Source organism: Bifidobacterium subtile (assembly GCF_000741775.1).
GTDB lineage: Bacteria > Actinomycetota > Actinomycetes > Actinomycetales > Bifidobacteriaceae > Bifidobacterium > Bifidobacterium subtile.
Window position 1 is genome coordinate 230687 of sequence record NZ_JGZR01000016.1, and the last position, 57671, is coordinate 288357.

At 61.5% G+C, this 57671-nt stretch carries 44 protein-coding genes, 1 other RNA gene, 2 pseudogenes and 1 riboswitch (2 of these 48 running past the window's edge); of the genes and pseudogenes, 15 read left to right on the top strand and 32 right to left on the bottom strand.

Translation table 11 applies throughout. The features are described 5' to 3' along the window. On the bottom strand, positions 1–625 hold the 5' end (the start) of the coding sequence (locus tag BISU_RS10725) for a glycine--tRNA ligase (protein ID WP_024463623.1). 890 nt of this gene lie to the left of the window's left edge; only the first 625 of its 1515 coding nucleotides appear in the window; it begins with the start codon at positions 623–625; its stop codon lies beyond the left edge, outside the window. 177 nt (positions 626–802) lie between these two features. Continuing rightward, positions 803–905, top strand: a riboswitch (TPP riboswitch). Between BISU_RS10725 and thiM the strand changes: the two genes are divergently transcribed. From thiM to BISU_RS10770, 9 genes are all read left to right on the top strand, one after another. Continuing rightward, positions 897–1979: a hydroxyethylthiazole kinase gene (thiM, locus tag BISU_RS10730; RefSeq protein WP_024463624.1), complete on the top strand. Its 1083-nt coding sequence runs from the start codon at positions 897–899 to the stop codon at positions 1977–1979. Its footprint overlaps the riboswitch before it by 9 nt. A 223-nt stretch (positions 1980–2202) precedes the next feature. Continuing rightward, the gene (thiC, locus tag BISU_RS10735; protein ID WP_024463625.1) at positions 2203–4851 is read left to right on the top strand and encodes a phosphomethylpyrimidine synthase ThiC; all 2649 of its coding nucleotides are present in this window, start codon (positions 2203–2205) and stop codon (positions 4849–4851) included. A gap of 331 nt (positions 4852–5182) precedes the next feature. Further along, the gene (locus BISU_RS10740) at positions 5183–5956 is read left to right on the top strand and encodes an HAD-IIB family hydrolase (protein WP_033502958.1); all 774 of its coding nucleotides are present in this window, start codon (positions 5183–5185) and stop codon (positions 5954–5956) included. A 96-nt stretch (positions 5957–6052) separates the two neighbouring features. Beyond that, positions 6053–6418, top strand: coding sequence for an MTH1187 family thiamine-binding protein (locus tag BISU_RS10745; protein ID WP_152599175.1), 366 nt, complete (start codon positions 6053–6055; stop codon positions 6416–6418). A gap of 303 nt (positions 6419–6721) precedes the next feature. Continuing rightward, positions 6722–7774: a LacI family DNA-binding transcriptional regulator gene (locus BISU_RS10750; RefSeq protein WP_024463628.1), complete on the top strand. Its 1053-nt coding sequence runs from the start codon at positions 6722–6724 to the stop codon at positions 7772–7774. A gap of 400 nt (positions 7775–8174) precedes the next feature. Next, positions 8175–9500, top strand: a complete 1326-nt coding sequence (locus BISU_RS10755; RefSeq protein WP_024463629.1) for a sugar ABC transporter substrate-binding protein — start codon at positions 8175–8177, stop codon at positions 9498–9500. 12 nt (positions 9501–9512) lie between these two features. Next, on the top strand, positions 9513–10463 hold the full coding sequence (locus BISU_RS10760) for a carbohydrate ABC transporter permease (protein WP_024463630.1): 951 nt from the start codon (positions 9513–9515) through the stop codon (positions 10461–10463). A 38-nt stretch (positions 10464–10501) separates the two neighbouring features. Then, positions 10502–11458 carry a carbohydrate ABC transporter permease gene (locus tag BISU_RS10765; protein WP_024463631.1) on the top strand — a complete coding sequence of 319 codons (957 nt, stop codon included), beginning with the start codon at positions 10502–10504 and terminating at the stop codon, positions 11456–11458. 151 nt (positions 11459–11609) lie between these two features. Beyond that, entirely contained in the window at positions 11610–13157 is a 1548-nt protein-coding gene (locus tag BISU_RS10770; protein ID WP_024463632.1) for a glycoside hydrolase family 32 protein, read from the top strand. A 161-nt stretch (positions 13158–13318) separates the two neighbouring features. Here the strand turns inward: BISU_RS10770 and BISU_RS10775 are convergent, their stop codons facing one another. From BISU_RS10775 to BISU_RS10795, 5 genes are all read right to left on the bottom strand, one after another. Next, positions 13319–14110 (bottom strand): isoprenyl transferase, encoded by a 792-nt coding sequence (locus BISU_RS10775; protein WP_024463633.1) that lies wholly within the window; start codon positions 14108–14110, stop codon positions 13319–13321. A gap of 2 nt (positions 14111–14112) precedes the next feature. Then, on the bottom strand, positions 14113–14835 hold the full coding sequence (recO, locus tag BISU_RS10780) for a DNA repair protein RecO (RefSeq protein WP_024463634.1): 723 nt from the start codon (positions 14833–14835) through the stop codon (positions 14113–14115). A gap of 231 nt (positions 14836–15066) precedes the next feature. Then, positions 15067–16695: an alpha/beta hydrolase family protein gene (locus tag BISU_RS10785; protein ID WP_024463635.1), complete on the bottom strand. Its 1629-nt coding sequence runs from the start codon at positions 16693–16695 to the stop codon at positions 15067–15069. 284 nt (positions 16696–16979) lie between these two features. Beyond that, the gene (locus BISU_RS10790; protein WP_024463636.1) at positions 16980–18596 is read right to left on the bottom strand and encodes a DivIVA domain-containing protein; all 1617 of its coding nucleotides are present in this window, start codon (positions 18594–18596) and stop codon (positions 16980–16982) included. Between the two features lie 543 nt (positions 18597–19139). Beyond that, a complete protein-coding gene (locus BISU_RS10795; RefSeq protein ID WP_024463637.1) occupies positions 19140–19496 on the bottom strand; it encodes an ABC-F family ATP-binding cassette domain-containing protein in 357 nt (118 codons plus the stop codon). 227 nt (positions 19497–19723) lie between these two features. On the opposite strand from BISU_RS10795, the gene BISU_RS12695 reads away from it, so the two are divergent. Next, entirely contained in the window at positions 19724–19945 is a 222-nt protein-coding gene (locus tag BISU_RS12695) for a hypothetical protein (RefSeq protein WP_152599173.1), read from the top strand. Positions 19946–20171: 226 nt separating this feature from the next. Continuing rightward, a complete protein-coding gene (locus BISU_RS10800; protein ID WP_152599171.1) occupies positions 20172–20396 on the top strand; it encodes a hypothetical protein in 225 nt (74 codons plus the stop codon). Positions 20397–20414: 18 nt separating this feature from the next. Here BISU_RS10800 and BISU_RS13670 read toward each other — a convergent pair. The 3 genes and pseudogenes from BISU_RS13670 to hpf all read right to left on the bottom strand — a co-directional run. After that, a pseudogene (locus BISU_RS13670) lies at positions 20415–20597 on the bottom strand (SEC-C metal-binding domain-containing protein); the annotation flags it as partial. 188 nt (positions 20598–20785) lie between these two features. Beyond that, positions 20786–23303: pseudogene (gene secA, locus BISU_RS10805) on the bottom strand (preprotein translocase subunit SecA); the annotation flags it as partial. Positions 23304–23605: 302 nt separating this feature from the next. Further along, positions 23606–24268: a ribosome hibernation-promoting factor, HPF/YfiA family gene (gene hpf, locus BISU_RS10810; RefSeq protein ID WP_024463640.1), complete on the bottom strand. Its 663-nt coding sequence runs from the start codon at positions 24266–24268 to the stop codon at positions 23606–23608. Between the two features lie 175 nt (positions 24269–24443). On the opposite strand from hpf, the gene rnpB reads away from it, so the two are divergent. Further along, positions 24444–24808, top strand: an RNA gene (gene rnpB, locus BISU_RS11785) — RNase P RNA component class A. 7 nt (positions 24809–24815) lie between these two features. On the opposite strand, the gene BISU_RS10815 is transcribed toward rnpB, so the two are convergent. The 7 genes from BISU_RS10815 to BISU_RS10845 form a co-directional block, all read right to left on the bottom strand. After that, a complete protein-coding gene (locus tag BISU_RS10815) occupies positions 24816–25550 on the bottom strand; it encodes a regulatory protein RecX (protein WP_404801786.1) in 735 nt (244 codons plus the stop codon). A gap of 234 nt (positions 25551–25784) precedes the next feature. Continuing rightward, the gene (recA, locus tag BISU_RS10820; RefSeq protein ID WP_024463642.1) at positions 25785–26957 is read right to left on the bottom strand and encodes a recombinase RecA; all 1173 of its coding nucleotides are present in this window, start codon (positions 26955–26957) and stop codon (positions 25785–25787) included. Positions 26958–27299: 342 nt separating this feature from the next. Further along, on the bottom strand, positions 27300–27533 hold the full coding sequence (locus tag BISU_RS10825; RefSeq protein WP_024463643.1) for a DUF3046 domain-containing protein: 234 nt from the start codon (positions 27531–27533) through the stop codon (positions 27300–27302). 199 nt (positions 27534–27732) lie between these two features. Continuing rightward, on the bottom strand, positions 27733–28248 hold the full coding sequence (locus BISU_RS10830) for a helix-turn-helix domain-containing protein (protein ID WP_024463644.1): 516 nt from the start codon (positions 28246–28248) through the stop codon (positions 27733–27735). Positions 28249–28312: 64 nt separating this feature from the next. Then, on the bottom strand, positions 28313–28843 hold the full coding sequence (locus tag BISU_RS10835) for a CinA family protein (protein WP_152599187.1): 531 nt from the start codon (positions 28841–28843) through the stop codon (positions 28313–28315). A gap of 76 nt (positions 28844–28919) precedes the next feature. Next, positions 28920–29579: a CDP-diacylglycerol--glycerol-3-phosphate 3-phosphatidyltransferase gene (pgsA, locus tag BISU_RS10840; protein ID WP_024463646.1), complete on the bottom strand. Its 660-nt coding sequence runs from the start codon at positions 29577–29579 to the stop codon at positions 28920–28922. A 108-nt stretch (positions 29580–29687) separates the two neighbouring features. Then, positions 29688–32561 (bottom strand): FtsK/SpoIIIE family DNA translocase, encoded by a 2874-nt coding sequence (locus BISU_RS10845; protein WP_024463647.1) that lies wholly within the window; start codon positions 32559–32561, stop codon positions 29688–29690. A gap of 73 nt (positions 32562–32634) precedes the next feature. Here BISU_RS10845 and BISU_RS10850 point away from each other — a divergent pair, with 73 nt between their 5' ends. After that, complete coding sequence (locus BISU_RS10850; RefSeq protein WP_024463648.1) at positions 32635–33399, top strand: Fic/DOC family protein; 765 nt, start codon at positions 32635–32637, stop codon at positions 33397–33399. On the opposite strand, the gene miaA is transcribed toward BISU_RS10850, so the two are convergent. Continuing rightward, entirely contained in the window at positions 33365–34519 is a 1155-nt protein-coding gene (miaA, locus tag BISU_RS10855; protein WP_024463649.1) for a tRNA (adenosine(37)-N6)-dimethylallyltransferase MiaA, read from the bottom strand. The two genes, BISU_RS10850 and miaA, sit on opposite strands and share 35 nt — an antisense overlap. 174 nt (positions 34520–34693) lie before the next feature. Here miaA and BISU_RS10860 point away from each other — a divergent pair, with 174 nt between their 5' ends. Further along, entirely contained in the window at positions 34694–35398 is a 705-nt protein-coding gene (locus BISU_RS10860) for a GTP pyrophosphokinase (RefSeq protein ID WP_051246107.1), read from the top strand. 176 nt (positions 35399–35574) lie between these two features. Here BISU_RS10860 and BISU_RS10865 read toward each other — a convergent pair whose 3' ends face one another. Further along, complete coding sequence (locus tag BISU_RS10865) at positions 35575–36408, bottom strand: aldo/keto reductase (protein ID WP_024463651.1); 834 nt, start codon at positions 36406–36408, stop codon at positions 35575–35577. A 227-nt stretch (positions 36409–36635) separates the two neighbouring features. Between BISU_RS10865 and BISU_RS10870 the strand changes: the two genes are divergently transcribed. Beyond that, positions 36636–37493 (top strand): Bax inhibitor-1/YccA family protein, encoded by an 858-nt coding sequence (locus BISU_RS10870; RefSeq protein WP_024463652.1) that lies wholly within the window; start codon positions 36636–36638, stop codon positions 37491–37493. Positions 37494–37594: 101 nt separating this feature from the next. Here BISU_RS10870 and acnA read toward each other — a convergent pair whose 3' ends face one another. From acnA to BISU_RS10940, 14 genes are all read right to left on the bottom strand, one after another. Then, a complete protein-coding gene (gene acnA / locus BISU_RS10875) occupies positions 37595–40294 on the bottom strand; it encodes an aconitate hydratase AcnA (protein ID WP_024463653.1) in 2700 nt (899 codons plus the stop codon). A gap of 176 nt (positions 40295–40470) precedes the next feature. After that, entirely contained in the window at positions 40471–43095 is a 2625-nt protein-coding gene (locus BISU_RS10880) for an HAD-IC family P-type ATPase (RefSeq protein WP_226839144.1), read from the bottom strand. A gap of 12 nt (positions 43096–43107) precedes the next feature. Next, entirely contained in the window at positions 43108–43773 is a 666-nt protein-coding gene (locus BISU_RS10885) for a type 1 periplasmic-binding domain-containing protein (RefSeq protein WP_024463655.1), read from the bottom strand. Continuing rightward, positions 43770–45110, bottom strand: coding sequence for a class I SAM-dependent RNA methyltransferase (locus BISU_RS10890; protein WP_024463656.1), 1341 nt, complete (start codon positions 45108–45110; stop codon positions 43770–43772). Before BISU_RS10890 ends, BISU_RS10885 begins: the two co-directional genes overlap by 4 nt. A 259-nt stretch (positions 45111–45369) precedes the next feature. Further along, complete coding sequence (locus tag BISU_RS10895) at positions 45370–46089, bottom strand: DUF3159 domain-containing protein (protein ID WP_024463657.1); 720 nt, start codon at positions 46087–46089, stop codon at positions 45370–45372. Positions 46090–46184: 95 nt separating this feature from the next. Further along, positions 46185–47015, bottom strand: a complete 831-nt coding sequence (locus BISU_RS10900) for a DUF3710 domain-containing protein (RefSeq protein WP_024463658.1) — start codon at positions 47013–47015, stop codon at positions 46185–46187. A gap of 130 nt (positions 47016–47145) precedes the next feature. Continuing rightward, entirely contained in the window at positions 47146–48006 is an 861-nt protein-coding gene (locus BISU_RS10905) for an exodeoxyribonuclease III (protein ID WP_024463659.1), read from the bottom strand. Between the two features lie 44 nt (positions 48007–48050). After that, entirely contained in the window at positions 48051–48917 is an 867-nt protein-coding gene (locus BISU_RS10910) for an aldo/keto reductase (protein ID WP_024463660.1), read from the bottom strand. A 423-nt stretch (positions 48918–49340) separates the two neighbouring features. Continuing rightward, positions 49341–50312 carry a ribokinase gene (locus tag BISU_RS10915; protein ID WP_024463661.1) on the bottom strand — a complete coding sequence of 324 codons (972 nt, stop codon included), beginning with the start codon at positions 50310–50312 and terminating at the stop codon, positions 49341–49343. Positions 50313–50389: 77 nt separating this feature from the next. Then, on the bottom strand, positions 50390–51805 hold the full coding sequence (locus BISU_RS10920) for an MFS transporter (RefSeq protein WP_081893768.1): 1416 nt from the start codon (positions 51803–51805) through the stop codon (positions 50390–50392). A gap of 125 nt (positions 51806–51930) precedes the next feature. Further along, positions 51931–52887, bottom strand: a complete 957-nt coding sequence (locus BISU_RS10925) for a nucleoside hydrolase (RefSeq protein WP_024463662.1) — start codon at positions 52885–52887, stop codon at positions 51931–51933. A gap of 336 nt (positions 52888–53223) precedes the next feature. Further along, positions 53224–55245, bottom strand: coding sequence for an ABC transporter ATP-binding protein (locus BISU_RS10930; protein ID WP_024463663.1), 2022 nt, complete (start codon positions 55243–55245; stop codon positions 53224–53226). Continuing rightward, on the bottom strand, positions 55242–57080 hold the full coding sequence (locus tag BISU_RS10935; RefSeq protein ID WP_081672716.1) for an ABC transporter ATP-binding protein: 1839 nt from the start codon (positions 57078–57080) through the stop codon (positions 55242–55244). The genes BISU_RS10930 and BISU_RS10935 overlap by 4 nt, the downstream gene beginning before the upstream one ends. Before the next feature lie 498 nt (positions 57081–57578). Further along, on the bottom strand, positions 57579–57671 hold the 3' end of the coding sequence (locus tag BISU_RS10940; RefSeq protein WP_024463665.1) for a glutamate-cysteine ligase family protein. It continues 1179 nt past the right edge of the window; only the last 93 of its 1272 coding nucleotides appear in the window; its start codon lies beyond the right edge, outside the window — the gene reads right to left on this strand; it ends in the stop codon at positions 57579–57581.

The window sequence follows — 57671 nt, forward strand, 5'->3', positions numbered from 1 at the left end:
CGAATTCGCGGGTGCGGAAGATGAAGTTGCCCGGCGTGATCTCGTTGCGGAAGGACTTGCCCATATTCGCGATGCCGAACGGCGGCTTGGAGCGCGAGGAGGTCATGACGTTCTTGAAGTCCACGAAGATGCCCTGCGCGGTCTCCGGGCGCAGGTAATGCAGCGAGTTCTCGTCCTCGACGGGGCCGAGCGAGGTGTGCAGCATCATGTTGAAGTCGCGCGGCTCGGTCCAGTGCCCGCGCTCCCCTGTTTCGGGGTCAGGCACCTCATCCCAGCTTTCGGGCATGCGGCCATGCTTGCGCTCGAAGGCCTCCTCAAGATGGTCGGCGCGGTAGCGCTTGTGGGTGATCGTCGATTCGACCAGCGGGTCGTTGAACACCTTGACGTGGCCCGAGGCGACCCACACCTGCGTCGGCAGGATGATCGAGGTGTCGACCCCGACCACATCGCCGCGCGTGGTGACCATCGCGCGCCACCATTCGCGCTTGATGTTGTCCTTGAGCGCCACGCCGAGCGGGCCATAATCCCACGCGGAACGGGTACCGCCATAGATCTCGCCGGCGGGGAACACGAACCCGCGACGCTTCGCGAGCGATACGACTTCATCGAGCTTTGAGACAGCCACAGCACACCTTACTTTTAGGACATTTTGCAACGTTGATAACCGAATAGAGTGTAATGCCTGACAGTGACACGTGCAATGGCCGTTCCAAGCTCGCCACGCGAGACTCGTGCCGCGTGTCTTGCGCCACCTGATTGGTGCTTGCCTCAAGCTTGTCCGCATTTGCTTCTAGCGTGTGTCTCGTAAGTGCAGGGGTGCCCCGTACGGGGCTGAGATAGGCATGTGCCTGACCCTTCGAACCTGTTTGGCTAAGACCGACGTAGGGAGCGCATTCATGAGCGATTCAGCCAACCCATCCAGTACCGGCAGTGCCGCCATTGCCGACGACGCATATCGCAATCACAGCAACGTATCTGATGGCCGAGAAGACATCGGCCAAGACGATTACGATGCCGACCAAGACGATTGCGCTGCCTGTTACGCTGCCAACCACAACGATGCTTCGCAGGCCCTTTCGAAAGTCCCGCCGCATAGTGAGCTGCGCGCACGCATCAGGCAGGCTGTCGAGGCAGTCAAGACGACGAGGCCCTTGGCGCCGTCGTTCACGAATTTCGTCACGATGAACCTCGTGGCCAACGCCCAGCTGGCCGTTGGCGGCAGCGCGGCGATGAGCCTGATCTACGACGAGGTCGTGGATATGACCGCAATCGCCGGCGCGAGCTATGTCAACGTCGGTACGCTGCAGCCCTTCTACCGTGAGGAGCTGGCGAAGATCTCGCAGTTCTGGCGCGGGCAGTCGCATCATTGGGTGCTCGATCCGGTCGGCGCAGGGGCTGGCTCCACCCGCACGGCGATTCTCGAATCCTTCAGAACCGCGCCGCCCACCGTCGTGCGCGCCAATGCCTCGGAGATTCTGGCGCTGTGCAGCATTTGGAAGCTGCATGATGACGCCACCGACACGTCTGCTGCCACGCGCCCTGCCGGTGTGGAGTCCGTCGATGACGTGGACGACGCGCAAACCGCAGCTATGACGCTGGCCCGATTCCTCGCCGCCGCAGCATCTGACGGCAAGGCGGCCGTGGCCGTGTCGGGGGCTGTCGACCTGGTAACCGACGGCACGCATGCCTATCGCCTGCCCGGCGGCAGCGCCATGATGACGAGAATCACCGGTGCGGGCTGCTCGCTCGGCGGCGTGCTCGCCTGCTATCTGGCCGTCAGCGACCCGCTGACCGCCGCCTTGGCAGCCAGCCTGCTCTACAATCGGGCCTCCGAACGCGCCGAACGGGCCAGCGACGGCCCCGGCACCTTCCAAAGCGCCTTCCTCGACGCCTTGTACGCCGTCAGCGCCGACGAAGTGGCGGCGTCGCCGGTTGCCGCCGTGCCCGCTGAACCTATTGAGCCCTCTGCAGACCGCTAAACCCTCGTGAAGCGGCCTCGCGCAGCTGCGGGCTCATCATACAGGTACACAGGCGGTGCGGCAGCTCGCTCTGCTCCCGATGCAGGAACAGGCACATGTTGCATCGCACATCCTCAGGAATGTACACAATCGCAACCCAATTCATTTCTTTGCCCCAAACCAGCCCAATTCATCTTTTCATTCAAACCAACCCGGCGGAAACTCCGCCACCAAGGAGAACACCATGAGTGCCCCATACCCGTACGCATCGATGCGTGACAACTTCAACCTGTCCGCCTACTTCGTCGTCGGCCCCGAAGACACCAAAGGCCGACCGGTCGCCGACGTGGTCGAGGAGGCGCTGCGCGGCGGCGCGACCTTCATCCAGCTGCGCGCCAAGAACGCCGACGCGAAGGAACTGACGACGATGGCGCAGGACATCGCGCAGATCATCGAAGACAACAACCGAGCCGATACCGTCGCCTTCGTGATCGATGACCGCGCCGACGTGGTCTGGCAGTGCCGCAGCAAGGGCATCAAAGTCGACGGCGTGCATATCGGGCAGACCGATATGGAGCCGCGCCAGGTGCGCACGCTGCTGGGCCCGGACGCCATCATCGGCCTGTCCGCCGAAACCGAAAGCCTCGTCAGCCTCATCAATGAGCTACCCGCCGGATGCATCGACTATATCGGCGCCGGCCCGCTGCACCGCTCCACGACCAAGCCCGAGGCAATCGTGGTCGAAGACGACGGCAGCAAGCACTTGCTCACCTTGGACCTGATCAACACGATCTGCGAGGCCAGCGACTACCCGGTGGTCGTGGGCGGCGGCGTGGGGCTGCAGGACATCGCCCCGCTCGCCGGCACCAGGGCGGCCGGCTGGTTCGTCGTCTCCGCCATCGCAGGCGCCGACGATCCGCAGGCCGCCACCCGGGCGATGCTCGACGCATGGCGCGGCGTGCGCGGGGAGGCCAGGCACGGCTATGCCGCGCGGCCAGCCGACGACTCATCGCGGGCCGCCGCGCCCAAGGCGCAGGAGCAGCGCAAGGAAGCACATGGCTTCCTCAACGCGAAGGAGGCCAAGGATGCGGCCCGGCTCGCCAAGCAGCAGGCCGTCGATATCGCGGCGCGCGGCTCGAAGCAACGCGACAAGGCGCATATCCGCAAGATCAGGGACGTGCATTTCGAGAACCAGCACGGCGCTTACGATTTGCAGGTTCCATACACCGAAATCGTATTAGAGGACACGCCGGGCCAGGGGCCGAACGAACCCTTCCGCGATTACAACACCGAAGGCCCTGCGTGCGATCCGAAAGTCGGCCTCGACCCGCTGCGCCTGGATTGGATTCATGACCGCAACGACACGGTGACGTACACGGGGCGAAGCCGCAACCTCGCCGATGACGGCAAGACCGCTATCAAACGCGGCAAGGCCACCAAGGAATGGCGCGGCCGCCATCACGAGCCCATGCGGGGCAGCAATCATCCGGTGACGCAGATGTGGTACGCGCGGCACGGCATCGTGACGCCGGAGATGCGCTATGTCGCCGAACGCGAGCGCTGCGACGTCGAACTGGTGCGCAACGAGTTGGCGGCAGGCCGCGCGGTGATGCCCTGCAACATCAACCATCCTGAAAGCGAGCCGATGATCATCGGCGAACGGTTCCTCGTCAAGCTCAACGCCAATATGGGCAATTCCGCCGTGACCTCCTCGATCGACGACGAGGTCGAGAAGCTGACCTGGGCCACGAAGTGGGGCGCGGACACGGTGATGGATCTGTCGACCGGCAACGACATCCACACCACGCGCGAATGGATCCTGCGCAACTCGCCAGTGCCGATCGGCACGGTCCCCATGTATCAGGCACTTGAGAAAGTGGACGATGACGCCACGAAGCTGTCGTGGGAGCTGTTCCGCGACACGGTCATCGAGCAGTGTGAGCAGGGCGTGGATTACATGACGATTCATGCCGGCGTGCTGCTGCGCTATGTGCCGCTGACGGCGGATCGCGTGACGGGCATCGTCTCGCGCGGCGGTTCGATCATGGCGCAATGGTGCCTGCAGCATCATCAGGAAAGCTTCCTGTACACGCATTTCGACGAGCTGTGCGAGATCTTCGCCCGCTACGATGTCGCCTTCTCGCTGGGCGACGGTCTGCGCCCCGGCTGCCTGGCCGACGCCAACGACGCCGCGCAGCTTTCCGAGCTCATGACCCTGGGCGAGCTCACGCAGCGCGCCTGGGACCACGACGTGCAGGTGATGGTCGAGGGACCGGGCCACATCCCCTTCGACACGGTGCGCATGAACATCGAGATGGAGAAGGCCATCTGCAAGAACGCGCCGTTCTACACGCTCGGACCGCTGTCCACCGATACGGTGCCGGGCTACGACCACATCACTTCGGCCATCGGCGCGGTGGAGATCGCGCGCTACGGCACGGCGATGCTGTGCTACGTGACGCCGAAGGAGCATCTGGGCCTGCCTGACAAGGACGACGTCAAGCAGGGCGTCATCGCCTACAAGATCGCCTGCCATGCGGCCGACATCGCCAAGCACCATCCCCACGCGCAGGACCGCGACCTGGCTATTTCCAAGGCGCGCTTCGAATTCCGCTGGCTCGACCAGTTCAACCTGTCGTACGACCCGGACACCGCCATCGCCTTCCACGACGAGACGCTGCCCGCCGAACCGGCGAAGATGGCGCACTTCTGCTCGATGTGCGGGCCGAAATTCTGCTCGATGGCCATCTCCCAGAACATCCGCAAGCAGTTCGGCAGCGCGTCGCAGCAACGCCGTGTCGTCTCGCAGGCCGAGCAGATCATCGCCGGTTCGCACGCGGCGGTCGAGGCAACCAGCACAGCCGCTGCTGGTGCTACCGGCAGCAAGGAATAGGGAATAATGCGGACTGCTGGCCTGCTGCCAATCGCCGCAGTCCCCTTCCCCGCGAGAGTGCTACTGGTCGGATTCGTGCGTTTCCCGCTCTCAACCGCACGAATCTGCCCACTACCGAAGTCCCATTCGCCGCTATTGGTCGGATTGCTGCGTCTCTTCCGCTGGAACGCAGCAATCCGACCAGCATCGGTCACAGAGTCCCCGGGCCTTTCCCGTATGCGGCGGCAGCGCCGCTCGAAGTCCGTAGAGTCCGTAAAGTCCGCAGAGCCGCAGAGCCGCAGAGCCCGCAGCGCTTTATAATAGACGCGCATTGACACATGAGGTACGCGATATGAATATCGACGCTATTGTCTTCTTCGATTTGGATGGCACCCTGTGCCCCGACAATGATCTGCAGGTGCCGCCGGAAGTCGTAGCGGCATTCTCCGGTTTTCGCGAGCGCCGGATATTGCCGATTATCGCCAGCGGCCGCAGTCTGTATGAGGTCAGACCGCTGCTCAAGAAGCTCAACGTTGATTCATACATCCTTGCGAACGGGTGCTACGTGGTTTTCCAAGGGACAGTGATCCAGGATTATCGGCTGCCTGCCGCAATCATTGAAGAGGTCGTGCGCACTGCTCGACGGCATAATCAGGATGTCGGCTTCTTCAATCAGGCCGGCTACGCGGTCACTGGCATCAACAGCCTTACGAAACAGCATATCGGCTCCATGAAATTGGCTGATACGCAGATAAACCCTGACTTTTATCAGACGCACGGAGTCAACTTTCTCAATATCTATCTGCCTGCGCCGCAGGAAAGAATCTACCAAGATGCGTTCAACGACCGACTGGCTTTCGTTCGCTATGCGCCGCTCGCCGTCGACGTCCTGCCATTCGCGGTCTCCAAGTCCCAAGCCATTGACAAGCTGCTTGCGGCGGGCAAGGTATTAGGCATTCCGACCTACGCATTCGGAGACCAGAATAATGATCTCTCGATGTTCGCCAACGTGGATTATGGCATAGCCATGAACCATGCCACGGCGGAGCTGCAGGGAGTCGCCTCATACGTCGCCGCAACGGACAGCGGCGTGCTTGAAGGCTTGCAGCATTACCAGTTGTGCTAGAAAATAGAATCCAGCGGCAGCGCAGCGCTACCATTTTATATGTACCTTTATATGTACCACGTATTACAGGAACACCTAATTACAGGAAAGAGCATCATGATTGATCGCAACAGTGACCGCCAGGAAGTCCCCGTGGACCCCGAAACCGGCAAGCCGTACATCAACACGCTTGCGGCCGTCGCCATCGCGCCGAGCGGCACCGGCGCGGAGCTGAGCGAGTACGTCGCCCAGGCCGTCGGCGTCATCCGCGAATCAGGGCTGCCGAACGAGACCAACGCGATGTTCACCAACATCGAAGGCGACCTCGACGAAGTGCTGCAAGTCGTGCGCGACGCCACCTACAAGCTCGCCTCGCAAGGCTACCGCACCGGCGTCACCCTCAAGCTCGACACCCGCCCCGGCTTCACCAGCCAACTGCACGCAAAAGCCGAGCTTGTCGACAAGATCCTCAAACAGGACTGAGTGCCAGTCAACCGGAATGGCACAAATCGCCCGCTAATCGCTTAGCGTCCGTTTTGTAGCGCTCATTATGACCGGGCGCTACAAAACGGACGCTAAGCGGTGCTTATAGGCAGTTTTGTAGCGTCAGCCGCTCGTTAGCGCTACAATCCGGACGCTAACAAAGAGTCTGGCGTTACTTCCTCTATTCGTCCCGATGTAGCCGATATGGCCGCGGCATCGCCGTGCACGGCATCTTCCGCCTTCCGAAAACAATTCCCAACATCTCGCAACCAGCAACGCACAGGTAGATATATCGTTTAACGTATGACCACGATGAAAGAGATCGCCCAGCGAACCGGAGTGTCGGTTTCGACCGTTTCCCTAGTGCTCAATAACCGCGATGCCGGACGGGTGAAACCCGGAACCGCATCTCACGTGCGCCAGACCGCTCAGGCCCTCGGCTACCAGCCCAATCCTCTGGCTCGCTCGCTGCGTACCAGCAAAACGCGCATCCTGGGATTCATCAGCGAAGAGATTGCCACCACCCCGTATGCAGGAGGCATGATTCTCGGGGCGCAGGACGCGGCCAGCAGGCTGGGATACGTCATGCTGACCGTCAACACGGACGGCATCGCCAATGCAAATGACGAAATCGCAGCGCTGCAGAGATACGGCGTGGATGGATTCGTGTATGCAAAGATGTTCAACTGCCTTACATCCGTGCCGTCAAGCCTTGCATCCCTGCCCTTCGTCCTCGCGGATGCGCAGGACGAGGAGCATCGCTCCCCGAGCATCACGCCCGACGAATTCCAGATCGGCTACGATGCGACACGCCGCCTCATTGCCGCAGACTGCGCACACATCGCCTACATCGGAAGCTCGGATCCCATGCTCGCGCAAGGCTTGCGCCTCGCCGGACATCGTCAGGCACTGAAGGACGCCGGACTCGACTTCGGCTCACACATGCAAATCAGCGTATCCGGGAACGAGGCGGCCTTGTCCGCAATCGACCGGATGATCGAGTCGGAGCATCCGGACGGCTTCTTCTGCTTCAACGACGCCCGCGCCATGCAGGTCTACTTGTGCGCCGCCCGTCACGGCCTGCACATCGGCGAGGACATATCCGTAATCGGCGTGGACAACCACCGAGTATTCGCCGAGACCTTGTCTCCTCGACTGACCAGCGTGGAACTGCCGCATTACGAGATGGGATTCTGGGCCGTGTCAAAGCTGGTTTCCCTCATCGAAGAGCAGAATCCTTCCGAGGCAACGCTCCCGCCGACAGACAGGGATACCGCTCCCATGCCCCTCCTTGACTCCGCTCCGGCGCAAATCCACTGCAGGCTCATCGAAAAGGAGTCGGTGCGACGGCGGTAGCTTGCACACGAATTGCAGCACCGCAGCAACGCAGAGCACCGCGACGCAAGGACACGAGATACACAACGGGACTTAGCGCCAGCCAGCAAGTATCACGACGGTCACCATATGCACCCCATGCATATGCCCGAATCCGAAAGCTCCGAAAAACCCGAGAGCGCGCTTCGAAATCCGCAGAGAATCATCACCGCGACACGTTACATCAATCGATTGACGTAAATCGATTGATGATATACACTGAGTGCTGTCTGGTCTTCATCTCGGCATGGCAGCTCAGCTGAACGACCAGTCGGCGATGGCTTTGCCGCACGCAGCGCAGCGGTGGCCATTCACGAAAAACGATGGCGTTCGGAGGCCGGCACAGTGGCCGACACCCGCGTCTGATCAGGAAAGGACTGTCATGGTTCGACACACGCAACGCGAGATTATGAGAATCTGCGCGGCATTTCTTGCGGCAGCCAGCCTACTGAGCTTCTCAGGATGCGGCGAAGCCCAGCGCGAGGCAGCAAAGGCAAGCGCCAAGGAAATAACGCTCTGGACCCATTCGGCCGGTTCCCAGGCCGAACTCGACGCGGATCATCAGATGATCAACGCCTACAACAAATCGCCAAACCGGAAGGCAACCGTCAGATTACAGTCCTTCCCGCAAAGCTCGTACAATGACTCGATCATATCGGCGTCATCCGCCGGCAACCTGCCCTGCCTCGTCGACGTGGACCAACCCAACACCCCTTACTGGGCATGGGCGAACATCCTCGACCCGATCACCGACAAGGCATTGCTCAAACGCGCCAATCAGCTCATGAAATCAGCCAAAGGCACGTGGAACGACAAGATCTACACCGTCGGGTACTTCGACGCCACCACTGCCCTGTTCGCACGCAGGTCCGTGCTCGAGAAGAACGGCATCCGCATAGCCACCGTCGATCATCCATGGAGCAAGACGGAAATGGACGATGCCCTGGCCAAGCTGAAAAGCAGCGGGGAATGGTCCTACCCCTTCGAAATCGGCACCGCCGACAATAAAAGCGAATGGTATGCCTACGCCTACGGGCCGATCCTGCAGTCCTTCGGAGGCGATCTGATCAACCGCGAGGATTATCAGACCGCGGACGGCAAGCTCAATGGGACTGCGGCAAAGGACTTCGCCCACTGGATGCAGGATCTCGTCACCAAGGGCTACATCAACTCCAAAGGAGGTTCCGACACGGCCCTCGACTTCGTGAACAACAAGTCCGGACTGCTGTACGGGGGCATCTGGTCCATGTCGACTTTCCAGAAATACGCCAAGGACTACGATGACATCGTCGCCATGCCCATGACTGATTTCGGCCATGGCTCAGTGGCCGGGGGCGGCTCGTGGACCGTGGGCATCACGCCGACGTGCGCGAACAAGGAGGCAGCACAGGACTACCTGCGCTTCTCCTTGCAGGACAAGTTCATCGCGATCATGTCGAAGGCCGGCATGAACATCCCGGTCACGCCGGGCGCCCAGCAGCTCGTGCCGCAATTCGCCAAAGGCGGAGACATGCAGGTGTTCACGCAGATCTCGCAACGATACGCCAAGATGCGCCCGGAAACCCCTGCCTACAACTTCATATCCACAGAATTCCGCAAGACCATCGGCGACATCATGAACGGAGCCGACGTCGACACCTGGCTTGACAAGGCAGTCAACCATATCGACGGCAATATCCAAGGCGCCGATGGATACACCAAGAACTGAGAGGAACCCATCATGACCACTGCAAGCAGACTTGGTTCGCCGGCGACGAAGCCAGCCGCGAAAACAGCCGCGATCGAACGCAAGACTGACGACGAACGCCGCCACGAGAATTCCGTGGGCTGGGGAATGCTCCTCCCCGCCTGCCTCCTCCTGCTCCTGTTCATCGGCATACCCGTGCTGATCGCCTTCGGACTGGCGTTCACCAACGCCCGCACCATCAGCCCGAATCCTACGCGGCTGATCGGGTTCAGCAACTTCACCCGACTGTTCTCCGATCCGACATTCTGGTTCGCGCTTCGCAACGTCGCAGTATTCGCTCTCGTCGTCGTGCCGGTGCAAGCCGGACTCGGCCTGTTCCTCGCCGTTCTCATCAACAAGCAGGTGCGCAGCTCCGTGTTCTTCCGCACGATCTACTTCCTGCCCGTCATCACCTCGATGGTCGTCGTCTCCCTGCTGTGGATGTTCATCTACCAGAATGACGGCATGCTCAACCAGGTGCTCGGCAAAATCACCTTCGGGCATTGGCAGGCCGTGGACTGGCTCAACAATCCTCGTACCGCGATGGCGGCGATCATCGTCATGTCGATATGGCAGGCCGTGGGACAGCATATGCTCATCTGGCTCTCCGGCCTGCAGACCATCCCTGGCGAACTGTACGAGGCGGCGGAGCTTGACGGCTGCAGCACGTGGCAGCAGTTCAAGAACGTGACCTGGCCGTGCCTGCGATCGACGCGCAACATGATTCTCATCACTATCACCATCGCCGCGCTCAGCCTGTTCACCCAGATCAACGTAATGACCCAGGGCGGACCGCGCGACACCACCACTACTGTGGTGTTCGAAGCCGTGCGCTCCGGCTTCCAGCAGCAGGAGATGGGCTATGCTTCGGCGATCACCCTCGTCTTCTTCCTCATCATCATGCTGATCACCGGCATCCAGCGCCGCCTGATCAGGGACCGCTGACAGCAGCGGATCACAACGGCATAAAAAGGAACGTCATCATGGCAAATTCAACGATTGACCCCACTGTTTCCCATTCCCCGGCTGCGAAAGAAGCCGCGGGCAGACTCGCCAAGGCAACGGCATCCGCACACCACCGGCTTTCCATCGGCGGCTGGATCGTGCGCATCCTGTTCGCCTGCGTCTTCGCCTTTCCGCTGCTGTTCATGGTCGTGAGCTCGTTCAAGCCCGACGATGAGATCATGGCCGATCTCAGCAGCTGGAAGGCCTTCCTGCCGGTCGGCAGCATCTCGCTGGAGAACTACGCCCAGGTCTTCACCCGAGTGCCTGCGGCCCGCTTCCTCATGAACTCGGTGATCATCACGCTGGTCACGGTCGTGCTCGGCGTGCTGGTCAACTCCATGGCCGCTTTCGCTATCCAACGCCTGAACGTCAAGGGCAAGAAGGTCATCTTCACCTTCATTCTCGCCACGCTCATGGTGCCGTTCGAAACCTACGCCATTCCCCTGCTCTGGTGGGTGAACCAGCTGCCGCGCCCGATGGTGGACCAATTCGGCCTGTATTTCACACGCGGCTGGATCGACACCATGCCTGTGCAGATCGTGCCCTTCATCGCCAATGCATTCTCGATCTACCTCTATATCCAGTATTTCGAGACCATCCCGAAGGATCTTGACGAAGCGGCGCGCGTGGATGGCGCAGGCTGGTTCCATATCTATTCGCGCATCGTGATGCCGCTGTCCGGGCCCGCCACCGCGACGGTCGTGATCCTGAGCTTCCTGCCGATGTGGAACCAGTACGTGTGGCCGCTGATGGTCGTGCAGTCCGAGAGCCTGCGGCCGGTGATGATCGGCGTGCAGTACTTCCAGCAGATGACCACCTCCTGGGGGCAGATCATGGCGTATTCGTCGCTGATCACCGTGCCGATCATCATCGTGTTCGTAATCTTCCAGCGGCAGTTCGTCAGCTCCATCGCCTCTTCAGGAGTCAAAGGCTGACCAGCCGCTGACCGAGGTGTCGGCTGCATCCGCAACTGAAACTGCAACGCGGACAGATACAGCTGACACAGCCGACACCTCGAGCACTGCCTGTATCTTCAACCGTAGCCTCTCCACTCACGCATAGCCCTTCAACCGAAAGGATCCGACCATGGGTCTCGTCCCCACAACCACTCCGATTCTCGACCATGACGCCGAACTGACCAAGGCCGAGGCCGGCGTCGCGCAGTTTGCAGCGTCGCGCAATGACCGCTGGTACCCGAAATTCCATATCGCGTCGGACGGCGGGTGGATCAACGACCCGAACGGACTATGCTACTATCGGGGCCGCTGGCATGTGTTCTACCAACTGCACCCCTTCGGCACCCAGTGGGGCCAATGCCACTGGGGCCATGTCTCCAGCGCCGATATGGTAACTTGGCGACGCGAGCCGATCGCCATGGCTCCCAGTCTTGAAGAGGAGAAGGACGGCGTGTACTCGGGGTCGGCCGCCATCGGCGACGACGGCACGCTGCGCTTCTACTACACCGGCCACCGCAACCTCGCCGACGCCATTGACCCCAAGCGCTCGCTGGAAGTGCAGCTGCTCGCCACGGCGCAGGACGACGACGCCATTCGCCTCGCCAAGCATGGCATGGTCGTCGACTGCCCGCGAGATGAAGTCAATTCCGACTTCCGCGATCCGAAGGTATGGAAGACCGGCGGCATCTGGTATATGACCTTCGGCGTATCCTCGGCGCACAAACGTGGCCAGATGTGGCTCTACACCTCGCATGACATGGTCGAGTGGAGCTTCGAGCGGGTGCTGTTCGAGCATCCGGACCCCGACGTGTTCATGCTCGAATGCCCCGACTTCTTCCCCGTCACAGGCCCCGACGGCGAAGAGAAGTGGGTTATCGGGTTCTCCGCCATGGGCTCGAAACCTCATGGTTTCATGAACCGCAATGCTAGCAATGCCGGCTACATGATCGGCTCGTGGACGCCGGGCGAGGCATTCCGGCCGGAGAGCGAATTCCGCTTGTGGGATTGCGGGCATAATTTCTACGCTCCGCAGTCCTTCACAGCCCCGGATGGCCGCCAGATCATGTACGGCTGGATGAGTCCGTTCGCCGGGTCCGCGCCGATGCAGGAGGACGGCTGGTGCGGTCAGCTGACCCTGCCGCGCGAAATAACGCTCGGAGCCGACGGCGATCTGCATACCTCACCGGTCAAAGAGGTCAGTGCGCTGCGCGCCGGTAGCTCAGATCTTGGCGCTATTGAGCTGCAAGCCAACGAGGAACATATCATCGCCGACGATGCCGAAGCGGTGGAAATCGAGCTGACGCTCAATCTGGCCCGTTCCACCGCCGAGCGCATGGGGCTGAAAATCCATGCCACCAGCGACGGCTCGTACACATACGTAGCCTATGACGATCAGCTTGGCCGCGTCGTCATCGATCGTCAGGCCGCTGCACGCGGCGATCGTGGATATCGTGCCGCGCCGTTGTCGGATGAAGAACTGTCGAAGGGCGTGATCGACTTGCGGCTGTTCATCGATCGCGGTTCCATCGAGGTCTATGTCAACGACGGTCGACAGGTACTCAGCTCCTACAGCTATCCATCGGACGGGCCGCGCGCGATCAAGCTCACCTCGGAATCAGGGGTAGCCCACACCGATGCGCTCAGGATTCATCGGCTCAAAAGCATCGGTCTGGAATAGGATGCCCAGATGGGATTCCCGACTAATGGAGTAAATTTCTCAAGGCTATCGCTACAAAACGGACGCTAAGCGGCGATTATAGGCAGTTTTGTAGCGTCAGCCGCTCGTTAGCGCTACAAAACGGACGCAGGCCAGGCCAAGCCCAAGCCCGAGCCCCTCGCCTACTTCTTTACGCCGCCGAAGCGCCGGTCGCGGTGCACGTAGTGGTCGATGGAACGCCACAGGGCCTCGCGGCCGTAGTCGGGGAACAGTTCGGGCGCGAAGTCAAGTTCGGCGTAGGCGGCCTCCCACGGCAGGAAGTTCGAGGTGCGCTGCTCCCCCGAGGTGCGAATCACCAGGTCGCAGTCCGGAATGTCAGGATTGTAGAGGTGCTGGGCGATCATCTTTTCGGTGACCCTGTCGCCGCTGATCTCCCCGTCGCGCACCTCCTGGGCGATGGCCGCGCAGGCGTCGGCGATCTCCGCGCGACCGCCGTAGTTGATGCAGAAGACCACGTCGATGGTCGTGTTGCGTTTGGTGCGCTCCATCGCGACCTCAAGCTCGTCGATCACCGACTTCCACAGCCGCGGACGACGCCCGGACCAGCGCACGCGCACGCCCCATTCGTCCATCTGCGCCACCCGCCGGTGGATGATGTCGCGCGAGAATCCCATGAGGAAGCGCACTTCCTGGGGGCTGCGCTTCCAGTTCTCCGTGGAGAAGGTGTACAGGCTCAGGTAGCGCACACCCGCCTCGATGGCCCCGGCGATGGTGTCGAACACCACCGGCTCCGCCGCCTGATGCCCGTTGGTGCGCACCAGTCCGCGCTGCTGCGCCCAGCGCCCGTTGCCGTCCATGATGATGCCGATATGCCGAGGCACCTTGCCTTTGGGGTAGTCCGGGACGATGGAGGGGTCGGAGAAGGGAGCCGCGGGAACGTCCAGCGACGTGTAGTCGACATGTTCGAAAGTCATAGCTACGAATGTAACAAGCGCAACGAACGAATGGGCCGTTCCAAGTAGTATTCTCCCCAATCTTCAACAATTCGGCTCACTTCGGGCCGCAGGCCTTCGCCGTCGAGCGCTGACCAGGCGCCGTCGACGAGCGCGGCGAGCTGCTCGCGAGCGCCGGAATCGAGCCGTACCGCATCCGGCGTGCGATCCGCGGCGCACATCATGCCGCCGGAACGCACCGAGAAAAACCCCAGCTCGTCGTGCCGCCCGCATACCACGCAGGACTCCATGCGCGGCGTCCAGCCAGCCTCGGACAGAGCGCGCATGACATAGGATTCCCCTATCGTCAGCGCATCATGCGCGTGCCTGGCGAGCGCGTTCAGCGCTCCGATGAGCAGCATGTACTGCCCGCGCGAGGGTTCATGCTCGGTGGATACGAGCTTGTCCACCGTCTCCACGATGACGTTGGCCGCGGAGTAGGCCTCGAAGTCGAGGCATATCTCGGCGGCGTACGCGCCGATCGATACCGCTTGGGAGATGACGTCGAGCGAGCGGCCTTCGGCGATGAGCAGATCGACGCGCATGAAGGGTTCAAGCCGCCCGCCGAAGCGCGATTTGACCCGGCGCACGCCTTTGGCCACCGCACGAACCTTGCCGTGCTCCCTGGTGAGCACGGTGACGATGCGATCGGCCTCGCCGAGCTTGACGGAACGCAGCACCACGCCCTCATCGCGGTATAAGGCCATGTGCGCTCCTCTCGCTCATGCACGACTATACGTCGTTTTCGCGTCGTCGCGGCGAACATGGCTCACACTTTTTCGGTGCTACTGAAAAAGTGTGAGCGAAACGAACATTTCATGTTCAGCATCTATCCATATAAAACCTTAAGAATCCGCCATTATGGTGCTCAAAAGCTACCATCTTGCCTGTTCATTTGACTCACACCTTTTTAGGCCCGCCGAAAAAGGTGTGAGTCATCAGTAAATGAACAGCCCCCAGAAGGCGAAAAACAGCAGCACATGCAGCATCGCCACTGTGGTGACCCAGAACAGCACACGGCCCAGCCGCGTGGAGGCAACGACCGGCTTGCGGCCAGTCACCACGGCTTTGATCTCCCCGGTGCGAGGCGGTAATTGCGCCAGCCCGTGCGCCGAGGCCTCCTCGATCACACGGGTCAGCACGCGCGACCATGCCCAGACCACGAAGGTGCACACGATCTGGATGACTGGCCAGCTCCAGTACATCATGCCGGGATCTTCGACCGGCGCCCCTCCCCACCCGAGCTTGACCACGCCCATGACCACCTGCCCCAATCCAGCAATGAAAAGCACCACCGTGGCCATCGTCGTGACGGTGAGCATAAGCAGTGCATTGCCGAATCCACGCGCGAAACCCAAGGTCCGCCCACTGTGCCGACGAATCATGCGGCGGGCCTTGCTCGCCAAAGCAATACACGCTATAACCGTGGCCACCAGCAGCAGCACGCTCGTAGCAATATGCAGCGCAACGCCGTATACCGTCAGCGGCCTGTCGCTCTTAAGCTCAGAAGGCACTGCAATGGACTGATAGATGCGCGTGCCAGCCACCCGCTCGCTGGTCTGCCGCAATCCATGCACGGTGCCCTGGCTCCAATCGACCATATCCGTGACGTAATCGTCGGAGAACGCCGTGCCCTCGTCAGCCTCATCGCCCAACCGCAGCACATGATTCGCCACAGGATAGCTGCGCACGGTGATATTCCAGTTGCCCGTGCGGTGGGCCATGTCGAGGATTTTGCGCACGCCGTCGACTTGTGCGGTCATCACGTCCTTCGACCCGTAGGCCACGAACGTCGGGATGGAATACCCAACGTCGAACTGCGTGGGCACGTCGAGGTTCTGCAGCCCGAGCATCGAGGAATCGACGTGGAACAGCCTGCGCACAATGGACTGGTAGCCGGCGTGCGCACCGGTCAGCGCGAAGTCCTGCGCGACCATGAAGCCGAGCGAGTGCCGGGGCGAGTACACCATGGGACTGAGCAGCACTTGGAAGGCGATCCGCCTGTCCATGCGCAGCAGATACGGCGATATCCAAGTGCTTTCCGACGTGGCGTATATCCCGACGCGATCCGCATTGACCGATTTCAACGAGCGCAGATAATTGACGACCTGATCATAGGCGGCGGCCGAGCCGGGATAGTCGCGATTCACATCATTGGTCGACCACACCGGCTTGTCGAGCACGGCGGTGACGAACCCGGCCGAAGCCAAATCGAAGGCCACATCACCAAAGGAGTCGTCGCAGGTGCCATAGCCCGCCCCATGCATGAACACTACGCCAGGACGGCCGGACGGAGCGTCTTGCGGCTCGCGAATGAGCACTCGGACGTTCTGGATTTCACCAGTCGAGGGACGCTTGGCCTTGATGGTGACGTGGCGGCTAGCGACCTTGTAGCTTCCGCGTTGAGGCAGCGAGGCGCCGGTCGGATTGTCGAAGGTGACGGCGGTGTTCGGCGAGAGCGTCTCCATGGTCTGGCCGGTGGGTTCCTTTTTCCATGGCACGGCGGTAATATTCGACACCGTGACGAGGATGCCGATCAGAATGATGAAGATGGGCACGCTCACCATCAGCCGCCTGCCGCGGCTCCATGCCTGAGGGGTCTGCGCGGGCTGCACGGTCGCCGAGTGCTCCAGAGCTGCCGGGGCCTGCGACGATCGCGAGTCCTCTGGCTCGCGGACGTTCTCTTTGTTCTGATCGGGCACGAGCCTCATTCTATCCAGCGGCATGCCTGTTGCGCGATATTATGCGAAACGCCTAAGATGGCCCGGACTTGCGGCCCGAGGTTTTCATGAGAGAAGGTCGACACCGTCAACGCCGTCGGCACCCGCAAGGCCACTGCATGGGTGCGGGTTCAGAGCCTTGGGTCCGCGCTGTTGGAGTCGGCTGCGTCTCCATCAAAGCTGGGGAAGGAAAGATCCGGAATATCCAGGTCCATGTCCTCGCCGGCTTTGGGGAACATGCCATTCTTATCCGCATCATCATCCGACTGATTCGACGGGGGTACAGGATCGGCTGCGAAGTGCGGCACGCTGAAGTTCTGCAACGAAGGAACCTTCGGAGCAGGAACCGACGCGCTCACCTTCGGCAGTTCTTGAGAAACTTCGGCCATATGGGCCAGAGCCGCCAATGTGGCATCTGCGGTTTCCGCGTCGTCTGAAGAATCGTTGAAATCCTGAGAATCCGCATAGCCGTCACCGTTGCCTGCCGCCGCGAGCCGGGAGGGCGAATCGGACGCGACAGGCACCTCGCCGGGCTGAGATGAGCCAGGCTGCGCGGGCTGCAGGGTTCCTGCGACTCCTGTTGCAGATCCAGAAAAAGCAGGTGCGGTATCAATGCCCTCAGCATTACTTGCCGGGCCATTCGTACCTGCCGCTGCCGCCGCTGACCCATCAGACCCATCATGATGCGCCGCGCCGTCCGCAACTGAGTCCGTGCCCTCCCGTGAAAGTGCTGCGGAATGCGACTCAGGCTCGTTCCTTTCGGCTCCCGAAGACGAGGAGTCAGCCGCGTAATCGACGTCTGCGGCTTCGGAGGCGGCATGGCCGTGGACTCCATGCGCAGGAATCGCGCCGGGAGCGAATGAAGGCGCGGGCTCCTGCGCGGCCGAGGTCGTGAAAATAGCCTGCTCCGCCTTGTTCAGCGCATCGAAGGATTCCGTTTCCTCACCCGCATGCACAGGCGCGTACGAGAGAGTCTCGCTCTGCTGCCCCTGCTGCGCGGAAGCGAACAGCGGCGTAACGCCCAAAGCCGCAAGACCTTGATCAGGAGCACCGGCCAAATCTTGCGCGGATTGGGCGGAGCCGGGCTGCTCATCGTCGTATTGGGAAATGCGTCCATAGGATTCCAAGCGGCTCAGGAGCTGCACGCAGGAGCTGAGGAAGTAGTCGACCTGTCGTTCGTCATAGCCGCGATTGCCCTTGCGCTGCGTGAACACCACGCGCGCCACGGTTTTGGCATCGACTTCGCCGGATTTCGCATCCCCCGCAACAGGCGGGTCTGCGATTTGCAGCTCGTCGGCCGCCTTCCCGACTATGCGATCGACCAAGCGATCGACCTGTTTGCGATCGTAGGAAGGCTTCTTGCCCTCCCCTGACGCAAAACGCTCGCGATCCGCGCGTTCGGCGTGCGCCGCGATCTGTCGAAAAAGCTCTTCAGTGCGAGCTTTCCACGCCACGCGTCCTTGCCTGCCGATCTCCCAAGATGTCTGCTTATCGACCACTGCGCGTTCGAGACGGTCAAGGGCCGCGTCGACCTGCTCAAAGAGGTACCCGCCCTTACGCATGTCGAAGGAGACGTTCTGTATCTCCCGCTGGGTCAGCTGCACGCCTTCGCTGTCGTACTCGCCTTCATACAGGGAATGCGCACGCTCCAGAAAGGCATCCACTTGGGCGGTGTCGTATCCCCACTTGCGTTTGCCGGCATGTGCGATGCCGGACGAGTCCCGCTCGGTTTCAGGTTCTTGAGCCATCGGCTATTGACCTCCTACGGATAAGTATTCAACAGCCTAACACTACGCGATTATTGGGACGCAGTGGTATTTCCGCCCGGCACGAAGCCTTCGCGCGGCTGCTATGCACTTATTATGCGCCCAGTGCAATCGCCCATCCATCATGATGGTCCAGCACGACATACAATGCGACGTGAAACACGGCGGTGCTGATCGAAGCGGGTTTCGTTATTCACGGTTGCCCTACATCGGCATTATCTGTAATGCATTTGGCGTCCTGCGGAGGCGTATCTCCTTTATCTGTAGTGCCGATACTGTGGCACTGCTTATATCATCGGATGAAAACGGCAGTCTTTGCCCATGCACAGCCGAGATATCGCGAGAGTGGCACTACAGATAAGGAAGATATCCCGCTATCGCTCCCAGTGTGCACTCTATGAACACAATCCAATCGAAACAGACTTCCACAGCGCAATGGGCTGTGCCCGATTCGAGGTGGGAAGGATGCCTTCGCAAGCGAGATAGAGCATGGCCTTGCCGCATAGCTCAGATGACCCACGCAAACTACGGCGCAATCGCACGCGCAAGCACCACGGCGAGGTCATTCGCGGTGAGGCGCGGCCGCTCGAGAGTTACGCGTTCCAGCGTAAGGCCAAGCAATAGAGAGCCAAGCACATCGGTCTGGCTTTCGGTCAGCTCGATGCCTGCTGCGCGGGCGAGTTCCTGGGCAGTCGCGATGCTTGCAGCACGGATTTCGTCGAGAATCGGGCGAAGCTCGGGATTTCGCAGCGATGCCAACGACAGCTCAATTCGAGCGATGTAGAGGTCGCGGTTGGTCTGCGTGGAGTCGGCGATCAGCTCGGCAAGCGCACCGACAAGGTCGCCTTGGCACCCCGGTTCGCTTGCCGATAAACGCTCCATATATACACGATGCCGGTCGCGAACAGTCTGGGCGGCGCGCAAAAAGCTCCGAGCTGGCTGACGAATATGGCGGCAGCAGTCATCGGCAGAATGAATTCAGCACTCCGGGTCAGCCTTGAAAAATACGCCTGGCAGTTCGGCACCAAGGACTTTGCGAGGTTCTCGCCAGAGCGCCCAAAGAGGCTCCCGTCGTCGACGCATCGTCAATCACCTGCCCGAGCCTATTCATGTTCGGCGCCGGTGAAGCCAAGGAACTGGCCCGCCAAACCCAAGCGCTCGCCGCTGCGATGAAGACAGAGCATCAGGATGTCACCGTTCGCGAATTCGAGCATGCCGAAGGCGACGCTCACTGCCAAGTCACGAATCTGAAACTCGCGCATCAGGTCATCTTCGACTGGCTGGACCGGCGATTCCGCTCCGCATCTACTGGAATCACAACACAGTCTTGACCGTAGCGCTTCTCTCACCTTTCAAGCACGATACCGACAATGCGGTTGGTGTCAATGACAGCTGCTGGCATCGGCTGACAGCAGCATCCGGGCGTCTGACAGCAGCTCCGCAACATATTGGGCAAGTCGCATGGGTGGCAGCTGCCTTATGCGATGGAAGGGAGCCATTGAACATGTCGCCAAATGTCGCCATATGTCTCCAAAGGGCTGGCGGACGCTCTCGCGATTGACATGGAGGGACTCGGGTCTTGTCAAAGCGTTCGGTGCCGCTCAGGCCGTGGATGGCGCGGACCTGCAGGTCGAGACCGGCAGCTCCTATGGCGCGATCGGTTCGAACGGCACAATCGGCTCGAACAGCGCAGACAAGACGACGCTGCCAAACGTCTCCACAGCGAAAGGGCGGAGAACACCGTTGTCGATGTTCTCCGCCCTTGACGCTATGCGCAGCTAGCGCATCATCGCTTCGCCGTCACTCGTTCTGACCGTGGCACATCTTGTACTTGCGCCCTGAACCGCACGGGCATGCAGCGTTCTTGGAGGTGCCGGGGAAGGTTTTGCCGTCCGCCCACGGCGTCTTCGACTCCTCGCTCTTGGGTCGCTTGTTCGCAGGAACCTTGCCCTCGGCATGGCTGATCGGAGCCGGGCCGACAATGCCGGGCTTGGAGCTTTCGTCCTCGCTGCCATCCTGCAATGAAACAGGCGAAGAGGTCTCATCAGCGGCATCGGGATCGCCTGGTTCGGAGCTGATCGCCACCGCATCGCTGCCTTCGGCGGAACTATCGATGCCCAGCGCCGATTGAGCTGCATCGACCGCAGCATCCTCGTCCTGCTCGGATTCCAGATCCTCGGTGCGGGCCACCTGCTCGACATCGACGTGGAAGAGCAGCTGGACGCTCTCCTCCTTGATGGCCTCGACCATCGAGTTGTACATCTGATAGCCTTCGCGCTGGTATTCGACCAGCGGGTCGCGCTGGCCCATGCCGCGCAGGCCGATGCCATCCTTGAGGTAGTCCATCTCGTAGAGATGCTCGCGCCACTTGCGATCGAGCACCGCGAGCACGACGCGGCGTTCGAGCTGACGCAGACCTTCAGCGCCGATCTTCTTCTCGAATTCGGTGTACTGGAGCTTGGCGTCCTCGACGATGATGTCGCGCAAGGTCTCGACGGCCTTCTCATGCTTGAGGCCGACGACCTTCTCTTTGGCCTCGTCCATGTCGACGCCAACCGGGAAGACCATGTTCAGGGCCTTGAACAGCCCTTGCCAATCCCAGTCCTTCGGCTTGTCCGAGCCGTTGTTGGCACCCTTGATATAGCTTTCCGTGGTGTCGGCGATGAAGCGCTCGACATCCTCGTGGATGTCCTCGCCCTTGAGCACCGCCTGACGCTCGGCATAGATGACCTTGCGCTGCTTGTTCATCACGTCATCGTACTTGAGCACGTTCTTGCGGATTTCGAAGTTGCGCGATTCCACGGACTTCTGCGCGGTGCGCACGCCCTTGGACACGCTCTTGGATTCGATCGGCTCGCCCTCGGGCATGCCCTTGGCCATGACGCGGGCCACGAGCTGTGTGTTGAACAGACGCATCAGGTCGTCTTCGAGGCTCAGGTAGAACCGGGATTCGCCCGGATCGCCTTGGCGCCCGGAACGGCCTCGCAGCTGGTTGTCGATACGCCGCGACTCGTGGCGTTCGGTGCCCAGCACGTACAGGCCGCCGAGCTCGGTGACCTCCTCATGCTCGTCCTTGGCCTGCGCCTTCATCTCGGCGAGCGTGCCGGGCCAGCGGTCCTCATACTCCTGCGGAGTGTCGTCGGGCGAATAGCCTTCGGACTTGAGCTTCTGATCGGCCAGGAATTCGACGTTGCCGCCGAGCATGATGTCGGTGCCTCGTCCGGCCATGTTGGTGGCCACGGTGACGGCGCCCTTGCGTCCGGCGACGGCGACGACCGCGGCCTCGCGCCCATGCTGCTTCGCATTGAGGACCTGATGCTCGATGCCTGCGACGTCAAGCAGCGAGGAGACGATCTCGGAGGATTCGACCGAGGCGGTGCCCAGCAGGACCGGCTGGCCTTTGAGATGGCGCTTGGCCACGTCCTTGACGATGGCGGTGAGCTTTTCCTTCTTGGTGCGGAAGATCAGATCGTCCTTGTCCTGGCGAACCATCGGGCGGTTCGTCGGAATCGGCAGCACGCCGAGCTTGTAGGTGCCCATGAACTCGGCCGCCTCGGTTTCGGCGGTGCCGGTCATGCCCGAGAGCTTGTCGTACATGCGGAAGTAGTTCTGCAAGGTGATGGTGGCGAAGGTCTGGTTTTCGGCCTTGACCTCGACGCCTTCCTTCGCCTCGATGGCCTGGTGCAGACCCTCGTTGTAGCGACGGCCCGGCAGGATGCGTCCCGTGTGCTCATCGACGATGAGGACCTCGCCCTGGGTCACGACGTAGTCCTTGTCACGCAGGAAGAGCTCCTTGGCCTTGATCGCGTTGTTGAGATAGCCGATCAGCGCCGTGTTGCTGGGCTCGTACAGATTGTCGATGCCGAGGAAGTCCTCGACCTTCACGATGCCCGGGTCGAGGATGCCGACGACCTTCTTCTTCTCATCGACCTCGTAGTCCTCGTCGCGGGCAAGCCTGGGAACCAGCCGCGCGAACTGGCGATACCAGCGCGTCACGTCGCCTTCGGCCGGGCCGGAGATGATGAGCGGCGTACGAGCCTCATCGATCAGGATGGAGTCAACCTCATCGACGATCGCGAAGTTGTGCCCGCGCTGCACCAGCTCGCTTTTCTCCCACGCCATGTTGTCGCGCAGGTAGTCGAAGCCGAATTCGTTGTTGGTGCCGTAGGTAATGTCGGCGTTGTACTGCTTGCGGCGCTCGACCGGCTTCTGATCGGTGATGATGCAGCCGACGGTGAGCCCCAGGAAGCGGAAGATGCGGCCCATCAGCTCGCTCTGGTAGCTGGCCAGGTAGTCATTGACCGTGACGACGTGGACGCCCTTGCCTTCAAGCGCATTGAGATACGCAGGCAGGGTCGCCACCAAGGTCTTGCCTTCACCGGTTTTCATCTCGGCGATATTGCCCCAATGCAGCGCCGCGCCGCCCATAAGCTGCACGTCGAAATGGCGTTGGCCGAGCGTGCGCTTGGAGACCTCACGCACCGTGGCGAAGGCCTCGGGCATCAGATCGTCAAGGCTCTCCCCATCAGCAATCCGCTTCCTGAATTTGGCGGTCTGCCCCTTGAGCTCGTCGTCGCTCAACGCGGATATCTTATCCTCAAGAGCGTTCACGGCCTTCGCCACGTTCTCCAGCTTCTTGATCTGGTGGCCTTCGCCCATACGAAGCGCCTTGTCGACGATGTCTACCACGTTTTTGCTCCCTGATCCGTCTTGTTCGTTAAAACGAGCATAGCCCGGCACCGTTCGGCCAGGCACAAACAGTCTCTATAGTACGCGAGTGCGGGGATTTTCACGACAGGGCTGAGTTCCGCTTAGCTGCACAATCCGGCGGCGATGCGTCTGCTCCCGTCAGCGCCCGCTCGCGCCGACGCCTCCCCTATCGCTTGCCCGCCTCTCCACGGCCTGTAGACGCGTACTAATCCTGGGCATAGCGAAGGCCCGCACGTCACCGTGGCGTGCGGGCCTTCTCGCTGGCAAGCGTCTTCCGGCGCTCAGACCTTGGCGACGTTTTCGGCGGTGTCGATCTCGAACACGCCATAGCTCCATCCGTGGCGGTGATAAACGACGGAGGGGCGGCCGGTCTCTTTGTTGACGAAGAGGAAGAAATCGTGACCGATCAATTCCATTTCGTACAACGCCTCGTCGATGGTCATCGGATCGGCGATATGCAGCTTGCGGCGGATCACGATCGGAGTGTCGCCGACCTGCACTTCGACGGATTCCCCGGGTCCCAGTTCGGAGGCAATGGCAGCCTGGGGGCTGTTGTTGGGCTCTTCGGATTCGGTTTCCGGCTCCTCCGGCGGAATGATGGACCCCAGATCGACCGGGGCCGGGTTGGTGTAGCCACGGCGATGATTCTTGCGACGGTCACGCGTGCGGCGCAGCCGCAGCGTCAATTTATCCAGCGCCATATCCAGCGCACTGAACTCATCGGTGCTCGATGCCTCGGCGCGCACGACGGAACGACCGGCGATCACGGTGATTTCCACTCGCTCTGCCGTGTCTGCCTGACGGGGATTGCCTTCGTGCGAAAGCACGATCTGCGCACGTTGCGCATCCGGGGCTATGGCGGTCACACGATTCATCTTGCTTTCGACGACATCACGGAACCTCTGCTTGATCTGCGTGTGGCGCCCGGTAACGACGATTTCCATGTGGACCTCCTATCTCAAGCGGTTTCCCGCTATATGTGTCGGACGGCGTCTTCACTGTCCGGGTACGACTCATTGTAATCGAAGCCTGTGTTAACACTGCGGGGACTCGCGGCAAGAAACTCGCTTCGCGAACGTTATGTACCCGATACCAAAAGTGTTGCTACAATGAAGCAGTTGAGGTCCTTCGGTGGCCGCGGATCCGCCCAAGGCGGATCTGAGGAACTTCCGGGCTCCACAGGGCACGATGGCGGATAACGTCCGCCCAGGGCGACCTGAGAGACAGCGCAACAGAGAACAGACCGCCTGGCCGTAAGGCCAGGTAAGGGTGAAACGGCGGTGCAAGAGACCACCGGGCCCCTGGCAACAGTGGGTCGCATGGCAAGCCTCATCGGGAGCAAGGCCAAGCAGAAGGCATCAAGAGCTGCCCGCTCAAGCCTTCGGGTAGGCTGCTAGAGCCTGGCGGCGACGCTAGGTCGAGATGGATGGCCATCCGGGCGCTTCGGCGCACGACAGAACCCGGGGTATGAGGGACCTCAACACTCCTTCCTTATCTTCCGGCGACGTCCGCCCCGCCATCAGCACCGACGTCAAACAGTTCATGCGCCACGACCCGCAGCATCGCGGGATCGTGCCCTTTGCGGCCTCCGGCACTCCACAAACGGCGCATGCGCACCTGGCGATCAAGCCCACGGGTTTTGCGCTCGATGGAACGGCCCAGCTCCCAGGCCGATTCCTCGAATGCGCCATGCTTATCGGCTTCGTCCACGATTTCGGCGGCCAAAGGGCCTTCAACCCCTTTGCGTACGAGTTCGTTGACTGCGCCGCGCCGCCCATACATCCGCTCGACGCAGTAGCGGACTGCCGACTGCGCATATGACCGGTCGTCGATAAGACCTACCGCACCCAGCCGCTCGATGACCTCCTCGACGATGTCCGCTGCGTAGCCTTTGCCAAGCAGCCGCGTTCGCAACGCCCCGGATGGACGTGCCGCCGCATCCAACAGCGTTAATGCCGCCTCTCTGCATGCATCAAGATCCTGCGGATCATCAGGCAGCCTGCGCCGCTGCCGGGATGACTCCATAACCGTCACCCCACTGGAATCTCGGCCGTGCTGATATGCGCCATATCGCTTTCGCGAACGCGAGCCCCGGAATCCGGAACGGCCAAAACGACCGCGGTCTGCACTATGTGAATCGTGCGAACCGTGCAAGCCATATGATGATGCCGTTCCAGCCCCAGCGCCGTCGACAGGTTCGACATCATCCGGTCCAGCAACACTCAATTCAGCATGACCGGACGCGGCATGATCAGACGCGGCATCGTCAGGCAGCGCACCGAAGGAACCAACATGACGCAAGGACGGGTCTGCCGCATCCTGAGCAGATTTCCTTGCCGCATTGCCTTGGGCTAATGAATCAGCATCTTTGGCTCGCTTTTCGGGACGTCCGGATTCCAGTTCGCAATCCGCGATAACCGACTCATGACCACTCAGGAACTCTTCGGCGCTGATCATCGGCTATGCCTTGGCTGCGGCGGCCTTTGACGTTTTGGCCTTGGAGTCGCCCGCCTTGCCTGCGCCTGCCATCTCGTCGGATGCGTCAGCACTGCCTGAGCCATCGGCATCGTCAGCCTCTGACGTGTCATCCGGAAGCAGGCCGAAGGCGATTTTCACCTTGCGTTCGATCTCATCGGTGATCGCCGGATTGTCTTTCAGGAACTGCCGCACGTTTTCGCGGCCCTGTCCGAGCTGCTCGCCATCGTAGGTGAACCAGGAGCCGGATTTCTTCGCCACATTGCATTGCAGCGCCATATCCAGCACGGAGCCCTCCTTCGAGATGCCCTCGCCGTAGAGCACGTCGAATTCGGCGAATTTGAAAGGCGGCGCCATCTTGTTCTTCACCACTTTGACCTTGGTGCGGTTGCCCACGGCCTCATCGCCGTTTTTCAACGTCTGAATCCGCCTGATGTCCAGACGGACCGAGGAATAGAATTTCAGCGCCTTGCCGCCGGTGGTGGTCTCAGGGCTGCCGAAGAACACGCCGATCTTCTCGCGCAGCTGGTTGATGAAAACCGCAGTGGTGCCGGCCTGCGCCAGCGCACCAGTCATCTTGCGCAGCGCCTGGCTCATGAGCCTCGCCTGCAAGCCGACATGGCTGTCGCCCATTTCGCCCTCGATCTCGGCCTTGGGCACCAAAGCAGCCACCGAATCGATGACAATGACATCCAATGCGCCAGAGCGAATCAGCATATCGGCGATCTCAAGCGCCTGCTCGCCGTTGTCGGGCTGCGAGACGATCAGCGAATCCGTATCCACGCCCAAATGCTTGGCATAGACCGGGTCCAGCGCATGCTCCGCATCGATGAACGCCGCCACTCCCCCGTTCTTCTGCGCATTAGCCACTACGTGCAGCGCCAGCGTCGTCTTGCCGGAGGATTCCGGCCCGTAGATCTCCACGATGCGGCCACGCGGCAGCCCGCCTATTCCCAAGGCCATATCCAGCGCGAGAGAACCGGTGGGAATGACCTCTACGTCTTGCGCCGGCTTGTCGCCCAAACGCATCGCCGACCCCTTGCCGAAGTTCTTTTCGACCTGTTGCAGCGCGGTTTCCAACGCGGCTTGACGCCGTGGATCCTCGCCATGCGAATCCGTCGCGTTCGTCTTCGACGCGATCTTTGCCTGTTGTGCCATGTCTACTCCTTACGTTCACAGCTCTCGTCACATCCCACGGTATGGCGTGACATGCCGCCTCGGCAATCCGTGCAGACCATTGTGGTCGAAGGCTTGCCATTTCGACACGCCGGGCGGATGCTCCTGCGCGATACCTTCAGGCGCCAAGCCCGAAGACACAGCAAAACCAGCGATGCAGCCGCTCATGCAGCCACTGGTGCAGCTATTGATGCATGATCTGCGCTGAAATCAGCATACAGTAGCGTACGAACATTTGTTCGAAAGCATCGAGGGGAACGCGGCGTGTCGGCCGCAGGCCCGGTCCGCGGCCTTAAGAGCGCCAAGCCGTCGCCGAAGAACTCATCAGCGAGCCGGCAGCGGCGGCGCATTATGGCCCTTGCCCCAGCGCTTGGCATCGGGGACGTCCATCTGATCGCACAGCACATTCCAGACAGTGCGCGGTTCGACGCCCGCTTCAAGAGCCTGCACGACGCTCATGTTCTCAAGCACGGTGAGCTGCTGGTCGCGGGCAAGGCTGCGGCCATAGCTGCGGCCGAATATCTCCTCAAGCAGCTCCCAGAATTCCCGTTCGCGCACAACACCTCGGTCCCGCCATTGAATATGAATCTCACATCCGCCATCCACGAATTCTACGCCTACGCGATCCCCCGATGCCGCATACCGATACTGGATGGATCCGTGCGTTTGCAACGCAGCGCCTCACGCACACGCAAAACCCGCCACCCAAGGATGGCGGGTCTGAAGTAGCATATGCCACCGCAATGCGGCATGCCGCTCACATCTCGACGGAATCGAGATAGTCGGCAACCATGCGCAGCATCTGAGCCGTGCTCAATCCCAGCGATTCAGCGATCGAGCCGAGCAATTCAGAACTGGCTTCCTTCTGCCCGCGCTCAACCTCGGAAAGATAGCCAAGCGAAACGCCGGCCTTTTCGCTCACCTCGCGCAGGGTCTTATGGTCTTGCGTGCGCAGATCGCGCAGCACATGCCCTATCGCCTCGCGCAACGACATATCCTTGCTTTCGCTGGCAGCCTCGCGCTTGCGCGCCGCAGCACGCGGCTTGGTCTGCTGCTCGGCGTCCTCGGCCTGCCACATGCGGCTGAGCGCAGCCTGCCGCTCATCCTTGGCCTTCTTCGCCGCTCTCGCGCGAATCACCTGCTGCTGGGCGAACATCACGGCCCTGCGCTGGGCGGGAGTCAAGTCGCGCATGCGCGCATTGCCTGCCTGAACCGGCCGTGTCGACAGAGCGGTTACATCCGTCTGTTCTTTGGTGCGTGTCATCGTGTCCATCTGCGCTGTTCCTTTCGGCTCGTGTTCGTAGGCTTACACTATGAACAACACGAGAGGAACGAGATTATTCCTGTGAATTCACTGTGAGTTCGCTTAGGCCTTCCAAAACACGCAGCACGCTCTGCCGACGCACCTCCTCGCGCGAACCGCGACAGTGCAGCTCTCGCACAACGATCTGCGGCTGTCCAGAAGCAGAGAATGCAGCCGGAAGCGCCAAACCGATATAGACCAGTCCCGCAGGCTTGTCGCCATCGGGGCCAGGCCCTGCGACTCCGGTGGTGGATAGCCCGATTACGGCGTCATACCCCGGCTGCCGGTAGAGATCCGCCGTGGCCTGCGCCATCTGACGGGCCACCTCGGGATGCACCGCACCCTCGAGTCGCAGCAGCTCAGCATCGACCCCTAGCATCGAAGCCTTCGCAGCGATGTCATAGGTGACCGCCGAACCGAGGAACACTGCGGAAGCGCCCGGCACCCGCACGAAGGCATCGGCCAGCAGACCTCCGGTCAGCGATTCGGCGGCGGCTATCTTCGCGCCGAGCAGCTTGCAGCGTGCGAGAATCACGGCGGCAAGCGCATCGCAACGCCCCTGCATATTCATGTTCTCGTCGCAAGACCCAACGGCATGCGACGCGGCAGCCATGCCCAATGTATCCGTCATGATGCGCCCATCATGCTGATTGATCGCCACCTGTCGGCGGCGCAGCACGTCGCCCGCCGAAGGTATTGACCAGATATTCTCCTCCGGAGTACAGGCACAGCGCAAGCGCGATGTAGATGATAGCCTGCGTGACCCCGTTGTAGACGCTGACCCATGTCGGCGTTTCGCCAGCCGGGGCAAGCGACCACAGCGGGGTCAGGAGCATGCCCAGCCCGACGCATTCGGTCAAAGTCTTGTATTTGCCTGCCTGCGAGGCAGCGATGACCTTGCCGCCGCTATCGATGACGAAGAAGCGCATCACCGTGATGCCCAGCTCACGGATCAGGAACAGAATCGTGACCCACCAAAACACCTCGCCGAATGCCGACGCCACGATTAGCGTGGCCAGAATCAGCAGCTTATCGGCGATGGGGTCCATAAGCTTGCCCAGCTCGGTGACCTGATCGTACTTGCGCGCCATCCAGCCATCCAGCTTGTCGGTGGATGCGGCGACGACAAAGAGAATGGCCGCGGCCCAACGCAGCGGCAGATTCTGCGCCCCCCAAGGTCCCGCGGCGATGTCGGCCCAAAGAAAAACCAACACCAGCACGATGCGGGAATAGGTCACCAGATTCGGCGGGCTATTCCATCCGTCCCATAGCGATGTCTTGTGTTCATCCCGTGTTTGCATACTATTCACCCTACCGCGACAGCGATACCTAGCGTGTTCATACTCGCCAAGCGCAAGTCAAAATCGATGAAACCAGCCATGGCGACCGTGCATTCAGCTCGATGCGGCCTATTCAGCAGGCACATTGCCCACGCCGTTGGTCTCGCCCGGGCCGCCTGCCGACGTCTGCAACGCATCGCTTTCTCCGCGAATGAAGGCGAGCACCTGCTGCAGGTCCTGCGGTTGCACGAGCACCTGCCGAGCCTTCGAGCCTTCGGAAGGCCCGACGACGCCACGCGATTCGAGCAGATCCATCAGTCGCCCAGCTTTTGCGAAACCGACGCGCAGCTTACGCTGCAGCATCGAGGTGGAGCCGAACTGCGTGGTGACGACCAGCTCGGCCGCCTGCAGCAGCACATCCATATCGTTGCCGATATCCTCGTCAGGCTCGACGGCGTGCTGCTCGGCTTCCTTGGCCATCTGCTCGATGTCGTCGCGGTAATGCGGCTTGCGCTGCGTGCGCACGTATTCGACCGCCTTGCGGATCTCGGATTCGCTCACCCACGAGCCTTGCACGCGCAACGCCTTGGCCGACCCCATAGGCAGGAACAACGCGTCACCTTGGCCGATCAGAGACTCTGCGCCCACCGAGTCGAGGATGACGCGCGAGTCGGTCGCTGAGGACGTAGCGAACGCGAGCCTGGACGGAATATTCGCCTTGATCAGCCCGGTGACGACGTCGACCGAAGGCCGCTGCGTTGCCAGCACCAGATGCACGCCGGCGGCGCGGGCCAGCTGCGTGATGCGCTGAATCGAGCTTTCCACGTCGTTCTTGGCCACCATCATGAGGTCGGCCATCTCATCGACCACGACGAGCAGATACGGATATGGAGCCACCTTGCGATTCGAACCGGCCGGAGCGTGGACCTTGCCGGCGCGCACCGCCTCGTTGAAGTCCTTGACGTGGCGGAAGCCGAAGAACTGCAGGTCGTCATAGCGCGCGTCCATCTCTTTGACGACCCATTCGAGGGCTTGCGCGGCCTTCTTGGGATCGGTGATGATGGGCGTGAGCAGATGTGGGATGCCCGCATAGGCCGAAAGCTCCACGCGCTTGGGGTCCACCATGATCAGGCGGACCTGCTCGGGCGTGGCCCGCATGATGACCGAGGTGAGCATGGAGTTGATGAAGCTCGATTTGCCCGAACCGGTCGCGCCGGCGACGAGCAGATGAGGCATCTTGGTCAGATCGGCGGTGACGAAATGCCCCTCGACGTCCTTGCCCACGCCGGCGAGCATCGGATTGGGGTCGTTCACCGCCTCGTCGGAGCGCAGCACATCGCCCAGATGCACAATTTCGCGGTCGATGTTCGGAATCTCGATGCCGATGGCCGATTTGCCGGGGATCGGCGACAGGATGCGCACATCGGAACTGGCCACCGCATAGGCGATATTGCGCTGCAGATTGGTGACCTTCTCGACCTTGACGCCCGGGCCGAGCTCCACCTCGTACTGAGTGACGGAGGGGCCGCGCAGGAATCCCACGACTTTGGCATCCACCTTGAACTGTTGGAAGGTGGAGGTCAGGGCGCGGATGACGTTGTCGTTGGCCGGCGTGCGCACGGCATGCGGCTGCCCTTTGCCCAGCAGGTTCAAATCAGGCAGTTGGTAGGGAGCCAGAGCGTCATCGGCGATATCTGCGCTGCCGGTTCCGTCGTCGTCGGCTATCTCGCCTGTTGCGGCGTTCACCAGCATGGCATCCCCGCCATCGGCGACGGGTTCGGGCACGCCGATCGCAGCCCAAGGGTCGGCAGCGGAGTCAAGCGCCGCAGTGCGCTCGGCTGAATCGTAATTCGCGGATGCGGCTCCTCCCGTGGAACTCATGGGGTTCAAGGCGACCGTCGGTTGCGGATTCTCGGCATCGTCGTAGGCGGCGGGGGCGTACGACGGGTTCGTGACATGCGGCAAACCGACGTTATCCGGCAAATCGATACCCGCCATCGCATCGACACCATGCGCAGGACCGAAAGTCGCCTCAACCGCTGGGAACTGTGCGCTCTCGCCGTGGCTGCGCGCGGCCTTGTCGAATGCGGTGTCATTTTCGTAGCGGTCCAGAGCCCCACCGTCCGCATCCGCATCCTTGCGGGAGAAACGCGACAGCAGCTTGGACCACAGCCCGCTCTTTGCCCCGCCGCCATCCAGCGGCTGCCCCATCTCGTCCGCATCATCATGCGATGGCACGCCCTGCGCAAACGACAGCGTGCCCTCGCCGACGCGCACCTCGTTGGGGAACTGCTCGGTATCATCGGCACCGTCAGCTGCCGCGCGGGGGTGGCCGAACACAGAGCGGACACGCTCAGGAACCTCGCTGACATGCATGCGGGTGATCAGCAGCAATGCGAACAATGCGGTCACGACGAAAATAAGCACCGCAAAGCTCTTGGACAGCCCCCATGAAAGCGGGGAGCCGAGCGCGAAGCCGAACAGGCCGCCAGATCGTTGAACTTCGGACATGTTGAATCCGCTAGTGTCCGAGGCCATGAGCGCGTCGATGATTGAGCACACGGACCACAGCAGCAACGTCCATCCGGTCACCACCTTGGCATTGTCCGAATCAGCGCCGCTGTTGCGCATGAGGCGTATCGAAAGATACGTCAGCAGCACGGGCAGCACCACGCTCATAACGCCGAAAACGCCCGAAGCGAAGGCGTGCAGCGCCCTCCCCAGCACCCCGTCGACGCGGAACCACTCCGAGGCGACGAACGCTATCGCCAGCACGAGAAGAATGAAGCACCATCCGTCATTGCGATTCTCCGGATCATAGTCGCCGACGCCGCCGATAGTGCGCACGACCTTGCCAAGCCCGCGGGGTATGGCAAGCAGCGCCTTATGCCAGAACGGTTCGGGGTCGAGTCCGGCGGGTCCTTTGGCATCCGCCGAAGCCCCCTTCGCTTTGGATCGCGGGGACTTGGCTGTGCTGTTTGATGAAGATGCGGTTCGTGCCATAACGCCATCGATTCTACCGGCTCCCGTTCCCATCGACTTTCCATCGGATTTTCATCGACTATGATGGGCAACTATGACTCCTGCAGAACGTGCCGTCGCAGTCGCATTTGCCCACAAGAACTGCGAATTGGAAGCAATGACGCTCAACGACGCCACGAACCGGGCGGCAGGTGACTATGCCGCGGGAGGCTCGGACGTGCGCCAGCTGATTGAAGTCGCCGACCGCGATCCGCATGACGCGGCAAGCGGCGTGTTCGCCAGAACCGTGCTGCTCGCCGAGCGCGGCTGGGCTCCCACGGGCGATCTTTCGGAGCTGCAGGCCATTCACCGCGCGCTGTTCGACGGCGTCTACGGTGACGCGGGCCTGCTGCGCACCAAAGATGTCAAGGATCACAGCACACAGCGCGACGCAGCGAGCGATTCGGGCGATGAATCCGGACGTGACGAGGACCCAGAGGCGTTCTTCCCCGCAGGTCTTATCGACACCGGAGCGATGAACATCTCCACTGAGCTGAGCGAAAAGCGCAACCTGCGCAATCTCGATCGCGACGATTTCACGCGCGGGTTGGCGAAGATATACGACGAACTGGGCTATCTGCATCCCTTCAAAGGCGGCAACGCGATGGTGCTGCGCATCTTCGCCTCGCGGCTGGCGCATGATGCCGGCTGGGACTTGGACTGGGGTCTGGTGAGCCGACAGGACTACAAGCAGGCGAAGCGCCTGGCCTACACTGGCGACATCAGTGGCTTCGAGAAGCTGTTCGCCGCGATCCAGCGCCCGGCCAATCCCACGCGCGTCTTCCTCATTGCCGGCTGGGACCAGGGCCCGGCGCACTGAGGCGCTGCACCTCCCCCACATCGCCAAGATGATGGTGGACGTAATCGTTCGCATTCGCATCATGTTCATCGAAAACGCCCGAATCCGCTTGGTCGATGACCTCAAGGGCGCGGTCCAGCAAATGCGGATCCAAGGCATTGAGCCAGTGAATGCGCGGGTCGCGCCCGAACCAGCCCATCTGCTTGCGCGCCAGCCGCTTCGTGCGCTGGGCGATTTGCGCGAAGGCCTCATCCTCACTGAGGGTGCCGTCAAGCGATTCGAGAATCTGCTGATAGCCTAGCGCCCGCGCAGCGGTGAATCCCAATCGGGACTTCAGCCGACGCACTTCGTCGACGAATCCCGCTTGTCGCATCGCCTCAGTACGCATGTCAATGCGTCGGTCGAGTTCCTCGCGCGGCAGATCCAGCCCGATCTGCACGGCAGGCATGACGTAGCGGTACTGCGGCAGACTGGCCGAATACGGCTTCCCCGTGATCGCAATGACCTCCAACGCGCGAATCGTGCGGCGAGGATTATGCGGATCCATGCGCGCCGCGGCCTGCGGGTCCTTGGCCTGCAGCTCGGCGTACAGCGCTCCCGGCCCTTCGAGGCGCGCGCGTTCCTCTAGCTGCGAGCGCACAGCCGGGTCGGTCGCCGGAAAGGAGATGTCGTCAATCGCGGCGCGCGCGTACAGCCCCGACCCTCCGACGAGAATCGGGCGGATGCCGCGCTGCTGCAACTGCGCGATGCAATCCGTGGCGAGCTGCTGGAATCGCGCCACACTCATGGCATCGTCGGGGTCGATGACGTCGATGAGATGATGCGGCACCGCCTGACGTTCCTGCAGCGTGGCCTTGGCGGTCCCGACATCCATGCCGCGATACATCTGGTACGCGTCGGCGTTGATGATTTCCGCCGCATCTCCCCGATCGCGCAATGCCTTGGCGAGCGCGATGGCAAGCCCCGTTTTGCCCGAGGCCGTAGGACCGATGACGGAGACGACCCTGTGCGCGGTGCCGTACGTCGCACCTGGCTCGGAACTGCTGCCATCGACGACGTCGTGCGCCGGCGCGTCGTAGTTCCCGGATGTCGAAGTCGCATCTGCGCCCGGCTGCGCACCGGATTCCCATATTGCATGCATACGCGCGATTGTAGCGACGTGTCGCCACCGGACTGACCGGAGCGCTGCGATTGTGAGCATCTGCGCGTGACGAAAAGGACATCCCCACGGCCCATCCAGTCAACCGTCAGCGCCATGCGGCTATGATGGGAAACCGTGATATTAGACCGCCATGACCGCATCAACACCGCCGAAATGCAGGCGAGGCTCGAAGCGGCAAACGCCAACAGGACGTCGTTCAACGGGGACGAGATCAGCGAATTCGTGGATCTCATGCAGGTGTACGAGGGAGCGATGTACGAGATCAGCACGAAGCTGGACGTGCTCGACAGCGAGTTTCAGGTACGCTTCGAGCACAATCCCATTCATCATCTGGAGCGGCGTCTCAAATCCGTCGATTCGATTCTGGAAAAACTCGGGCGCAAGGAACTGCCGCCGACCACCCAGTCCATCAAGGACAATCTCTTCGATGTGGCCGGCATCCGGGTCATCTGCAACTATCGCGACGACGTGTACTCGGTGTCGAACTATCTTTCGGCGCAGTCCGACATCCAGGTGCTGCGCGTCAAGGACTACATCAAGAATCCGAAGCAGAACGGCTATCGCAGTCTGCACGTGATTTACGCAGTGCCGGTATTCCTCTCCTCCGGTGCGCACTATACGCCGGTCGAAGTGCAGTTCCGCACCATCGCGATGGACTACTGGGCCAGTTTGGAACATGCGCTGCGCTACAAGACCGATCTGCCCGACGCTAGGCTGAACGAGCATTCGCAGACGCTACTCGACTGCGCGCGCAGCCTGCAGAACGTCGAAGCGCAGATGCAGAACATTCATCGCGACATCAACGGCGCGCCCCAAGGCGATGAGGCGCCACGCCGCAGACTGCAGGACAAAGGGTAGGCGGGATGCGAGGCAGATGACGAACGTCGTGCGGCTGGCCGTCGGTGCAGTGGCGCGACATCTGTCATGCGAACGCCACCGCAATAATAGAGATAATAGAGATTGGCTCTGCAGCGATATTTCAGCCGCTGCAGAGCCATTTGCGATCAGGGCTACGACGCCTGATCCACAACCCGTCAGAAGTTGAAGTTGTCGGGGTCGGCGCCGGTGCGCACGCCGGTGTTCAATGCGTCGATAGCCTCCATATCATCTCCGGAAAGCTTGAAATCGAAGACGTCGAAATTCTGGCGGATGCGCTCGGCATGCGTCGATTTCGGGATGACGATCAGCCCGCGCTGCAGGTGCCAGCGAATCACCACTTGCGCCGGGGACTTGCCGTAGCGCTGCGCGATTGCGGCGAGCGCAGGATTGGAGAGCAGCGTGCCGCCGGTGCCGCCCAGCGGGCTGTAGGCCTCCACATTGATGCCCTTGGCGTGCGTGAAGTCGATGACATCTTGGTTGGCGAACTGCGGCGAGGACTCGATCTGATTGACCGCCGGCTTGGCATCGCTGATCGACAGCAGCGACTCAAGATGATGCGGCTGGAAGTTGCTCACGCCGATCGCCCGCACGCGCCGCTCGGCGTATAGCTCGGCCATGGTCTCCCACGCCTTCTCCCAGCCGTCGACCGGCCAGTGGATCAGATACAGGTCGATGTACTCCGTGCCGAGCTTCTCCATGCTCCGGTAGAACGCTTCTTTGGCGATGCCTGCTCGGGCATCGTCGTTCCACAGTTTCGTGGTGATGAACACATCACGACGCTTGAGGCCCGACTGCCGCAGTCCCTCGCCCACCGATTCCTCGTTGCCATAGGCCGCAGCCGTGTCGATGTGCCGATATCCGGCTTGCAAAGCCTCGCGCACCGCGTCGGCGGTCTCCTTTCCGCTTTTCGTCTGGAACACGCCCAGCCCTAGCTGCGGGATGGTCACGCCATTATTCAGAGTGATATTTGCGTTATCCACGTCGTTCATCGTTCCTCCTTATGTTATTTTGCCTTGCCGTCTTTTCGCCGTTCGAACGACCGGCATCCGTCGTATGCCACGCGTGTCTTAAGCGTCTCGTGCCGCATAGCCGCGCCGATCCGTTCGCCCACGGTTTCCATCGTAACGAGCCGGCGGCTGAACCGCTGCGCTCCTAGCTAACACTCAGCACAACCGCTTACTCTAGGATGGAAAGGTACGCGAACTAAGGAGCAGCCATGACGTTCGGCAGACAACCGCAGGACAATCGCAGCCAATTCAATCAGCAATACGGCCAATCGCAGCCGCAAAACGGGCAGCCCGGATATCAGATGCCCATCGGGCAGAACCCTGAGGGGTCCCCGTATGCATACTCCGCCGCGCAGGCCGGACAGGGCCCGGTTGACGCGCAGCTTGCATATTCCTATGAACGCACGAGGCGCGTGTCAATCGCGAATGCCTACGGGCAGATGACTCTCGCCCTGCTGGTCACCGCCGCCGTGGCGATCTTCACGCAGATGACCGGTGCGCTCAACGCCTTCCTCGTTGCAACCGGTGCTTTCGGTTGGATCGGGCTTGCCATCGTGCAAGTCGTGATGGCCGTGGCGCTCGGCGCACGCATCATGAAGATGAAAACCGGCACCGCTTATGTGATGTTCTATCTGTATGCGGCGTTGATGGGTTTCACGCTCAGCTCGATCTTCATGGTCTACGACCTCGGCTCCATCGGCATAGCGCTGGTCATCAGCGCGGGCTTCTTCGTGGCGCTGACGATGCTCGCGCTGACCACGAAGGTCGACATGCTCAAGGCCGGCCCGATTCTCATGGTCGCGCTGATCGTCCTTATCGTGAGCCAAGTGATCCTCATGTTCTTCGCCCCTTCGGACTCCACCATCATGGTGATTTCCGCCGTCGGCGTGCTGATCTTCGCCGGCATGACGGCCTATGACGCGCAGCGCACCCGCGCGCTCTTCGCCCAGTACGCGACGAATCCCGACATGATCAAGCGCCTTTCGATCATCTGCGCGCTGAGCCTTTACCTCGACTTCGTCAATATGTTCCTCTATCTGCTGCGGCTCTTTGGGGGTAGGAACTAGGGGCATTCCTCAGGGTTAAGATACACAAGTCGGCCTATAGCGTTTTCGAGTGGCTTTATTCCGCCACTGAAAAACGCTATAGGCCGACTTGTGTATGACCACTACTCCATCAGGTTGCGCAGGACGTATTGCAAAATACCGCCATTGCGGTAATAGTCCGCCTCGCCGGGGGTGTCGATGCGCACGGTCGCGTCGAATGCCACGACGCTGCCATCGGACTTGGTGGCACTGACCGCGACGGTCTTGGGGATGGCGCCGTTGTTGAGCGCCTCGATGCCCGAGATGTCGAAGATCTCGGTGCCGTCAAGGCCCAGGGACTCGATCGATTCGCCTTCGGGGAATTGCAGGGGCAGCACGCCCATGCCGATCAGGTTCGAGCGGTGGATGCGCTCGAAGCTACGGGTGATGACGGCCTTGACGCCGAGCATCGCAGTGCCTTTGGCCGCCCAGTCGCGCGACGAACCGGTGCCGTATTCCTTGCCGGCCAGCACCACGAGCGGAATGCCCTCCTTGCGATAGTGCATCGCGGCATCGAAAATCGTCGTCGGCTCCTGCGAAAGGAAGTCGTAGGTGAAGCCACCGGGCGTGACCTCCTTGCCGACCGAGGCCAGCAGCTGGTTGCGCAGGCGGATGTTGCCGAAGGTGCCGCGCACCATGATCTCGTGGTTGCCGCGCCGCGAGCCGTAGGAGTTGAAATCCTTCTGGTTCACGCCATGCTCGATCAGGTACTGCCCGGCCGGGCTTGAGGACTTGAACGCGCCTGCGGGCGAGATATGGTCGGTCGTGACCGAATCGCCGAGCAGCGCCAGCGTGCGTGCGTCGTGGATGTCCTGCACCGGCGCGGGCTCGTGGCGCATGCCGTCGAAGAAGGTCTGGCGGCGCACATAGGTGGAATCCGGATTCCACGCGAAGCGCTCGCCCTCGGGCACATTGAGGCTCTTCCAGCGCTCGTCGCCGTCGAACACCGACTGATAGTCCTCGACGAACATCTCGCGTGACACCGTCTCGTCCACGACCTGCTGGACTTCGGCGTTGGACGGCCAGATATCGTCCAGGAAAACGTCCTCGCCCTTGCTGTCCTGCCCCAGCGGCTGGCTGGCGAAGTCGAAGCTCATGGTGCCCGCGAGCGCATACGCGATAACCAGCGGCGGCGAAGCGAGATAGTTCATCTTGACGTCGGGGCTGATGCGCCCCTCGAAGTTGCGATTGCCCGACAGCACAGCAGTGACGGTCAGATCGTTTTCGTTGATAGCCGAGGAGATCTCCGGCAGCAGCGGCCCGGAGTTGCCGATGCACGTGGCGCAGCCGAAGCCGACCAGCTGGTAGCCCAGCGCGTCGAGATCGCTCTGCAGCCCGGCCTTTTCCAGATAGTCGGCGACCACCTGCGAGCCGGGAGCCAGCGAGGTCTTGACCCACGGCTTGGGGTTGAGACCTTTGGCGTGCGCATTGCGCGCCAGCAACCCGGCGGCGATCATCACCGAAGGATTCGAGGTGTTCGTGCAGCTGGTGATCGAAGCGATGGCCACGTCGCCGTTGGCCACATCGAAGTCGCCGCGGAAATCCGTGCTGACCGGCACTGGCTGCTGCGCGGTCTTGTCGGTTTCATAATCGGGCAGCGTCGCAGCGAAGGAGTCCTTGGACTCGGACAGCCGGATGCGGTCCTGCGGACGCTTCGGCCCGGCGATCGACGGCACGACAGTGCCCAGGTCGAGCGTGAGGTACTCCGAGTACTTCGCCTCCACGTACCCGGGCGCCTGGGTGTCGCCCCAGAGCTTGTTGGCCTTGGCATAGGCCTCGACGAGCGCGACCTGATCCTCGCTGCGGCCGGTCAGGCGCAGGTAGTCAAGCGTCACGTCGTCAATCGGGAAGATGCCGCAGGTCGAGCCGAATTCCGGGCTCATGTTGCCGATGGTGGCGCGGTTGGCCAGCGGCACCGAGGCCACGCCGTCGCCGTAGAACTCCACGAACTTGCCGACCACGCCATGCTGGCGCAGCATGTCGGTGATGGTGAGCACGACATCGGTGGCGGTGACGCCCTCGGGAATCGAGCCGGTCAGCTTGAAGCCGACGACGCGCGGCACGAGCATCGAAATCGGCTGGCCGAGCATGGCCGCCTCGGCTTCGATGCCGCCGACGCCCCAGCCCAGCACGCCCAGGCCGTTGACCATAGTGGTATGCGAGTCGGTGCCGACGCAGGAGTCGAGATAGGCCAGCTGCCGCCCGCGCTCCCCCGGCTTGCTCATGATGACCTTGGCCAGGTACTCGATGTTGACCTGGTGGATGATGCCGGTTCCCGGCGGCACCACGCGGAAGTTGTTCAGCGCCTGCTGCCCCCAGCGCAGGAACTGGTAGCGCTCGCCGTTGCGCTGGTATTCGATGTCCATATTGCGCTCGACCGCATCCGACACGCCGTAGGTGTCGATTTGCACCGAATGGTCGATCACCATATCGGCCGGCACCTGCGGATTGATCACCTCGGGGTCGCCGCCCAGCTCGCTGACCGCGTCGCGCATCGTCGCCAGATCGACGATGCACGGCACGCCGGTGAAGTCCTGCATCACCACGCGCGAAGGCGTGAACTGGATCTCGTGGCTCGGCTGGGCATCCGGATCCCAGTCGAGCAGCGCCTTCACATGCTCGTCGGTGATATTGGCGCCGTCGATATTGCGTACAAGGTTCTCGACCAGCACTTTCAGGGAATACGGCAAGTGATCCACGCCTGGCAGATCATCAATGCGATAGTAGTCGAATTCCTTGCCGTTCACGCTGAGCGTGGACAGCTGCTTGTCTCGTACAGACATGGTTCCTCCGAACGTTGGGGCTCGAATCGTCTCGTTCCCGGGCACGCGCGACCTGACTTCTGCGGCTGCATTCCGTCAAACAGCACGGCAACACAGCGCAGCAAGCATACGGGCGCATGCCGGTCGGCGAAGGCTTAGGGACTTGAATCCCCGCCTCATAAAGTATAAGAGAGAATTCAGCTCCGGCTCATCCGCCTGTCACGCGGCAATCGTACTCCGAGCATATTTCGCCGCACGAGATTGGCTATGAGCTGGCATGTCGCCAGAATCAGCAGCGCTATGGCGAGCGCCGCCAGCGTGGCTACAAGCGAGCCGCCGGAAGGCAGCTGCAGCGCGAAAAAGCCTGCGACAAAGGGAATGAAGGCGCCTATGATGCCAGCCGCCGCAAACAATGCGACAAGGGCTCCACGCCAAGAAAGCAAGGGGCGTGCGACCTGCGCCAGCACCACGATGCCCAGAGCGAACACGATGATGGCATTGATGGTGAACAGCGAGCGCTGATTGAACTTCACATGCATGTCCCACTGCATGATCCCGGGCAGGAACCACGAGCTCAGCAGCACGCTGACCCCGATGGCGATGCCGCTGGGCAGCGAGAAGGTGATGACGCGCCGCAGGAAGCCCGGAATATACCGGCGCGTATTCGGCGCCAGCGCGAGCACGAAGGCCGGCATGCCGATGGTCAGCGCACCGATATAGGTGATATGCCGCGGCAGATACGGGAAAAGAATCCCCGTGAGCACGACGCCCAGAGAAATGATGATGGAATAGGCCGTCTTGACGAGGAACAGCGAGGCGACGCGCTCCATATTGGCCATGACCTGCCGGCCGCGCGCCACGACATCGGGCAGGTGGGAGAACTTCGAGTCGACCAGCACGACCTGCGCCACGGCCTTGGTTGCCGGTGCGGCGTTGCCCATAGCAATGCCCAGATCGGCTTCCTTGATCGCCAGCGTGTCGTTGACGCCGTCGCCGGTCATGGCGACCACATGGTCGCCCTGATGCAGAGCCTGAACGATGGCCTTCTTCTGCTCGGGCATGACGCGGCCGAGCACATCGACCTTGTCGAGTATCTGCGCAAGCTCGGCTGTATCTTCTGGCAGCTCGCGCGCATCCATCGTGCGTACGGGATTGTCGCCGCACAGGCGCACTTGGGTTGCGATGGCGCCGACGGTGGCAGGATTGTCGCCGGAGATCACGCGGCAGCGCACCCCCTGCTCGCGGAACCACAGCAGGGTGTCGGCGGCATCGTCGCGCACTCGCTCGGCGCAGAGCGCCAATGCAACCGGGAGCGCATGGGGATCTAGGTGCGGCTCAGCGTCGAAGTCGGCGGGGATATCGCCCGCTCGATGGGCGATGAGCAGCACACGGTTGCCGTGGTTCGCGTATTCGGCGATCTTAGCGGAGAGCGCAGCGAAACCGGATATCCGAGCGCCTTCCCCGGCCTGAGCGAAAGCCGAAAGCAGCACTTCGGGAGCGCCGAAATACCAGATGCCATCGCCCTGGCGCGCGATGGCGCTCCATTTTCTCGCCGAGGAGAACGGCATGCGCACGTCGACCTGTCCCGATTCATAGCCCTGCGCGGACAGCGCGTCAAGCACGGCCCGGCCCGTAGCGTTGGGGTTCTCCTCATTGGCGAGATCGAATAAAGCTTGCGTCACTTCGCGGGGAGCCAGACCCACATTGCCGGCATCGCTGTGGACGCCGAGCGCATTGACCGCCTTGCCGGTTTCGGCAGTTTCGTCGCCGTTTGCCGCTTCAACCCCATCCACAGGCAGCAATGCCTTGAACTCGATGCCGCCGTCGGTGATGGTGCCGGTCTTGTCAAGATTCAGGCAGTCGACCCGCGCAAGGGTTTCCACGGCTTCAAGCTCCTGCACCAAGGTGTTCTTGCGGGCGAGCCGCATCGCGGCGATGGCGAAGTTCAGCGAGGTGAGCAGCACCAGCCCCTCGGGGATCATGCCGACCACGCCGGCCACCGCGGAGACGACGGCCTGACGCCATTGGCCGCCGGAGATCGCCGCCGACCAGCCGCCGACCGCGCGGACCTGCGACCAGATCAGCAAAGCGCACAGCGGCACCACCAGAAACGTGAGCACCTCAAGGATCTTGTTGATGCCGCGATTCAGATCGGACACGGTCGTGGTGTAGACCTTCGCCTGAGCGGTCAGTTTCGCGGCGTAGCTCTGCTGCCCCACGGCGCTGACTTTGGCCAGCGCCAGTCCGGAGACCGCGTTCGAACCCGAGTAGGCGCTGTCGCCGGGCTGCTTGCGCACCGTGTTCGATTCCCCCGTGAGCATCGACTCGTCAAGCTCAAGGCCCCAGCTGCGCAGGATTTCGGCGTCGGCGGGCACCTGCTCGCCGGAGCGGATCCACAGCAGATCGTCGAGCACGATATCATCATGGTCGATTTCAATATTGCGGCCCTCTCGCCGGACAAGAGGATGAGAGGCGACCAGAATCGAGAGGCGGTCCAGCGTGCGTTTCGCCCGCAGTTCGGTGATGATGCCGATGCCGGTGTTGACGATGATGACCAGGCCGAACACCGAATCACGCCAGGATCCGGTGATCATTACCATGAGCATCGCGACAAAGATGATGCCGTTGAACAGCGTGAAGACGTTGGAGCGAATGATCTGCGCAAGCGAGTGCGAGGTCGGGTTGTCGACCAGGTTCGTCTGATCGCGTCCCACGCGCTCTTGGACATCCTGTGCGCCCAGGCCACGTTCCTCCACCTGCGGCATCGTATCGACAGCGTTGCCCGCGGATCCCCTCCCTGTGGATTTCATAGCATCGTGCATATCTGCCCTTCCCTACTGTCCCATTGTGCTTGCTGCGGTATCGACGGCTATCACGCGCCCATGCGGCACATCGTTGACCAGCGTCAGCACGGCCTGCGCAATTGGCACAGCCTGCGCATCGCTTGCTGTGATGTTCAGCTGCGCCGCGAACAGCATGGCGTCGCGCGGCGGCGTGCGCGGATTGATCAGCGCCACCGGAATGCCTGCATTGCGAGCGTCCCCGAGCGCCTCGTCCCAACCGCGAGCGCCCGCTTCGGCATTGATCGCACTGACGAGTATCACGCTGACCGCTTGCGCGGATAGGTCTTCCACGCCCTGCTGGGCCGCCTCAAGCGGATTGCGAACCCGATTCGTCGATACGTAGGAAACATCCAGATCCGAACCCGACAACGCAGCGAGCACCGAGCGGTCGAGCGCGGCGTCATCCGAACCGATAACGCCCACCGTCACATCCCCTTTGTCGACGCTGTCATGGACGACGGCAGCCCCGTTGCCGTTACGCTCGGACGCCGCGCCCGCGGTGTCGCCTACTGCTGCGCCTCGGGGCGCACAGGCGCCGAGCAGCATGGCAACGCAGCACAGCGATGCCAGCATGGCGGTTATTCGCGCAGCGCCACATCGACGCTGGCTACCATGCAGGCCCTCGCCCCGCCGCCCGGCCTCGGTGCGGATGCTCATCGCCCATTGCCTCCGCGCGTGAACAGCGCGACGGTCTCCACATGATGGGTCATCGGGTAGATGTCGAAGGCATGAATGTCGGCGAGCCCGTACCCTTGGGCACCCAAGGCAGCGGTGTCGCGAGCCAACGAGGCCGGGTCGCAGGCGATGTAGATGATGCCCGCAGGGCGTGCGTCGGCGATCTGACGGCATACCGCCTTGCGCGCGCCGGCCCGCGGAGGGTCGAGCACGACCACGTCGGGATGCGCCAGACTCGTGGGCACATGGCGCAGCACGGCGCTCACATCGCCGGACAGGGCCTTGACCTGGTCGGCGTGAATATCCATATCGCCTAGGTTTCTGCGCGCGTTTTCCACTGCCCGCGCCGCACCCTCGACGCTGAGCATACGCGTGCTGGGCGCATGAACGGCCAATGGCAGCGTGAACAGGCCGGAACCCGAGTACAGGTCCCAGATCACCGGTGTTCTGCGCCCTTGCAGCACGCGGTCGACCAACGCCATCACGTGCTGGAGCAGCACAAGCGGCGCCCGGCGGTGCATCTGCCAGAATCCTGCGCCGTCGACCCGATAGCTGAACGTGCGCCCATCGACTGTTGTCGTTTCCCGCAGCTGGTCGGAGCCCGCGGAAAGCTTGCCGTCGACCAGTATGGCGTAATTCTCCCCTATCGCCGTACGCAGCGAGGAATCATGGGAAACGTCAATGCCGCCTGCCTCGATGCCATCTGAATCAGCGGCGATGCCACGCGGCTCGGGAACCGCGATGCGCACATGCGCATCAGGTTCCAGCCCGCCGTTCCATATGCCATGATCCTGCGCCACGGCAAGCAGCGCACGCGATGCCAACGGCATCGTGTCGATCGGCACGCGCTGGTGCGTACCCCGCCGGCGCATCGATGGCCGGCCCTGCTCGTCGGCGATCAGCTCGATGCGTGTGCGCCACAGCAAGCCATGATTCTCCTCGTCGCCAGAAATGCGCTCCACAGGAACATCGGGAATCTCGACATGTCCCAGCCGGCGCAGCTGCTCGGTGATCGTCGCGGATTTCCACGCCAGCTGCCCCGGCAGCGAGACATGGACGAGATCGGCGCCGCCCACGCCACCGCCATCGGACAGCGGGCCGGCCAAAGGCCATGCAGGAGGCACACGCAGCTCACTCGCCTCAAGCACCTCAATGACCTCACCGGTCCAGAAGCGGTCTTTGCGCTCGTGCGGCTCATCAAGTTCAATGCGCACCAACTCGCCCGGCAAGGCGAAGCGCACGAAGACCACCCGGCCTTCGCTATGGGCCACACACCGCCCTTGGTCGGCGTAGCGCTCGATGCGTGCCGTGATCTGCATGGATGAAGCTCCCGTTCTGTTGTTCCTACTCGCTGGCTGGTATCAGGTGGTCAGCAGTGCGCAATCCGCGTTGTGCGACGTCTGATGCGTGACGCGCAACGCGCGAAGTTCGGCGGACAGGCGCAATAATCAATGCGTAAGCGCACTGGTGACGCCGTTCTGCGGACGCTGTTTTGCGGACGATATACGTTATGGATTATGTGGTATGCGATAGTTGAAATACTAAACGATGGCCATGTGCCGGCCATACGCTGGCGGCTCAGTCTTCGCGAAGCGCTTCCTGCGGCGTGTCTGCCCGCGCACGATTGTTATCGGCGTGTTCGCGCTCGGCGGCCTTATGGCGGTGCATCGGCGTGGCGACGATAAGATACGATATCCAGATTGCCAGCGCCCAGAACGGTATGCCCATAAGCAACCGCGCCGTGCCCAGCAGCGTCACATGATTCGTGGCATACAGCGGCACCTGCACAAGCAGCCGCAAGGCGAACAGGCCTATCCACAGCACGGTGATAATCGTGTAGGCGCGACGAAGCCCGCGGTCCGACCGCCAGCCGTCGAGCCATGCGCGGAAATGCTCCGTGGGAAGCGTGCGGATGAACTCGACCATCAGCCCCAGCCCCGGCACGCGTACGGCAAGCGAGACGAGCAACGCCGCGATGTACGCGGCGTTCGTCAGGAATCCGAAGATATAGTAGTCGCGCGCCTCATTGCTTCTCCACGCCCAGATGAGGCAGATGCCTACTGCAGCCACGCCGCTCAACGCGCCCATAACCGACTGTCGCTGCAGCAGGCGAACGGCGACCTGGATGAGCGCCAGCACGGCGGAGACAATTACGGTCAGCCGCACATCCTTGGCGATAACGAACAACACTACGAAAACGATGCCGGGCAGCATCGATTCGACGATGCCTCGCGGCCCGCCAATCGCAGCGATCACCGAGAAGTCATCGCCGGCGTCGGCATGCGCCAGCGCCGCCATGCCGGTTCGCGTGGTGCTGTGCTCCTCGGCGCTCAATGCAATCCCATGCCTTTCACCGCGCTTTCTCTTTGCCGTGTTCTTTTGCGAACGCCTTACTAACGGACCTCGGAGAACATCGGGCCGCGTGCGAGCGTGGTCTTCACCTCGGTCTGCTGATCCGAGTCGAACGGTCCCTTGGGGCGCTTCGGAATCTCGTTGTCGCCTGCCTCGTCATCACCGTTTTCCTGCTCCTTGGCGGCCTTGCGCTCGGCGGGAGCCACAGGCGGATGCATCGGAATCAGGTCGCGCGGAGCGAGTGGCTCCTCGCCGCGTTCGACGACGATATCGGCGAAGAATTCGTTGAGCTTCTTGGTCTCCTCGGCATCTGGGCTGATCGCCGCCCTGCCGGAGAAGATGCCACGCAGCATCCAGCGCGGGCCGTCGACGCCGACGATGCGCGTGATCACCGTTTTGCCGCCCTTGACTGAAACAGGCAGCTTGAGCTCCATGCCGAATGCGCCGGGCTGTTCGCTCGCCTTGGCGTTCGAGGAGAGCAGATCGCCGCGCACATCGTCCCATAGCCCCATCGTCTTAGGAGCCGCGAAAGCCTCGATCTCCACGCTTGAGGACCCGTAGGTGACCGTGCAGCCGAGCACCTGCTGGCTGCTGCGGCTCGCCTTGATGCGCAGCTCGATATCCTGCAGGAAAGGCAGGTAGAACGCTCCCAGATCAAGATAGTCGTCGTAGTCGGGCGCATCCTCATCGGCCGTGTCCCACGGCCCGTATTCCTCGCCTCGATCTTCATAGTCGGTGCTCGGCGCCTCAGGGAACGACGGCTCGTCCACAGGAGCCTCATCGCTATCCCGGACCTTGGCATCGACGTCCTTCAGCGCGTCATCGTCGGCCTGCGGGTCATGCTTCTTCCTGCCGAAGCCAAACAATCCCATGATTCCTCGTTTCTAATGGTTGCAACCGACCCAAGCCTAGCACCCGGCGTTCATCACCGAGTAGCATCTACTCAGCGTTTATTCGCCCGGCACCCAATATTCATCTGCCCGGCACCGGTCTTTCCGAGGCTCACACATCGTAGGTGACAATCAGCGGCGCGTGATCGGACCAGCGGGTCGCGTAGCTCGGCGCCTTGTCGATGACGAATCCGCGCGCGGTTTCGGCCAGTTCCGGCGTGGCGAACTGGTAGTCGATCCTCCAGCCCACATTGTTGTCGAAGGCCCGCCCGCGCTGGCTCCACCACGTATACGGCCCCTGGATATCGCCGGCCAAGTTGCGCATGACGTCGACGAACGCGTACTCGTCAAGCCATTTGTCGATGTAGACGCGTTCGGAAGGCATGAAGCCGGCGTGCTTGAGGTTGGCCTTGGCGTTCTTGATGTCGAGCGGCGTATGCGCGATGTTGAAATCGCCGCACAACACGGCCTGCCTGCCGCCGCGTGCCGCCTCGTCGCGCAGCTCGCCCATGCGCACGAGCATCTGGTCGAGGAAGCGGAACTTCTGCGCCATTTTCAGCGCGTCATCCGCAGCGCCCGAATGCACATACACGCTCGCCACAGTGATTTCGTAGCCCTGCGGCGTCGTGACATCCGCCTCAATCCACCGACCGGTGTCCACGTCTTCTTCCAGCCCCGGCAATCCGTAGCGTTGCGCGACCACCGGCAGATCGGAGAGCAGGCCTACGCCAGCGCGTCCTTTGATCTTGCACACTTCATTCATGCGAACCAGCGCATCCGGGGAGGAGACTTTGCCTGACTGGGCATAGCGCTGGGCGAAATCATCGAAAATCGGCTCGATCTCGACCTGCGGGGCACGAACTTCCTGCATGCACCAGATATCGGGAGCCATGGCGCCCACCCAGGATGAGACGCCCTTGCGATTCGCGGCGCGCAAGCCGTTGACATTAGAGGTTGCAATGGTGATGGTCATGTCTCCTGACCCTACACCATCAATCCGCGCACGACGAGACGCTACTACTCCATGTCGAGCGGAACCGGATGCTTTGGAGCGGGGAATGCGCGGCTGAGTTCAGCGAATTCCTCGGTCGTAAGCGGGTTCTCCGGCACGGCCGCATTGTCCAATGTATGCTCTCGACTGCCGCTGCGCGGAATCGCGATGACATTCGGCTGATGCAGCACGAAGGCCAGCAGCACCTGCATCGGCGTGAATCCATGCGCATGCGCAACTTCGCGCACGATCTCGCTGCCGACCAGACCGCGTCGCAGACCCCCTGCCTGAGCGAGCGGGCAGTATGCCATTACCGGGATATGCCGTTTGGCGAGCCATGGCATCAGGTCCACTTCTATGCCGCGCGAACCCAGGTGATAGAGCACCTGATCCGCGCAGCAATCCGCGCCGCCGTCGAGCGTCAGCAGCTCGCGCATATCAGCCACATTGAAGTTCGAAACACCCCAACGGCGAATCAGTCCCTCGCTTGCAGCCTCCTGCATGCATGCCACCGTTTCGGCCAGAGGCACAGAACCGCGCCAGTGCAGCAGATACATATCAAGATAATCCGTGCCGAGCCTGTTCAGACTCGCTTCCAGACTCTCACGCAGATGGCCGCGCCCCGCGTTGTGCGGATACACTTTGGAAACCAAGTAAAGATCTTCGCGCCGATATCCTGCTATGGCCTTGCCGACCAGTCGCTCAGCCTCGCCCTCGCCGTACATTTCCGCAGTGTCGATGAGCCGCATGCCCGCAGCTAAACCGGAGCGAAGCGCCTGAATCTCCACGTCCCGCGGCCGTCGCCCCTCCCCCAGATACCAGGTTCCCATGCCGAGCCGCGGCATCACACCGCCGTCCGGCAATTCGACTTGGAGCTTGCTCGCATCGTCCATGGTGATTTCCTTCCCAAAGGATGTTGATGTAAATGTTCGCATAACCTGGTGCGTGATTTTCCGATTCACACATGTATTTGCGTTATCTGTAGCGCTAATTCGGTCTCGCGGAGGTCTATCTGCATCATGTGAGGCGTTAATTCCTTGGCACCACGAGTAGCGCCGGCCGAAAATGGCGGTTCTGGGCCATCTGATACTCGGGTCTCCTCGAGATAGCGCCTCACACAACGCAGATAGACCTGGGCAGCATCCCGATAGCGCCTCACACAACGCAGATAGACCTGGGCAGCATCCCGATAGCGCCTCACACAACGCAGATAGACCTGGGCAGCATCCCGATAGCGCCTCACACAACGCAGATACACCCTATTATCGGGAATAGCCATGAGATTCCGGCGGCTTCAGGAGACCGAGACGGCCGTTTTACCTCTCGGCGAAACGCTCTTCGATCTGAGCGGCAGTGCCGTACGAGGCCTGTGCGCCAAGGCCGGTCGCGGCATAGGCGGAGACGTACGAGGCGAGTTGGGCGGCTTCGTGCAGCTCGAAACCGGAGGCGAGGCCCGCTAGAACCGTGCCCATGAAGGCGTCGCCGCAGCCGGTGGTATCCACGGGAGTGACGGCGACTGGCGCGATGGGAGTCACGCCAGCCGGCGCATCCAAGACCACCGAGCCATCGCCGCCAAGCGTCACAATCGTCTGCTCGAAGCCAAGCTCGCGCAGCCGCCTCAACGCAGAGCGCCAGTCGAAGGTGCTCCAATCGTCATGCTCCGGCTCGGCGACGCCCAGCGTCTGCGCCAGCTCATGCTCATTGACCAGCAGGATGTCGCAGACTTCAATCAGCTCCTGCGGCAGAGCGGGAATGAACGGCGAGTTGTTGATCAGCACCTTCACGCCGGCCTCGTGGCAGATCCTGGCGGCAGCGGCCACCGTTTCAATAGGGCTTTCCAAACACAGGCCCAGCACATTCGACGCAACAAGCCGCCCGCGCATCGACTCAATGTATTCCACGCTGACCTGCGCATTCGATCCGGGCGAGTACACGATGGTGTTCTCGCCGCGGGCGTCCACTGTGATCACCGTGGTGCCGCTGGGACCGGAAACGCGCAGCACATTCGCCGTGTCAACGCCGGCCTCGCCAAGCTTGCCAAGCAGAAAATCAGCGTTGGCGTCGTCGCCGACCGCACCAAATAACTGCACCATGGAGCCGATGCGCGCCGCCGCAGCCGCCTGATTGCCCGACTTGCCGCCGGGCAGGATCTGCAATGGGCCGCCGTTGATGGTTTCCCCTGGCTTCGGCAGCCGTTCGGTGGTGACCGTATAGTCGGCGTTCATCGAACCGACGACGGATACGATGCCGTGGATGCGGCTCAACGCAGTAAGGGTGGAATCGGCCATGGTGAATGTCCTTTCGTATACGCGCATGTACGGTGTTCATGCACAGCGTGCAGTGCAACGCTCATGTCGATGCGGCATTATTCCACGACGCTGTATATCTTCTTGCGGAAAATCAGATAGACCACGACGCCAAGCGCGAGCACGCCGCCGCCCATAAGCAGCAGGTTCGAATAGCTGGCCGCCGCGCCGGTTGCGCCGACGAGGCTGCCGCCCGATAACGCCTTGGCTCCCATCAGGCCGCCGAAGATCGCGATGCCGATGGAGCCGGTGACGTTCATGACCAGATCGTTGATGCCCACACCTCGGCCGGATTCGGATTTCGACAGCGTGCCAAGCACCGAGGCGATCAGCGGCGAGTACATGAGACCGGCCCCGGCGTAGAACACGCACGCCATCAGGGTCAGCACCAGGAATCCGGAGTAAATGAGCAGCGCAGAGCCGACGAAGCCAATGATCATGAGACAGCCAGCCGTGATGATGGCGGTCTGACGACCGATCCTGCCGACAATCGCCCCGGACGAAGTGCCCACGACCGTCGCCACGACGAAGGACCATACGATGTACGCGGACACCTGCCCGGTGCTCATGCCGTATACGTCATGGCCGATGGCGTTGAAGAACGGCGAAATGCAGTAGTTTACGAAATAGAACAGCGCGATCAGGGAGATAGCCATGATCCACCGCACGTTGCGGAAGAACGCCGGAGTGACGAAAGGCGCCTTTGCCTTGCTGATGTATACGGCGAAGCCGACGAACAGCACGATGGAGATCAGCAGCAGCCACCAGTTCATGTAGGAGAAGAACAGGGTCAGGAAGCTGTCGCCAGACCGAAGACCGTGAAGCCAAGAACATCGACTTTTTTTGCCGTTGCCGTTCTTCGCCGGCAGGTTCTTCAGCAACAGCGGCAGGAAGAAAATCGTTACCGAAGGAATGAGGAACAGGAACTGCCAGCTGAGCGAACTGAGCAGGCCCGCAGCAAACACGCCGATGGCTGCGGACAGCTGGTACCCTGCAGTGAACAGACCGAAGAAGATCACCTTGAGTGAGTTTCTGAGGTATTTAGTGGCCACGACCAGATAGGCCGAGCCAGCCACCTGCTCACCAGCGGTCTGCAGCACGCGTGCGGTGATCACGGTCCACAGATGCGGCTGGAAGAAGTAGTTGGCGATGAACCCGAACAACGAGCCGATCAGCAACGTCACCAGTCCGACCGTCACCAGTTTGCGCAGCGACACGAAATCGCCCAAAGAACCGTAGATGAAGCATACGATGCCCAGCACGATGCTGGGCAGGGCGGTGATCAGGGAAGCCTGACCAGGCGCGCCCACGTCAGCGCCGACCTGCTGAAACACCAAGTTGAAGCCCTGCAAGCACAAAGTGCCCAAGATGAAGATGATCAATAGCGGAATGAGCGCACCGACAGCCATCTTGTTGGTCGCCTCATCCACATCGTCCGCAGCCGGCGTGCCGACCGTTGTCGCGGTATCTGTCATGATGATATTCCTTTGGTGTCATGCCGATTCATAATTTCAATGCCTGTTGCCTTACAACGCATGCGCTCTTTGCTATCCCATAGGCTGCGTTGCCGCCCATGCAGCTGTGCAGTGCCTGCGTGCTACTAGTCAGCCTGCTGAGCAAGCGCGGTGATCCGCGTCATGAGCTCGTTGAGGAAGCGCTCGACATCGACGCCAACCGCCACGTTCGCGGTCTTGACGGAATCGCTCAGCCGATCATTGTCACCGATGGTGCGCCCGCGCGTAGGGCCTTCCACATCTACCTTCATGTTGATCGGCAGCGTGGTCACCAATGTCGGGTCGACAGCCACGCCAACCGCCAGCGGGTCGTGCAGACCGCAGCCGCCCCGAAGAGGATCAGTGGTTTCATACGCCTTGATATAGTAGTCGGTCATATCGGCGAGGAACGCGCCGGCCTTGGTGCCCAAGTCACGCCAGCGCTGAGTATCCTTGTACGCCAGCAGCGTCTGCAGCGTCACATCAAGGCCGATCATGGTCGTCTGTGCACCGGAGCGGAACAGGTAGTCTGCGGCCTCTGGATCTTGGGAGATGTTGGCTTCGGTCCACGCATTCACATTGCCGCATATGGTCAGCGCACCGCCCATGAGCACGATGCCGCCGAGCTGGTCTTTGATTTCCGGCGCCTTGCGCAGCGCCGCCGCGATATTGGTCATCGGGCCGGTCGGCACGTAGATGAGGTCCTTGCCATAGGTTTTGGCTGCGTCGATAATGAAATCGACAGCCGGCTCCGTTTCCGGTTCACGCTTGGAATCCGGAATCGTCACTTCGCCGATGCCGTTCTGACCATGGATGAAGGCGGAGACCTCGCCCACTGCAAAGGAATCCTTGGTGCTGGCGTGCGGCAGACCCTGGTAGACCTTGACTTCCGGGTGGCCCAGCAGGTCGGTGATGGCGAGCGAATTGCGCACGCCCTGCTCCACCTGGACGTTGCCGTAGGTGCCGGTGATGCCGATCAATTCAACTTCCGGGCTACCTAATGCGTAGGATATCGCAAGCGCATCATCCACTCCGGTATCAAGATCGAGGATAAGTTTCTTCATGTTGCCTGGTCTCCCTCTGTGTCACGAGCGCCTGTTACCCACCACATTGACGCCCCGCCATTGGTGCTCACCAGAAATTCTAGTCTAACTTGCGCTCTCAAAGATAAAACACACCCGAACCCAAGATGAACAATAAGCACGCGGAGCCGTAAAGCGGACAACGCAGTGCTGAGCCGTTAAGCGGACAATCCGGTGGATTGTCCGTAGGCGAGGTGAGCGACCGCTAAGGTCGCGAAGGACGGTGCCAACGGCACCGTCGGTCCGTAGGCAACGCCGAGGACCCACTAAGGGTCCGAGGAAAAGGAAAACGCTTGCCAACGGCAAGTCCTTATCCCCCTACTCCAACTCCACCGCGCCCGTATAAAGCTGATAATATTCTCCCTTCTTCGCAATCAGCTCCTCGTGCGAGCCGCGCTCGATGATGCGGCCGTGGTCGAGCACCATGATCACGTCGGAGTTGCGCACAGTGGAGAGCCGGTGCGCGATGACGAACACCGTACGGCCTTTCATAAGCGCATCCATGCCGGCCTGCACCACTTCCTCGGTGCGGGTGTCGATGGAGGACGTGGCCTCGTCCAGGATCATGGCCGGCGGATCGGCGGCGGCCGCACGGGCGATGGAGATCAGCTGGCGCTGGCCTTGGGACAACCCGCTGCCATCGCCTTCGAGCACGGTCTGATAGCCGTTGGGCAGCATGCGGATGAAGCCGTCCGCATTGGTGAGTTTCGCGGCCTCGATGCATTCCTCGTCGCTCGCGTCGAGGCGTCCGTAGCGGATGTTGTCCATCACCGTGCCGGTGAACAGGTTCACGTCCTGCAGCACGATGCCGAGCGAGCGTCGCAGATCGGGCTTCTGAATGTTCCTCACATCGATGCCGTCATACAGGATCTGACCTTGCTGGATGTCATAGAACCTGTTGATCAGATTCGTGACGGTCGTTTTTCCCGCGCCGGTCGCGCCGACCAGCGCGATCTTCTGACCGGGCTCGGCGAACCATGTGATGTCGTGGAGCACCGGCTTGTCTGGGTCATAGCCGAAAGTCACATCGGTGAAGCGCACGTCGCCGCGCAGCAGCGTATACCGGCCGTCCGGCGAAGTGATGGCGCTTTCCTTGGCTTTCAGCGCCACCTCGCGAGCCGAGCCTTGCAGTTTCTCCGCTGCCGCCAGCGAGCGCGTCCCATCGTCGCCGGCTTCGCGCTTCCACGCCCAGCTGCCGGTCTCGTGGTCGACTTCGGTGAAGGAGCGGCCATCCTCGCCGATTTCGACGTTGACCAGTTGCACGGAGCCGTCGTCGCTTTCGATCGGCTCGTCCATCAGCGTAAAGATGCGCGAAGCGCCTGCGAGCGCCATCATCACCATATTGAACTGCATGGAGACTTGGCCGATCGGGTTGATGAAGGCCCTCGACAGCGTGAGCACTGAAATGATGGTACCTAGCGTGAACTCGCTGAAGCCGGTGAGTCCCAGGTTCGGCCAGCCTGCGATAGCCGTGATGCCGCCGACGATCGCCAGCAATACGTAAAGCAGATAACCCATGTTGCCGATGATCGGCATGAGGATGTTGCCGTAGGTATTGGCCGCGGCGGATGCATCGAACAGCTCTTTGTTCTTTTCGTTGAACGTCTCGGCGGTGGAACGCTCATGGTTGAACACCTTGATGACCTTAAGCCCGTTCACGGACTCCTCGACGAAGCCGTTGACCGCGCCCAGCGAACGCTGCTGGCGCACGAAATACAGCCCGCTTCGGCCGACCAGCACGCGAACCACTACGATCAGCACCGCAGTGAACGCGATGGTGAACACGGTGAAGGGCACTGACAGCCACAGCATGGCGATCAGCGCAGCCAACGCGGAGACCGAGGAAGCGAACATCTGCGGGAAGGATTGCGAGATCGCCTGGCGCAGGGTGTCGGTGTCGTTGGTGTAGCGGCTCATGGTGTCGCCGTGCTCATGCGTATCGAAGTAGCGGATCGGCAGCTGCTGCTGGTGCGCGAACATCTGGTCGCGGATGGTTTTGAGCGTGCCCTGCTCGACCTTGACGATCAGCCAGCTCCACAGCCAAGTGCTGAATGTGCCGATGGCATAGAGTATCGCCATCAATGTCAGCGCACGAATCAGCGGCCCCCAATCCGGGTTGACTTCGCCGACCAAAGGAAGGATGTACAAGTCGATCAGCGACTGCAGGAACAGGGCGGATCCTGCCTGGGCCGCGGAGCCGATGAGGATGCACGCCACGATGGCGATTACACGCCAACGGTAATGGAAAATGTAGCCGAAGATACGCTTGATGGTCTTCATATCTGCACGGCGCAAGGCCGGCTTGCGGTTCCGGCTCTTGGATGCGGCTGATTCGCTCATCGTGCACCTCCTTCCTTGGCGGCGGGTTGCCCGGTGGTTGATTCTACGGTGGCGAATTGATTAATGGTCGGCACTTGGAGAGTCGGCACCTGAATGCCCGGCTGCGCGATAGCCGATTCCTGGTCCGCCTCTTCGGCAGGATCATCGGATTCGGCAGCGCGGTTCCTGGTCTGCGATTCGTAGATGGAGCGGTATTCCTCGCAGCTTTCGAGCAGCTCGTCATGCGTGCCCGTGGCGAGAATCTCGCCGTCTTCGAGCACTACGATCAGATCGGACTCCTGCACGGAAGCCACGCGCTGGGCAATGATGATCTTCGTGGTGTCGGGGATTTCGCTGTGCATGGCCTTGCGAATCAGCTGGTCCGTCTTGGTGTCCACCGCACTGGTGGAATCGTCGAGAATCAGAATCTTCGGACGCTTGAGCAGCGCCCTGGCGATGCACAGCCGCTGCCGCTGACCGCCGGAGACATTCGAACCGCCCTGCTCGATGTACGTGTCGTACTTGTCCGGGAATTCGTTGATGAACCCATCGGCCTGCGCGAGCTGGCAGGCGTGAATCAGCTCCTCGTCAGTGGCGTTGGGATTGCCCCAGCGCAGGTTCTGGGCGATGGTCCCGCTGAACAACACGTTCTTCTGCAACACCATGGCCACCTGGTCGCGCAGCGCCTCCAGCGAGTATTCGCGCACATCGCGCCCGCCGACCTTCAGCGAGCCGCCGGTCACGTCGTACAGCCGTGGAATCAGCTGTACGAGGCTCGACTTCGATGACCCCGTGCCGCCGACGATGCCGACTGTTTGCCCGGAGGCGATCGTGAGGCTGATGTCATTGAGCACCGGCTTCTCGGAAACGCTGGAATACCGGAACATCACGTGGTCGAAGTCGATCGAACCGTCGGCGACGGCGCCCACTGGCTGCCCAGGGTCGCGCACCGTGCTCTCCTCGTTGATGACCTCGCTGATGCGCTCTGCGGAGGCCTGGGAGATGATGACCATGACGAACACCATCGTGAGCATCATGATCGACATGAGAATCTGCATCGCGTAGGTCACCAGCGCGGTGAGATCGCCCGTGGTCAGGCCGAGCGCGGCGTTGTTTCCCGAGGCCACGATCTGCTGCGCGCCGATCCATGAGATGAGAATCATGAGCACATACATGCACAGCTGCATGGCGGGCATGCTGAAGCTCAGGATCTTCTCCGCCAAGTTGAAGTCCTTGAAGATCAGCTGCGAGATCCTGCCGAACTTGCCCATTTCGTGGCTTTCGCGGTTGTACGACTTGACCACGCGGATGCCTTGGATGTTCTCGTCGACCACATTGTTCAGCCGGTCGTAAGTGTGAAACACCCGCTCGAAGATCGGATGGACCACGAATACCAGACCGATGGCCACCACTGCGAGAATCGGTATGGTGGCGAGGAACACCAGCGAGACTTCGGTGCTGATGCGAAAAGTGAAAATCCAAGAGACGACGATCATCACCGGTGCGCGTACGCCCAGCCGGACCACCATCTGATAGGCGTTCTGCAGATTCGTCACGTCAGTGGTGAGCCGGGTGATGATCGAGCCGGTCGAGAAGCGGTCGATGTTGCTGAAGCTGAAGGACTGCACTTTTTCGAACAGATCCGCCCGGATGTTCTTCGCGAACCCTGCCGAGGCGATCGCCGCGTATCTGCCGGACATATACCCTGAGATCAGCGACACCGCGGAACATGCCAGGAGGATCAGGCCGAAACGCCAGATGGTAGGCATGGAGCCGGCGGTGATGCCTTCGTCAATGAGCAGCGCCATCAAGGAAGGGATGAGAATCTCCAACGCGCCTTCGACGACTACGAACATCGGCCCGAGCAGGCTGGCTTTGCGATATTCGCGCAAGCTGCCGAGCAAAGTGCGAATCAGATGTCGCGGACGCTGCGACCGCTGCTGGACTCGTTCCAACTCCTGAACTTGCTGCGTTTGCCCCGCCGTCACCGTCTGTGCCACCTAGTCGTCTCCTTGCCTCTCTAGATCGATGACGCTGCGCATCGACCGTCACACGCGTCTGGAGCTGGGATGACCTGCCTGTGAGCAATCCGGCTCAGCCGGGATCACGGCGAGAATTGGGCCGCAGCCAGAGCGATATTCAACTGTGAACATCTTCCTCTGACGGATGGATATTTCCCTTCAGTTATTCCTCGGGCTTGAGCGTCGACGGCCGTCGGTCGGGCATGCTACTGGTATCGGAAGATAGTGCGCCGACCATGCTCAGCGGTATTCGATATCCCGTATTCGATGACGGTGATCATGACTAATTGCGACTGATTGCGACTGTGTTTGCGCCGGCACCGACGCGCCGTCTTACGCCTGGAACACGTCGGGGTGCTTCGGATCGCCGGGATCGTCGGCAAGCAGACCTTCAAGACCGAGGAATTCCTGCCAGAATTCCAAAGG

Coding starts and splice junctions, on each gene's coding strand:
- BISU_RS10755 (WP_024463629.1), top strand. CDS start 8,175: ATGGTTCGACACACGCAACGCGAGATTATGAGAATCTGCGCGGCATTT.
- BISU_RS10795 (WP_024463637.1), bottom strand. CDS start 19,496: ATGGAGCGTTTATCGGCAAGCGAACCGGGGTGCCAAGGCGACCTTGTC.
- BISU_RS10745 (WP_152599175.1), top strand. CDS start 6,053: ATGATTGATCGCAACAGTGACCGCCAGGAAGTCCCCGTGGACCCCGAA.
- miaA (WP_024463649.1), bottom strand. CDS start 34,519: ATGCATGCAATATGGGAATCCGGTGCGCAGCCGGGCGCAGATGCGACT.
- hpf (WP_024463640.1), bottom strand. CDS start 24,268: ATGGAAATCGTCGTTACCGGGCGCCACACGCAGATCAAGCAGAGGTTC.
- BISU_RS10935 (WP_081672716.1), bottom strand. CDS start 57,080: ATGTTCGTAGTCGTCGAAGGCGCGTTGGAGATTCTCATCCCTTCCTTG.
- pgsA (WP_024463646.1), bottom strand. CDS start 29,579: ATGCAAACACGGGATGAACACAAGACATCGCTATGGGACGGATGGAAT.
- BISU_RS10835 (WP_152599187.1), bottom strand. CDS start 28,843: ATGCAGGGGCGTTGCGATGCGCTTGCCGCCGTGATTCTCGCACGCTGC.
- BISU_RS10885 (WP_024463655.1), bottom strand. CDS start 43,773: ATGAGCATCCGCACCGAGGCCGGGCGGCGGGGCGAGGGCCTGCATGGT.
- BISU_RS10790 (WP_024463636.1), bottom strand. CDS start 18,596: ATGGCTCAAGAACCTGAAACCGAGCGGGACTCGTCCGGCATCGCACAT.
- BISU_RS10890 (WP_024463656.1), bottom strand. CDS start 45,110: ATGCAGATCACGGCACGCATCGAGCGCTACGCCGACCAAGGGCGGTGT.
- BISU_RS10870 (WP_024463652.1), top strand. CDS start 36,636: ATGACGTTCGGCAGACAACCGCAGGACAATCGCAGCCAATTCAATCAG.
- BISU_RS10765 (WP_024463631.1), top strand. CDS start 10,502: ATGGCAAATTCAACGATTGACCCCACTGTTTCCCATTCCCCGGCTGCG.
- BISU_RS10785 (WP_024463635.1), bottom strand. CDS start 16,695: ATGGTGAGCGTGCCCATCTTCATCATTCTGATCGGCATCCTCGTCACG.
- BISU_RS10740 (WP_033502958.1), top strand. CDS start 5,183: ATGAATATCGACGCTATTGTCTTCTTCGATTTGGATGGCACCCTGTGC.
- BISU_RS10930 (WP_024463663.1), bottom strand. CDS start 55,245: ATGAGCGAATCAGCCGCATCCAAGAGCCGGAACCGCAAGCCGGCCTTG.
- BISU_RS10900 (WP_024463658.1), bottom strand. CDS start 47,015: ATGGGATTGTTTGGCTTCGGCAGGAAGAAGCATGACCCGCAGGCCGAC.
- BISU_RS10865 (WP_024463651.1), bottom strand. CDS start 36,408: ATGAACGACGTGGATAACGCAAATATCACTCTGAATAATGGCGTGACC.
- BISU_RS12695 (WP_152599173.1), top strand. CDS start 19,724: ATGTTCGGCGCCGGTGAAGCCAAGGAACTGGCCCGCCAAACCCAAGCG.
- BISU_RS10750 (WP_024463628.1), top strand. CDS start 6,722: ATGACCACGATGAAAGAGATCGCCCAGCGAACCGGAGTGTCGGTTTCG.
- BISU_RS10830 (WP_024463644.1), bottom strand. CDS start 28,248: ATGGACACGATGACACGCACCAAAGAACAGACGGATGTAACCGCTCTG.
- BISU_RS10925 (WP_024463662.1), bottom strand. CDS start 52,887: ATGAAGAAACTTATCCTCGATCTTGATACCGGAGTGGATGATGCGCTT.
- recO (WP_024463634.1), bottom strand. CDS start 14,835: ATGGCCTTATACCGCGATGAGGGCGTGGTGCTGCGTTCCGTCAAGCTC.
- BISU_RS10920 (WP_081893768.1), bottom strand. CDS start 51,805: ATGACAGATACCGCGACAACGGTCGGCACGCCGGCTGCGGACGATGTG.
- BISU_RS10860 (WP_051246107.1), top strand. CDS start 34,694: ATGCAGGCGAGGCTCGAAGCGGCAAACGCCAACAGGACGTCGTTCAAC.
- BISU_RS10770 (WP_024463632.1), top strand. CDS start 11,610: ATGGGTCTCGTCCCCACAACCACTCCGATTCTCGACCATGACGCCGAA.
- BISU_RS10910 (WP_024463660.1), bottom strand. CDS start 48,917: ATGGACGATGCGAGCAAGCTCCAAGTCGAATTGCCGGACGGCGGTGTG.
- acnA (WP_024463653.1), bottom strand. CDS start 40,294: ATGTCTGTACGAGACAAGCAGCTGTCCACGCTCAGCGTGAACGGCAAG.
- thiM (WP_024463624.1), top strand. CDS start 897: ATGAGCGATTCAGCCAACCCATCCAGTACCGGCAGTGCCGCCATTGCC.
- BISU_RS10760 (WP_024463630.1), top strand. CDS start 9,513: ATGACCACTGCAAGCAGACTTGGTTCGCCGGCGACGAAGCCAGCCGCG.
- BISU_RS10850 (WP_024463648.1), top strand. CDS start 32,635: ATGACTCCTGCAGAACGTGCCGTCGCAGTCGCATTTGCCCACAAGAAC.
- recA (WP_024463642.1), bottom strand. CDS start 26,957: ATGGCACAACAGGCAAAGATCGCGTCGAAGACGAACGCGACGGATTCG.
- BISU_RS10845 (WP_024463647.1), bottom strand. CDS start 32,561: ATGGCACGAACCGCATCTTCATCAAACAGCACAGCCAAGTCCCCGCGA.
- BISU_RS10895 (WP_024463657.1), bottom strand. CDS start 46,089: ATGGCGGCGCTGGCGCATGCCGACGCCGGCGATGACTTCTCGGTGATC.
- BISU_RS10880 (WP_226839144.1), bottom strand. CDS start 43,095: ATGCACGATGCTATGAAATCCACAGGGAGGGGATCCGCGGGCAACGCT.
- BISU_RS10915 (WP_024463661.1), bottom strand. CDS start 50,312: ATGGCCGATTCCACCCTTACTGCGTTGAGCCGCATCCACGGCATCGTA.
- thiC (WP_024463625.1), top strand. CDS start 2,203: ATGAGTGCCCCATACCCGTACGCATCGATGCGTGACAACTTCAACCTG.
- BISU_RS10905 (WP_024463659.1), bottom strand. CDS start 48,006: ATGACCATCACCATTGCAACCTCTAATGTCAACGGCTTGCGCGCCGCG.
- BISU_RS10775 (WP_024463633.1), bottom strand. CDS start 14,110: ATGACTTTCGAACATGTCGACTACACGTCGCTGGACGTTCCCGCGGCT.